Genomic DNA, 57390 nt, shown 5'->3' on the forward strand with positions numbered 1-57390 from the left:
GCCAGTTGCGGTAGACGATCACCTTGTCGTCGGCGTCGACGGCGGCGACCGAGTCTTCGCAGTCCATGATGGTGGTCAGCGCCGACTCCATCAGGATGTCCTTCACGCCGGCGGCGTCGGTGCTGCCGACCGGGGTGCTGGCGTCGACCTGGATCTCGAAGTGCAGGCCGTTGTGCTTGAGCAGCACGGCGGTCGGGGCCTTGGCGTCGCCATGGAAGCCGATCAGCTGGGCGTCATCGCGCAGGCCGCTGTTGCTGCCGCCCTTGAGGGCGACGACCAGCTTGCCGGCTTCGATGCGATAGCCGGTGGAGTCGACGTGGGAGCCGGCGGCCAGTGGCGCGGCCTGGTCGAGGAAGGCGCGGGCGAAGGCGATGACCTTGTCGCCGCGCACCTTGTTGTAGCCCTGGCCTTTCTCGGCGCCACCCTCATCGCTGATGGCGTCGGTGCCGTACAGTGCATCGTACAGCGAGCCCCAGCGGGCGTTGGCGGCGTTCAGGGCGAAGCGTGCGTTCATCACCGGCACCACCAGCTGCGGGCCGGCCATGTGGGCGATTTCTTCGTCGACGTTTTGCGTGGTGGCCTGGAAGTCGTCGGCCGCTGGCAGCAGGTAGCCGATCTCCTGGAGGAAAGCCTTGTAGGCCACAGCGTCGTGGGCCTGGCCCTGGCGCGCCTGGTGCCAGGCGTCGATCCGGGCCTGCAGCTCGTCGCGCTTGGCGAGCAGGGCTTTGTTCTTGGGGGCGAGGTCGTTGATGATCTTCTCTGCCCCGGCCCAGAACGCATCGGCCTTGATGCCGGTTCCAGGGATCGCTTCGTCGTTGACGAAGTCGTACAGGGCCTTGGCGACCTGAAGGCCACCGACTTGAACGTATCCAGTCATTGCTTGCCTCACCTCTGCTCAGCTATTTCGCTTTCGCTCTTCTGTATTAAGCCTGTAGCGCTTCTCTAAACACGGCACCAGTGCTTGCCCTCGTCGTCCGAGCGCGGCTGGGTGCGGCTCGCCAGGCAGGCCGGCGGGCGGTTGGCGTATTTTCACAGGCGCCTTGGCAGACATCGAAACGACGTTTTGTAGTCCGCGTCGACGCATACTACATGAAGCAGCAGGCAGGTAAACATCGGACTCAAAGCGCCGTTCTGCGACCAGCTGGTCGCATAGGGTCACGCTGGGAGACGGTATGTTCGCAAAAAACAGGTGGATTGTTCCAGATAAATCTTGAAACAGTACACGATTGGTTGGTCCGACTGTCCTGCGGCAGGTTGCCGCGCCTTGCCTATACTGATTCGACTGCCGATTCACGGTCGTTGGCGACGGCCATCAGCGAACAGAAGGAGTGGCCCGTGGACCATCTGGTACTCACCGTGATCGCCCCCGACAAAGCCGGGCAGGTCGAACGTATCGCCCAGTGCATCGCCGAACACAACGGCAACTGGCTGGAGAGCCGCATGTCGCGCATGGCCGGGCAGTTCGCCGGCATCCTGCGGGTGGCGGTGCCTGCGGAAAACTACGCCGAGCTGGTGGAGTCGCTGCAGCAATTGGCCAGCCACGGTATCCGCGTACTGATCGCCGAGAGTGGCATCGAGCCGTCCTGCACCTGGAAACCGATTGCCATGGAACTGGTGGGGAACGACCGGCCGGGCATCGTCCGTGATATCACCCGGTTGCTGGCCGAGCAAGGGGTGAACCTCGAGCGTTTCACCACCGACGTGCGCCCGGCGCCGATGAGCAGCGAGCCGTTGTTCCATGCCGATGCCTTGCTGGCCTTGCCGTTGACCTTGTCGCTGGATGATTTGCAGGCGCGTCTGGAAAGCCTGGCCGATGACCTGATGGTGGAGTTGTGGCTGCGCCCGGAGGAGTGATCCGAAATTGTCCAGGTCTGTTCGCCGCGGCAGCCTTGCTGGCGAAGTGCGCGGCTCTGCACGGGTTATCCAAATTTAGCGGGGACGGCCCTGTGGATAACCTGGGGGCGTTGCGCTACAGCCCAGTGTAGACGGGGCTTTGCGCCGCTTGAGCAAAAAATGTCCAGTTATCAGTAGCTTGTGCACAAACGCCGGGGAAGAGGGTGTGGATAACCTCTGGAGAGGTTGCTGAAGGCCACGAATGACGTGGCCTCCAGTCAGCTGATCATTTTATGATCAGGCGCGCTTGCGCAGTGACAGCCAGGCATCGACGCTATACACCGCCAACCCCGCCCAGATGAAGGCAAAAGCCACCAGGGTGCTGGACGACAAGTGCTCGTTGAACAGCAGTACCGCCTGCAGCAGTACCAGGGTCGGCGCCAGGTACTGCAGGAAGCCCAGGGTGGTATAGGGCAGGTGGCGTGCGGCGGCGTTGAAGCACACTAGCGGCACCAGGGTCACCGGGCCGGCCGCCATCAGCCACAACGCTTCGTTGCTGCTGAAGAAGTCCAGGCTGGCGCTGCTGGCGGTTGGGTGCAACAGCAGCCAACCGATGGCCAGTGGCACCAGCATCCAGGTCTCGACCACCAGCCCAGGCAGCGCCGCTACCGGCGCCTGCTTGCGGATCAGCCCATAGAAGCCGAACGACAGCGCCAGGGCCAGCGACACCCACGGCAGGCTGCCGACTTGCCATACCTGTTGCGCCACCCCCAGTGCTGCCAGCATCACCGCCAGCCATTGCAGGCGCCGCAGGCGCTCGCCGAGCAGCAGCATGCCCAGCAGCACGTTGATCAGCGGGTTGATGTAGTAGCCCAGGCTGGCTTCGAGCATGCGGCCGTTGTTCACCGCCCACACGTAGGTCAGCCAGTTGCCGGCGATCAGTGCGCCGCTGAGCGCCAGGATCGCCAGGCGTCGCGGGTTCTCGTGCAGCTCGCGCCACCAGCCGGGATGCTTCCACACCAGCAGCAGGAGCGAGCCGAACAGTGCCGACCAGAGCACCCGGTGGACGATGATCTCCACGGCCGGGACGCTCTGGATGGCTTTGAAGTAAATGGGGAACAGGCCCCAGATGATGTAGGCGCCGAGGCCCAGGATGTACCCGCGGCGCGGGTTGGCGGCGTGCATGCAGAATCCTTGCTTAGGTAGCTAAATGAAGCGACGCCTATTGTAGACAGAGCGTGGCGCGCTTCTAGAACAATTTCAGCGGTTCTTCATCCAGTGCGGCGATCTGCTCGCGCAGGGCAAGGATCTGGTCGCCCCAATAGCGTGGCTGGCCGAACCAGGGGAAGCTCGGCGGGAATGCCGGGTCGTCCCAGCGTCGTGCCAGCCAGGCGCTGTAGTGCAATTGACGCAGGGCGCGCAGTGGCTCGACCAGGGCCAGTTCGCGTGGATCGAAGTCGTGGAATTCGTTATAGCCATCGATCAGTTCGGCCAGTTGTCCCAGGCGCTCCTCGCGGCTGCCGGCGAGCATCATCCACAAGTCCTGCACCGCCGGACCCATGCGGCAGTCGTCGAGGTCGACGACATGGTAGGCCTCGTCGCGGTGCATGAGGTTGCCGGGGTGCAGGTCGCCGTGCAGGCGAATCGGCTGGTACGGCGTGCGGGCGTAGAGGTCCTCGACGCGCTTGAGCAGGTCGCGGGCCACTGATTCGAAGGCCGGCAGCAGTTCGCGGGGGACAAAACCGCCATCCAGCAGGGTTTGCAGCGAGGCATGGCCAAAGTTGTCCACAGCCAGGTGTTCGCGATGGGTGAATGGCCGGGCGGCACCGACGGCATGCAGGCGGCCGAGCAGTTGGCCCAGGCGGTACAGCTGGTCGAGGTTGCCCGGTTCCGGCGCGTGGCCGCCGCGGCGCGGGAACAGGGTGAAGCGAAAGCCCGCGTGCTCGAACAGCGAGCGGCCATCATGCAGCAGTGGCGCCACTACGGGGACTTCGCACTCGGCCAGTTCGGCGCTGAAGGCATGTTCCTCTAAGATCGCCGCATCGCTCCAGCGCCCGGGCCGATAGAACTTGGCGATCAGCGGCTGTTCGCCTTCGATGCCCACCTGGTAGACCCGGTTCTCGTAGCTGTTGAGCGCCAGCACCCGGGCATCGCTGAGAAAGCCCAGGCTTTCCACGGCGTCGAGCACGAGATCGGGGGTGAGGGTATCGAAGGGGTGGGACATGAAGGGCTCCAGGCGCGGGACAGCGTGGGCGCATGGTAGCGCATCCTGCGGGCCCGGCCTGTCACTTTGAGGTGCAGGAGCCTGAGAAGGGCGACCAGGGCCTATGGCCTTTGCGTCTTGCTTGAGCGGGGGCATCGTGGGGCAAGCCCGCTCCCACGACATTATCTGAGTCAGGTGCCCCCAGGATCAGACCGGAACGCCGAGCAGCACGAATGACGGATGGAACTGCACGCGTACTGTGCTGCCCGCTGCGACCTGACGCTGGTCCAGCCACGCCTGCTCGGCGAGTGCGCACAAGGTCTGCCCGTTGCTCAGCGCCAGGCGCACCTCGCTGGACGCATCTTCCCCGCCGAGCACCTCCTCGACCTCGGCCGTCAGGCAATTGCTGCCTGGCTCGGGTTGATCGTCGTCCCCCAGCAATTGCACCCAGCCCGCCTTGAGCAATGCCACCACCGTGCCACCGAGCGTCAGTTCCAGGCGCTCGGTGCTGCCACGGGTGATCAGCGCGTCGATCTCCAGGCCGCCGCCGAGGGCCAGGCTGATGCGGTCGTGCCGGCCCTCACGGCGCAGGCCGCTGATTCGCCCCTGCAACTGGTTGCGGGCGCTGGTGCGCAACATCAGGCGACCGAGCAGGTCGAGGTCGCTGCTGTCCTCGTCGGATTGCAAGATCTCGGTCTGCAGTGCCTGCAGGCGCTGGTACAGGTGCAGCACCCGCTCGCCTTCGGCGGACAGGCGTGCGCCACCGCCGCCGCGGCCGCCGGTGCTGCGCTCCACCAGCGGTTGGGCCGCGAGGTTGTTGAGCTCGTCGATGGCGTCCCAGGCCGCCTTGTAGCTGATGCCGGCCGCTTTGGCCGCGCGGGTGATCGAGCCTTGTTCGGCGACATGCTGCAGCAAGGCGATGCGCTGCGGGCGGCGGGCGATGTGCTGGGTGAGCAGGGCGGGCAGGGACATGGGCAGGTTTCGGCAAGGCGGAAGATTGCGCGACGTTGCCGCCCGCACCCGGCCAAGTCAAGCCTGATCCGGCCTGGGCGTACGGGCCAGGCAGTAGATATCCACACGTCGGGCGCCACCCTGGCGCAGCAGGCGGGCGATGGTCTGGGCCGTGGCGCCGGTGGTCAGCACATCGTCGACCACGGCCAGGTGCAGGTCTTCCATATGCGCCTTGTCGATGATCCTGAACGCCTGGCGCAGGTTGCGTTGCCGGGCCCTGGCGTCGAGCACCTGCTGGGCAGCGGTGTCGCGAACACGCTCGAGCAGCTGTTCATCGCAGGGCAATCGCAGTTGCCTGGCCAGCCAGCGGGCGAGCATCGCGGCCTGGTTGAAGCCGCGCTGGCGTAGTCGACGCCGGGCCAGGGGCACGGGCAACAGCCGGTCAGGTCGTGGTAGCCCTTCGCTGTAGCGATGCTCCAGGGCTTGTCCCAGCAAGTGCGCCATCAATCGGCCCAGGGGCCACTGGCTGTTGTGCTTGAAACGGCTGATCAAGGTATCCACGGGGAACCCGTACTGCCAGGTCGCGACGACTCGTTGAAATGCCGGCGGGCGGCGGGTGCAGCCGGGGCAGAGCAAGTTGTCCACAGGCATCGGCAAGGCGCAGCGCCGGCATTGTGCATGCAGCCAAGGCAGTTCGTGTTCGCAGTTCATGCACAAGGGGATGGGTTGTTGCGCTGGCGAATCGCAGAGCAAACAGGACTGGTTGATATTTAAGCAGTTGTAAACTATGCGTTTAAGGTTTGGTTGACAGTTCATGGGCCTTCCGTGAGTATGCGAGCTATCCGTGATGCGCTGGCGGGCTTTCCTGTCCCGGCGTCAGTCAGACCATAGATAAGGAAACGCCGATGAGCGCCAGCACAATTGCAACCACACGTCACGACTGGTCCCTGAGCGAGGTCAAGGCACTGTTCCAGCAGCCGTTCAACGACCTGCTGTTCCAGGCGCAGACCGTGCACCGCGCGCACTTCGATCCCAATCGCGTGCAAGTCTCGACGCTGCTGTCGATCAAGACCGGCGCCTGTCCTGAAGATTGCAAATATTGTCCGCAGTCCGGTCACTACAACACCGGCCTGGAAAAGCAGAAGCTGATGGAAGTGCAGAAGGTGCTGGAGGAAGCCGCCCGGGCCAAGGCCATCGGCTCGACCCGCTTCTGCATGGGCGCGGCGTGGAAGCATCCGTCGGCCAAGGACATGCCCTACGTGCTGGAGATGGTCAAAGGGGTCAAGGCCATGGGCCTGGAAACCTGCATGACCCTCGGCAAGCTCGACCAGGAGCAGACCCTGGCCCTGGCCCAGGCGGGCCTGGACTACTACAACCACAACCTCGACACCTCGCCGGAGTTCTACACCAGCATCATCACCACCCGCACTTACAGCGAGCGTCTGCAGACCCTCGCCTACGTGCGTGATGCCGGGATGAAGATCTGCTCCGGCGGCATCCTTGGCATGGGCGAGTCGCTGGACGACCGCGCGGGTCTGCTGATCCAGCTGGCCAACCTGCCCGAGCATCCGGAGTCGGTGCCGATCAACATGCTGGTGAAAGTCGCCGGCACGCCGCTGGCCGACGAGGCAGACGTCGATCCGTTCGACTTCATCCGCATGCTGGCCGTGGCCCGGATCCTCATGCCCAAGTCCCATGTACGGCTGTCCGCAGGTCGCGAGCAGATGAACGAGCAGATGCAGGCGCTGGCGTTCATGGCCGGGGCCAACTCGATCTTCTACGGCGAGAAGCTGTTGACCACTGCCAACCCCCAGGCCGACAAGGACATGCAACTGTTCGCCCGCCTCGGCATCCAGCCTGAAGCCCGCGAGGAGCATGCCGACGAGGTGCACCAGGCGGCGATCGAACAGGCGCTGGTCGAGCAACGCAGCAACGAGCTGTTCTACGACGCAGCCTCGGCCTGAACATGGCCTTCGACCTCGCCGCGCGGCTGGCCGAACGGCGCGCCGCGGAGCTCTATCGGCAGCGACCGCAACTGGACAGCCCGCAGGGACCGCAGGTGGTGGTCGACGGCCAGCCGCTGCTGGCCTTCTGCAGCAACGACTATCTTGGACTGGCCAATCATCCCGAGGTGATCAAGGCCTGGCGCGACGGTGCCGAACGTTGGGGCGTCGGTGGCGGCGCCTCGCACCTGGTGATCGGCCACAGCACGCCGCACCACCAGGTGGAAGAAGCGTTGGCCGAGCTGACCGGGCGCCCGCGGGCCTTGCTGTTCTCCACCGGCTACATGGCCAACCTCGGCGCCATCACCGCGCTGGTGGGGCAGGGCGACACGGTGCTGCAGGACCGCCTCAACCATGCCTCCCTGCTCGATGGCGGCCTGCTCAGCGGTGCGCGTTTCAGCCGCTACCTGCACAACGATCCGGCCAGCCTGGCCAGTCGCCTGGACAAGGCCGTCGGCAATACCCTGGTAGTCACCGATGGCGTGTTCAGCATGGACGGCGACTGCGCCGACTTGCCGGCCCTGGCCTCGGTGGCACGGGCCCGTGGCGCCTGGCTGATGGTTGACGATGCCCACGGCCTGGGCACCCTGGGCCGCCATGGTGGTGGCCTGGTCGAGCAGTATGGCCTGGGCGTTGACGACGTGCCGGTACTGATCGGTACCCTGGGCAAGGCTTGTGGCACATCCGGCGCCTTCGTCGCTGGCAGCGAGGAGTTGATCGAGGCGCTGGTGCAATTCGCCCGTCCCTATATCTACACCACCAGCCAACCGCCGGCCCTGGCCTGCGCCACGCTCAAGGCGCTGCAGTTGCTGCGTGAGGAAACCTGGCGGCGCGAACACCTGGCGGCGCTGATCCGCCAGTTCCGCGACGGTGCTCGACAGATCGGCCTGACCCTGATGGACAGCCAGACCGCAATCCAGCCGATCCTGATCGGCGATGCCGGGCGGGCCATGGCGTTGTCGCGCAAGCTGCGCGAGCGTGGGTTGCTGGTGACGGCGATCCGTCCGCCGACCGTACCCGCAGGCAGTGCGCGCTTGCGCGTTACCTTGAGCGCAGCCCACAGCGAAGCCCAGGTCCAGCTATTGTTGAATGCATTGGCCGAGTGTTATCCACAGCTGGAGTCCGCCGATGCGTAACCGACTGATCCTCCTGCCCGGCTGGGGGCTGGGCACCGCTTCACTGGAACCGCTGGCCGCCAGCCTGCGCGCCCAGGACCCACGCCTGCAGGTCGAGTTGAGGCCGTTGCCGGAGCTGGCCGACAGCGATGTCCAGGCCTGGGTCGAGCACCTCGATCGCAAGCTTCCCAACGACGTCTGGCTGGGGGGGTGGTCGCTCGGCGGCATGCTTGCCAGCGCCCTGGCGCACAAGCGTGGCGATCACTGTTGCGGTCTGCTGACCCTGGCCAGCAACCCCAGCTTCGTTGCCCGTCCCGACTGGCCCCACGGCATGCCGGCAGATACCTTCGGTACCTTCCTCGACGGGTGTCGCAGCCATACACAGGTTACCCTCAAGCGCTTCCGCACCCTGTGCAGCGAAGGCGCACAGCAGCCACGCACGTTGTTGCGCCAGCTTGGAGTCGGCGTGCCCGCCACCGATCCGCTGTACCTCGCCACCGGGCTGGAGGTGCTGGCCCGGTTGGACACTCGCGCGGCCCTGGAGCAATACGGTGGACCGCAGTTGCATCTGTTCGCCGGCAGTGACGCGTTGGTCCCGACGGATGCGGCCAAGGCCTTGAGCGACCTGTTGCCGGACGTGGAAGTCGGGCTGGTCGAAGACAGTTCCCACGCCTTCCTGCTGGAATATCCACAGGAACTGGCGGCGGGCATCAAGAGTTTCCTGCATGAGAGTGGTGATGACTGACCTTTCCCAGCCCATCCTGCCCGGCGCCCTGCCGGACAAGCGCCAGGTCGCGGCGTCGTTCTCCCGCGCGGCAGCCAGCTACGACAGTGTCGCGGCCCTGCAACGCGCGGTCGGCGTGACACTGCTGGAGCAGTTGCCGGCCGCGCTGGCGCCTGCACGCTGGCTCGACATGGGCAGCGGCACCGGCCATTTCAGCCGGGTGCTGGCCGAGCGTTTCAGCGATGCCGACGGCGTGGCGGTGGATATCGCCGAAGGCATGCTCCAGCACGCCCGTGAGCAGGGTGGCGCGCAGCATCACGTGGCGGGTGACGCCGAACGCCTGCCGCTGCGCGACGCCAGTGTCGACCTGGTGTTCAGCAGCCTGGCGGTGCAGTGGTGCGACCAGTTCGCCAGCGTGCTGGGCGAGGCGCTGCGGGTGTTGCGCCCGGGCGGGGTGCTGGCGTTCAGCAGCCTCTGCGTGGGCACACTGGAAGAGCTGCGGGCAAGCTGGCAGGCGGTGGACGGTATGGTCCACGTCAATCGCTTCCGCCGCTTCGAGGACTACCAGCGCCTGTGTGCCGGCAGCGGCTTGCAACTGCTCACGCTCGAGCGTCGGCCGCATGTTCTGCACTACCCGGATGTCCGCAGCCTGACCCACGAGCTCAAGGCCCTGGGCGCGCACAATCTCAACCCTGGGCGCCCCTCTGGCCTGACCGGGCGGGCACGCATGCAGGGGCTGCTCGGCGCCTACGAGCAATTCCGCCAGCCCCTGGGGCTGCCGGCGACCTACCAGGTGGTCTATGGTGTGTTGCGCAAACCCGCGACACAGGGGCAGTGAGATGAGTCCAGCCTATTTCATCGCCGGCACCGATACCGATGTCGGCAAGACCACCATCGCTGCCGGCCTGTTGCATGCTGCGCGGCAATCGGGCCTGAGCACACTGGCTGCCAAGCCGGTCGCTTCGGGGTGCACGGTCACCGCGCAGGGTCTGCGCAACAGCGATGCCTTGGCATTGATCGGCGAGAGCTCGATCAAGTTGCCTTATGCAACGGTCAACCCGTTCGCCTTCGAGCCCGCTATCGCGCCGCATGTGGCGGCACATGAGGCTGGTGTGACGCTGAGCGTGCCGACCCTGCGCGATGCCATGCTGCAGGTGCTGGCGCACAAGGCGGACTTCACCTTGATCGAAGGTGCCGGTGGCTGGCGCGTGCCGCTGTCCGATCATGCCAACCTGTCGGATCTGGCGATTGCCTTGCAACTACCGGTGATCCTGGTGGTGGGGGTGCGGCTGGGTTGTATCAACCATGCTCTGCTCAGTGCCGAGGCCATTGCCCGGGACGGGCTGCAACTGGCCGGCTGGGTGGCGAACATCGTCGATCCGCAGACCTCCCGCCTTGAAGAGAATCTGTCCAGCCTGGCCGAGCGCCTGCCGGCACCGTGCCTGGGGCGGGTGCCATGGCTGAAGCAAGCGAAGACTGAGGCCGTGGCCGAGCATCTGCAGCTGGATCTGCTGGACTAGCACCAGGGCCACTGCCATGAGGTGAATCGGCGCGGTCTATTGGCTGGCACCAGGCTATTAGGGATTTAAACGGGTGTTTTTGCCGATGCGCTGCTTTAATAAGCCCTGTTCACTATCCAGCGTCGTGGAGTCCTGACATGGAAATCAATGCGAGCTCCGCCCTCTACGCGGGCCTTGGTGCCATCCAGAACGGCCAGAACCGCGTCGACCAGGCCGCCCAGCAGATCGCCAGCAACGCAGTCGAGCGCGACGCCAACGGGCAATCCACCGACTTCCAGGCCGAGCGCCTGCGTGGCGTCGATCGCAGCCAGCAGATGGACCTGGCCACCAGCACCGTGCAACTGGCCCTGGGCAAGCACGAAGTCGAGCTGGGGGCAAAAGTCGCCAAGGCCTCGGACGAAATGCTCGGTCGTTTCATCGACACCTACGCCTGACCACCGACCTTTCCGGTACAGATCGCGGGGCAAGCCCGCTTCCATTCGTGGGAGCGGGCTTGCCCCGCAATGCATTTGAAGAGTGTTGGCGTAAATGTCATGTTCGGCGGCATAAATGCCACCCTTCGTCCACCTTGACAGCGAGGCTACCTAAACGTAAGTTTCAAACAACTGTTTGACCCAAAGCCGCCAAGAGCTGGTCGGTATCAGCGGTCTCCCTACCGAACTCATCACAGAGGTTCATCGCAATGCCTGATTACAAAGCCCCCTTGCGTGATATCCGCTTCGTCCGCGACGAACTGCTCGGCTATGAGGCGCACTATCAGAGCCTGCCGGGCTGCCAGGACGCCACGCCTGACATGGTCGACGCGATCCTGGAAGAAGGCGCGAAGTTCTGTGAGCAGGTACTGGCCCCGCTGAACCGCGTTGGCGACCTGGAAGGCTGCACCTGGAGCGAATCGGGCGTGAAGACCCCGACCGGCTTCAAGGAAGCCTACGAGCAATTCGTCGAGGGTGGCTGGCCGAGCCTGGCCCACGATGTCGCCCACGGCGGCCAGGGCCTGCCGGAATCGCTGGGCCTGGCCCTGAGCGAGATGGTCGGCGAGTCGAACTGGTCGTGGGGCATGTACCCAGGCCTGTCCCATGGCGCGATGAACACCATCTCCGCCCACGGTACCCCCGAACAGCAGGAAACCTACCTGACCAAGCTGGTTTCCGGCGAGTGGACCGGCACCATGTGCCTGACCGAGCCGCACTGCGGCACCGACCTGGGGATGCTGCGCACCAAGGCCGAGCCGCAGGCTGACGGCAGCTACAAGGTGACCGGTACCAAGATCTTCATCTCCGCTGGCGAGCACGACATGGCCGGCAACATCGTCCATATCGTCCTGGCTCGCCTGCCCGATGCACCGGCTGGCACCAAAGGCATCTCGCTGTTCATCGTGCCGAAGTTCCTGCCAAACGCCGAAGGCGGCGTGGGTGAGCGCAACGGCGTGAGCTGTGGCTCCCTGGAACACAAGATGGGCATCCACGGCAACGCCACCTGCGTGATGAACTTCGACGGCGCCACTGGCTATCTGATCGGCCCGGCCAACAAAGGCCTGAACTGCATGTTCACCTTCATGAACACCGCTCGCCTGGGTACCGCGCTGCAAGGCCTGGCCCACGCCGAGGTGGCGTTCCAGGGCGGCCTGAAGTATGCCCGCGACCGTCTGCAGATGCGCTCCCTGACCGGTCCAAAGGCACCGGACAAGGCCGCCGACCCGATCATCGTCCACCCAGACGTGCGTCGCATGCTGCTGACCATGAAGGCCTTCGCCGAAGGCAACCGCGCGATGGTGTACTTCACCGCCAAGCAGGTGGACATCGTCAAGTACAGCCAGGATGAAGAAGAACGCAAGAAGGCCGACGCCCTGCTGGCCTTCCTGACCCCGATCGCCAAGGCCTTCATGACCGAAGTCGGTTTCGAGGCGGCCAACCACGGCGTGCAGATCTACGGCGGCCACGGTTTCATCGCCGAGTGGGGCATGGAGCAGAACGTGCGCGACAGCCGCATCTCCATGCTGTACGAAGGCACCACCGGCATCCAGGCCCTCGACCTGCTCGGTCGTAAGGTGCTGATGACCCAGGGCGAGGCACTCAAGGGCTTCACCAAGATCGTCCACAAGTTCTGCCAGGGCCAGGAAGGCAACGAAGCCACCAAGGAATTCGTCGAGCCACTGGCCGCGATCAACAAGGAGTGGGGCGAGCTGACCATGAAGATCGGCATGGCCGCCATGAAGGACCGCGAGGAAGTCGGTGCCGCCTCGGTGGACTACCTGATGTACTCCGGCTATGCCTGCCTGGCGTACTTCTGGGCCGACATCGCCCGCCTGGCCGCCGAGAAACTGGCTGCCGGCACCAGCGAGGCGGCGTTCTACACCGCCAAGCTGCAGACCGCGCGCTTCTACTTCCAGCGCATTCTGCCGCGTACCCGCAGCCACGTGGCCGCGATCCTGTCCGGCGCCGACAACCTGATGGCGATCAAGGAAGAAGACTTCGGTCTTTCCTACTGATAGCTGCGGCTGCATGAAAAACGCCTGCCCTTATCGGCAGGCGTTTTTTTATCTGCTGTTTTCTGCCAGTGCGGTCCTCGTACACTGTGCGATGCCTTGAACGGCACCACGGCGCTGGCAGCCTCCGAGACGACAAGACCCTTCCCTTTTTCTCCATCCATGTCGCATCAAGTTACGAGTACGTCTCAAGCATCGCCCTCCGCCTGCCGTTAACCCGACGACTGTATTCATCTATTCATGTGCACTGCCGATGAAGTAAGGGCACAATGCCATTATTGATCTGCCGGGTCGGAGATTACCCTTGTTTCGTCTATCCGCTGTACGCGCGAGCCACTTCCTGCCTTCGCTGTGTCTTTTGCTGTCAGGGCTTGCGGCAGCTTATGTAAGAGACCTCAGCGTTTTCTTCACGTCGCTGTTCAACGTCCTGCCCACGTTGGTCCTGTTGCTGGGTGGGGCCTATTGCGCGGTCTATCGCCGCCAGCGCGAACTGTTTCTGATGGTCACGGTGTACATCGCCTACTTCCTGCTCGACACCCAGACCGATTTCTATCGTGATAATGGCCGGGTCCGCGAAGACGCGGCGGTGATCTTCCACCTGGTCTGCCTGCTGTTGCCCGCCCTGTTCGGTCTTTACGGCGCCTGGCAGGAACGCACCCACCTGGCCCAGGATCTGCTCGCCCGCTTCGCCGTGCTGTTCGCCGTCGGCAGTGTGGCGCTGGCGCTCGAGCAAAGTTTCCCCGAGGCCTTGCTCGGCTGGCTGGCGGAGATTCGCTGGCCTTCGCTGCACGGCCAGTGGATGAGCCTGATCCAGATGGCCTACCCACTGTTCCTGGCCGTGTTCATCCTGCTGGTGGTGCAGTACCTGCGTGAGCCCAGGCCTTTGCATGCAGCGCAGATCATCGGTCTGATCGGTATCTTCTGGATGCTGCCCAAGACCTTCATCCTGCCGTTCACCCTGAACATCATGTGCAGCCAGGTGATGCTGATGATTGCCGCGGCGGTGTCCCACGAGGCCTACCAGATGGCCTTCCGTGACGAGCTGACCGGCTTGCCGGGCCGGCGTGCGCTGAACGAGCGCATGCAGCGCCTGGGGCGCAACTACGTGATCGCCATGACCGATGTCGATCACTTCAAGAAATTCAACGACACCCATGGCCATGACGTTGGCGACCAAGTACTGCGCCTGGTCGCCAGCCGTCTTTCCAGGGTCACTGGTGGCGGCCGCGCCTACCGCTATGGTGGCGAGGAGTTCGCTCTGGTGTTCGCCGGCAAGACCGCCGAAGAATGCCTGCCGCACCTGGAAGCCGTGCGCGAGATGATTGCCAACTACGCGATCCAGCTGCGCGACCAGAACAGCCGTCCACAGGATGACTCGACGGGTCGGCAGCGCCGGGGCGGCAGCGCCAGCAGTACGGTCTCGGTGACCATCAGCATCGGAGTCGCCGAGCGCCAGGCCGATCACCGCAACCCCGACGAAGTGCTCAAGTCCGCCGACCAGGCGCTATACAGCGCCAAGGGCGCGGGGCGTAACTGCGTGATGACCTTCGGCCAGCAGTCACGGCGAGGCGCGGTACGCATGGCGTGACTATATGTGACCATTTGGTCTCATGATGACCCTATGTCTCGAAAAAGTTTGTCGGTTACACTGCTTCGATCCCAGTGCCGCGGTCCCTTCGGACCGCCCCGACCCTTATAGCGAGAGGTTGTCATGGCTGAATACAAAGCGCCCCTGCGCGATATGCGCTTCGTCCTCAATGAAGTCTTCGACGTGGCCACACTCTGGTCGCAACTGCCTGGGCTGGCCGAGGTGGTCGATGCCGAAACTGCCATGGCGGTACTGGAAGAGGCCGGCAAGGTCACCGGCAAGAGCATCGCCCCGCTGAGCCGCGCCGCCGACGAGGAGGGCTGCCATTGGGACAACGGCGCGGTGCGTACCCCGGCCGGTTTCATCGAGGCCTACCAGACCTACGCCGAGGGCGGTTGGGTCGGTGTTGGGGGCGACCCGCAGTTCGGCGGCATGGGCATGCCCAAGGTGATCTCGGCCCAGGTCGAGGAAATGGTCAACGCCTCGAGCCTGTCCTTCGGCCTCTACCCGATGCTCACCGCCGGCGCCTGCCTGTCGATCAATGCCCACGCCAGCGAAGCGCTGAAAGCGCAGTACCTGCCGAACATGTACGCCGGCGTCTGGGCTGGCTCCATGTGCCTGACCGAACCCCACGCCGGCACCGACCTGGGCATCATCCGCACCAAGGCCGAGCCCCAGGCCGATGGCAGCTACAAGATCAGCGGCACCAAGATCTTCATCACCGGCGGCGAGCACGACCTCACCGAGAACATCATCCACCTGGTGCTGGCCAAGCTGCCGGATGCCCCGGCCGGCCCGAAAGGCATCTCGCTGTTCCTGGTGCCCAAGGTGCTGGTCAACCAGGACGGTAGCCTTGGCGCACGCAACACCGCCACGTGCGGTTCGATCGAGCACAAGATGGGCATCCAGGCCTCGGCCACGTGCGTGATGAACTTCGACGAAGCCGTCGGTTACATCGTCGGCGAGCCGAACAAGGGTTTGGCAGCGATGTTCACCATGATGAACTACGAGCGCCTGGGTGTTGGCATCCAGGGCCTGGCCTCGGCCGAGCGCTCCTACCAGAACGCCGTGGAATACGCCCGTGACCGTCTGCAGAGCCGTGCACCGACCGGCCCGCAGGCCAAGGACAAGGTGGCCGACCCGATCATCGTCCACCCGGACGTGCGTCGTATGCTGTTGACCATGAAGGCGCTGATCGAAGGTGGGCGTGCCTTCTCCACCTACGTGGCGATGCAGCTCGATAGCGCCAAGTACAGCGAGGATGCCGCCACTCGCAAGCGCAGCGAAGAGCTGGTGGCGCTGTTGACGCCGGTGGCCAAGGCCTTCCTCACCGACCTCGGCCTTGAATGCACGGTACATGGCCAGCAGGTATTCGGTGGCCATGGCTACATCCGCGAGTGGGGCCAGGAGCAACTGGTGCGCGACGTGCGCATCACCCAGATCTACGAAGGCACCAACGGCATCCAGGCGCTGGACCTGGTCGGTCGCAAGGTGGTGGCCAGCGGCGGTGCCTACTACAAACTGTTCGCCGATGAGATCCGCCAATTCATCGCCGGCGCAGAGAGTGGGCTGAGTGAGTTCACCCAGCCGTTGGCGGCCTCTCTCGAGCAGCTCGACGCGCTGACTGCCTGGGTGCTCGACCAGGCCAAGGGCAATCCCAACGAGATCGGTGCCGCGTCGGTCGAGTACCTGCATGCGTTCGGTTATGTCGCCTACGCCTACATGTGGGCGCTGATGGCCCGTGCGGCCAAGGCGGGCGAGGGGGATGCCGAGTTCTACGGCGCCAAGCTGGGCACCGCGCAGTTCTACTTCGCCCGTCTGTTGCCACGGGTGCACTCGCTGGTGGCGTCGGTGCGAGCGGGGAGCGAGTCGCTCTATCTGCTGGACGCCGCGCAGTTCTGACCCGCCAGGGCTGGATGGCAGCCCCTGCTCGCGGTGCCAGGCCGCTTGCGCAGAAGGATCCCGATCCTGCTGCGTAAGCGGCCTTTTTGTTAGTCAGAAAAACAACGTTTGCGAATCGGTCTTTTTTGTAAGCTTTTGCTTACACGACGTGGTGACTTTTCGCCCCTTCCGCAAGATTGGATCCACGGTTACTCTTTGTCACATGGACGTAGCGCAGGACGCGCAATGGACAGAACAGGGACACGAAAGGATTTCCTGCCAGGGAGGCGGGGCGATAAGGATGTCAAAGGGAAACAGTCTGGAAAACCCCGCTTCGGCGGGGTTTTCTTTGTGCGCGTGATTTGTCAGCCGAGCACGTCCAGGGGGGATACGCCCAACTGGCGGGCATCGGTTTCTTCCTCCAGCAAGGTACGCAGCAACTCTACCGAGGCCTGCTGGCGCTGGGCGTCGCGAAACACCAGGCCGACCTTCAGTGGCACCCGTGGTTCGCTCAACGGTTTCCACAGCAGCTCCTGATCGTCCTGCGCAGCATCCTTGGCCCGCCCTGGCAGGATCGTTGCCAGGGCCGTGTGCGCCAGGCTGTCGAGAATCCCGGCCATGTTGTTCATTTCTGCCTGCACTTGCGGACGACGGCCCAGACTGGCCAGTTGCGCCTTCCAGATCTGCCGGATCTGGAATTCTTCGCCGAGCATCAGCATCGGCAACTCCGCCGCCTGGCGGATCGATACTTTCTTGAAGTCCTTGAGCGGATGCGTGTCGGGGATGACCAACTGCAGTTCATCCTCGTACAACAGCAGGCCATGCAACCCGGGCTGGCGCGGCGGCAGGTAGCTGATGCCGATGTCCAGGCCGCCATTGAGCAGGCGCCGCTCGATTTCCGAGCCAGACAGCTCATAGATCTGCACCACCAGGTGAGGCTGTGCCTTGCGCACCCGTTCGAGCAACTGTGGCACCAGGCTTGGTCGCACGGTCTGCAGCACCCCGATGGCCAGGGTGCGCAGCGATTGCCCCTTGAAGTTGCGCATGGCCTCGTGGGCTCGTTGCAGGCCGTCCAGCAGAGGCAGGGCATGGTTGTACAAGGTGTGGGCCGCCAGGGTCGGCAGCAGGCGCTTGTTGCTGCGCTCGAACAGGTTCAGGTCGAGGCTGTGCTCCAGCTGGCGGATCTGTTGCGACAGGGCCGGCTGGGACAGCGACAGGCGTTCGGCGGCCCGCCCTACATGACCTTCTTCGTAGACCGCGACGAAATAGCGCAGTTGGCGAAAATCCATAAGAAACACTTATCGAAAAAGCTGGAAAAACGGAATGGCCCAAAGGCCGCATGGCGCCTAGTCTATCGCCGTATTCCAAAGGGTTACAGCGATCAGCGAAGCGATTGTTACCCCGGGTGAGAAACACTTTTGATAGGCAAGACAAAATATCAGCATCCGGCATGCGACCGGAGTCTTGACCGCCTGCGACCGTGATTGGCTGGAGCCCCGATGAACCTGTTCAACCTGCGCCGCTCGGCACCTGCCGTTGCCGAGCCCAAGCGTGTCCCGGCGAGCGAGCCGGCCACCGCGCAGCTTTCCCGCGAACACCTGATGCCTGGTGTCGAGCGTGCGCCGCAGGTATTCGTGCGTGGTCAGGGCTCCTGGCTGTGGGACAGCGAGGGGCATGCCTATCTGGACTTCACCCAGGGCTGTGCGGTCAACAGCCTCGGCCATAGCCCCAGCGTGCTGGTCAAGGCGTTGGGCAACCAGGCCCAGGCGCTGATCAACCCGGGAGCCGGCTTCCACAGCCGTGGCCTGCTGAGCCTGGTCGAGCGCTTGTGCCAGAGCACCGGCAGCGACCAGGCCTACCTGCTCAACAGCGGTGCCGAAGCCTGTGAAGGGGCGATCAAGCTGGCCCGCAAGTGGGGGCAACTGCACCGCAATGGCGCCTATCACATCATCACCGCCAGCCAGGGCTGCCATGGCCGTAGCCTGGGGGCGCTGTCGGCTTCCGACCCGTTGCCGTGCAACCGTTGCGAACCGGGTCTGCCGGGCTTCAGCAAGGTGCCGTTCAACGACCTGGCGGCGCTGCATGCGGCGGTGGATTCGCGCACCGTGGCAATCATGCTCGAGCCGATCCAGGGTGAGGCCGGGGTGATTCCCGCGACGGCCGACTACCTCAAGGGTGTCGAACAGTTGTGTCGCGAACTGGGTATCCTGCTGATCCTCGACGAGGTACAGACCGGGGTGGGGCGTTGCGGGGCACTGCTGGCGGAGCAGCTCTACGGCGTGCGCGCCGACATCATCACCCTGGGCAAGGGATTGGGCGGTGGTGTGCCGTTGGCCGCGCTGCTGGCCCGTGGCAGTGCCTGTTGCGCCGAACCAGGCGAGCTGGAAGGCAGCCATCATGGCAACGCGCTGATGAGCGCCGCCGGGCTGGCGGTGCTGAACACCGTGTTGGAGCAGGGCTTCTTCGAGCAGGTGATGGACAGTGGCCGCCACTTGCGTGACGGCCTGAGCCGACTGGCGGGCCGCTATGGTCAGGGCGAGGTGCGTGGCCGAGGGCTGCTATGGGCGCTCCAGCTACATGAAGCGGTGGCGGCGGAACTGGTCGACGCTGCCTTGCACGAGGGTTTGCTGCTTAACGCGCCGCAAGCCGACGTGGTGCGTTTCTCGCCGGCGCTGACCGTGAGCAAGGGCAACATCGACGAGATGCTCCTGCGCCTGGCCCGCGCCTTCGCCAGGCTGCACGCCCGCCAGCACAATCGCCGCGAGGTACCGGCCTGAAGGCCGCCCCGGCGTACAGAATTTCAACGAACCGTCTCGCGTTCCTGCGCATCGCCCCTGGCCTGAAACATTTGGCTCGGGGCGTTTTTTTTGCCCGAATGCCGGGGGAACCTCTGCAAAGCGAGACGAGTCTCTGTTGAAACACCCCTGGAGGAGCGCTTCACATGGACTTCATTCGCATCATCATCGCCATCATCCTGCCGCCGCTGGGCGTGTTTCTCCAGGTCGGCTTCGGCGGAGCATTCTGGTTGAACATCCTGCTCACGCTGCTGGGGTATATCCCGGGGATCGTGCATGCGGTGTATATCATCGCCAAGCGCTGAAGGCTCGTAGACGCCAGCAAGGCTGGTGCCTACGAGCCTTCAGCTTTCAGCACCTGGCAATAGAACTTCCACTCTTGCTCGAGGGCATGGGCCAGGTTCGCCGCCTGGCGCAATCCATGCCGTTCGCCCGGGTAGAAATGCCCTTGCGCCGCTATGCCGTTGGCCTGCAGAGCGTCGAGCATCGAGCGGGTCTGCTCCGGCACTACCACTGCGTCGAGCTCGCCCTGGAAGAAGATCACCGGGACCTTGATCTGCCCGGCGTGCAACAGCGGTGTGCGCTGGCGATAGCGTTCGGCATCGTGCTTCGGGTCGCCGATCAACCAGTCGAGGTAGTCGCCCTCGAACTTGTGGGTGGCGCGAGCCAGCGCTTCTGGATCACTGACGCCATAGAGGCTGGCGCCGGCGCGGAACACATCGCGGAAGGCCAGTGCGCACAAGGTGGTGTAGCCGCCGGCGCTGCCGCCGCGAATGAACGCCTTGCGGGCATCGACCAGGCCCTCGGCGGCCAGGTGGGCGACGGCCGCGCACGCGTCGGCGACATCGCTTTCGCCCCAGCGCAGGTGCAGGGCCTGGCGAAAGGCACGGCCATAGCCGCTGCTGCCGCGGTAGTTGAGATCGGCAACGGCGAAGCCGCGCTGGGTCCAGTACTGGATGCGCGGGTCGAGCACCGGGTAGCAGGCCGAGGTCGGACCGCCATGGATGAACACCAGCAGTGGCGAGGGGACGTCGCCGCCCATGGCTGGATAGAAAAACCCATGGGCCATGCCGTCGCCGCTGGGGTAATGAATTGGCCGGGGCTGGCTGATCTGTGCGGCGGGCAGCACCTCGGCACCGCCCGCGAGAATCTGCACCTCGTGACTGTGCCGGTCGATGGCGATCACTGCCGGCGGACTGACCGGCGACGCCGCGATGGCGTAGATTCGCTCGGCATCCAGCGCCAGGCTGCGAAAGCGCGTGTAGGCGCTGGCATAGCGTTGCATCTCGCCGTCCGGGGTACGCAGGCCCAGTTGCCCGAAGCCGTCCTCGAACCAGCTGGCCAGGTAGCTTTGCGGTCCGAGCACGAGCCAGGTGCTGGCGCCCATCTGCCAGGGTGCGCCGGCATGGTCGGCACGGGCGGCGGGCAGCGGCTGCCAATGGCCGTCGAGTTCCCCCCAGGGCTGCCAGTGGCCGTTACGGTCGGACAGGCAATACAGGCGTCCGGCTTCGTCGAAGCGGGGCTGCTGCAGCGACTCGTCTTCGCCGGCAACGCAGCGTGGCGCGCCCCAGCCGCCTGCGGCATCACGCTCGCGGCACATCAGCCGGGTAACGGTCCAGGGCTGTTGCGGCCGGTCCCATTCGATCCAGGCCAGTCGCCGGCCATCGGCGCTCAGGGTCGGGGATGAATAGAAGTCCGCACCTTCGGCCAGCACGTGGCGTGAGCCGTTGTCGAAGGCGACCAGGCGGTGCTCGACCTGCTCGGCATGCCGCTCCTCGACTGCCAGCAGCAGGCCATCCTGGCATTGCACATCGCCGTATCGACAGCTGTCATCGTCGGTCAGCGGTCGCGGTGGCGTGCCGTCCAGGGCCTGGGTATGGACCTGCTGGTCCGTTTCGTTGACGAACACCAGGCCATCGCCACCGAGGCAGAAGCTGCCGCCGCCGTACTCGTACACCCGGCTGCGCACGCTGAACCCGTCCGGTGTCAGGCAACGGGCCTGGTGCTGGTGCCAGTGCCAGATGCGGCAGGCGCCGTCGGCGGGGCGGAATTCGTTCCAGAACAGCCCCTGGGGGCTGACCTTGAGTTCGGCGAAGTCGGTGCCGGCGGCTACCGCCTGGGCGGCGCAGAACTCAGCCGCGGGCGATGACATGGGAATTGCGCTCGTTACGGAAGGTCAATTGCTCGATCTCCAGGTTGGCGTGCTCGGCGTCCTCGCGCGCCTTGAGGATGATGCCGTGGTCCGGCGACTTGCCGCACACTGGGTCGGCCTTGCTGGCATCGCCGGTGAGCATGAAGGCCTGGCAGCGACAGCCACCGAAGTCCTTTTCCTTTTCGTCGCACGAACGGCACGGCTCGGGCATCCAGTCATAGCCGCGGAAGCGGTTGAAGCCGAACGAGTCGTACCAGATGTGGCGCAGGTCATGGTCGCGCACATTGGGGAACTGCACCGGCAACTGGCGTGCGCCGTGACAGGGCAGGGCGGTACCGTCGGGGGTGATGGTCAGGAACAGGCTGCCCCAGCCGTTCATGCAGGCCTTGGGACGTTCCTCGTAGTAGTCCGGGGTGACGAAGATCAGTTTGCACGGGCTGCCTTCGGCCTTGAGCTTGTCGCGGTACGCGTTGGTGATGCGTTCGGCCCGTTCGAGCTGCGCGCGGGTCGGCAGCAGGCCCAGGCGATTGAGATGCGCCCAGCCGTAGAACTGGCAGGTGGCGAGCTCGACGAAGTCGGCCTCGAGCGCGATGCACAGCTCGATGATGCGGTCGATCCGGTCGATGTTGTGCCGGTGGGTGACGAAGTTGAGCACCATCGGATAGCCGTGGGCCTTCACTGCCCGGGCCATTTCCAGCTTCTGCGCGAAGGCTTTCTTCGAACCGGCCAGCAGGTTGTTCACCTGCTCGTCGCTGGCCTGGAAACTGATCTGGATATGGTCGAGACCGGCCTGCTTGAACGCTGCGATCTTCTGTTCGGTGAGGCCGATACCGGAGGTGATCAGGTTGGTGTAGTAGCCCAGGCGGCGGGCCTCGCCGATCAGTTCGGCGAGGTCCTGGCGCACCAGCGGTTCGCCGCCGGAGAAACCAATCTGCGCGGCGCCCATTTCGCGGGCTTCGGCCATCACCTTGAACCACTGCTCGGTGCTCAGCTCCTTGCCCTGTTCGGCGAAATCCAGCGGATTCGAACAGTACGGGCACTGCAGCGGGCAGCGGTAGGTCAGTTCGGCCAGCAGCCACAGTGGCAGGCCGACCGGCACCTCAGGCGAGGCTGATCCAGTGTTCGGCACGGGCCACCTCCATGAATTGCTCGATGTCGTCGGCGACCTCGGGCACACCGGGGAATTGCTGTTCCAGCTCGGCGATGATCGCCGCGACACTGCGCTGGCCGTCGATCAGGCCGCCGATCAGGCCAGCGCTGTCGTTGAGCTTGATCATGCCCTCGGGATACAGCAGGACATGGCCCTGCTGTGCCGGTTCGTACTGGAAACGATAGCCGGGGCGCCAGGCGGGCACCTGTTCACGGTTGAGACTCATAGCGCGATTCCCTTGTGCCAGACCCGTTCCGTTGTGACGCTGTGGTACGGCGGGCGGTTCAGTTCATAAGCCATGCTCATGGCATCGAGCATGCTCCACAGGATATCCAGCTTGAACTGCAGGATCTCCAGCATGCGCTCCTGCCCTTCGCGGGTCGTGTAGTGCTGCAAGGTGATCGCCAGTCCGTGCTCGACATCACGCCGGGCCTGGCCCAGGCGGGTACGGAAGTATTCGTAGCCGGCCGGGTCGATCCACGGGTAGTGCTGCGGCCAGCTGTCCAGGCGCGACTGGTGGATCTGCGGGGCGAACAGCTCGGTCAGCGAGCTGCTGGCAGCCTCCTGCCAGCTGGCACGGCGGGCGAAGTTGACGTAGGCGTCGACGGCGAAACGCACGCCCGGCAGCACCAGTTCCTGGCTGCGCAGTTGGTCGGGGTCCAGGCCCACGGCCTGACCCAGGCGCAGCCAGGCTTCGATGCCACCGTCCTCGCCTGGGGCGCCATCATGGTCGAGCAGACGCTGGATCCACTCGCGGCGTACTTCGCGGTCCGGGCAGTTGGCCAGGATCGCCGCATCCTTCATCGGGATGTTGACCTGGTAGTAGAAGCGGTTGGCCACCCAGCCCTGGATCTGCTCGCGGGTGGCGCGGCCTTGGTACATCGCCACATGGTAGGGGTGGTGGATGTGGTAGTAGGCGCCCTTGGCGCGCAAGGCCTGCTCGAACTCGGCAGGGGACATCGGCGTGGCGTCGCTCATTCAGTGGACTCCTGCAGTGGATCGCCTGCTCACAACTCGATGCTCATGCCGTCGTAGGCCACTTCCACGCCCCGGCGCTGCACTTCGGCACGCTCCGGCGAGTCTTCATCGAGGATCGGGTTGGTGTTGTTGATGTGGATGAGCACCTTGCGCTGGCGCGGGAAGCCATCCAGCACCTCGAGCATGCCGCCCGGGCCGTTCTGCGCCAGGTGGCCCATCTCGCGGCCGGTGCGGGTGCCGACACCGCGCCGTTGCATTTCATCATCCTCCCACAGCGTGCCGTCGACCAGCAGGCAGTCGGCGCCGTGCATCATTTCCAGCAGCTTGGCGTCGACCTGGCCCAGGCCCGGGGCGTAGAACAGCTTGCCGCCACTGCGAGTGTCCTCGACCAGCAGCCCCAGGTTATCGCCCGGGTGTGGGTCGAAGCGGTGCGGCGAGTAGGGCGGCGCGGCGCTGCGTAGCGGGAAGGGGGTGAAGCGCAGGTTGGGGCAGGCGTCGATGACGAAGCTGCCTTCGAGCTCGATGCGCTTCCATTGCAGGCCGCCGTTCCAGTGGCTGAGCATGTTGAACAACGGGAAACCGGTGGTCAGGTCCTGGTGGACCATGTCGGTGCACCACACCTGGTGCGGGCAGCCTTCGCGCAGGCTGAGCAGGCCGGTGGTGTGGTCGATCTGGCTGTCGAGCAGGACGATGGCGTCGATGCCGCTGTCGCGCAGGGCACGGGCCGGCTGCATCGGTGCGAACGCCTGGAGCTGGGCACGGATGTCCGGCGAGGCATTGCACAGGATCCAGTGCTCGCCATCGTCCGACAGGGCGATGGACGACTGGGTGCGTGCCGTGGCGCGCAGGTTGCCGTCGCGAAAACCCTTGCAGTTGACGCAGTTGCAGTTCCACTGGGGAAATCCGCCACCGGCGGCGGAACCGAGAATCTGGATGTGCATGATTGCTCTCTAGCCGAATACCTTGTCCGAAAAACGACAACGCCCCGGCGAACCGAGGCGTCGAAGCACGTTGCTGCTTAGCGGTTGGCGAAGTACATGGTGACTTCGAAGCCGATACGCAGGTCGGTGTAAGCAGGCTTGGTCCACATGGGATGTCTCCTTCCGGTTGGGTTTGGGTGCCGAGATTGCGCTATCTTACAAGAAAAATGCGTGCTGAAAGGTTAAATCTTCGAAAAGCGCCATTGCATTTCTGGTAACAATCAGACCCGTTCCTGCCACTGGGAACCCGGTGGCGCAGCGTTGGCCAGACACAGCCAGCCATGCTCGGCGTTGATCAGTGACTGTAGCAGGGCATCCAGATCTGCTTGCCTGGTTGAGAGAATAGACCGACTCATATCGGATAGGTCTGAATTTTGTGTCGCCATGCGTGCTTGCCAGGCCCATTCGGCGACCTCGGCGTTGGCCATGGCGGGCTCCGCGAACTGGCTGGCCAGGCGCAGGCGGGCCTGCTCGTCGAGTTTCACGCCGTCCTGCAGCAGCCTCAGCAGATGCCCAAGGATCTGGGCATGGCTGGCATGGGGTGACTGTACGCCGAACAATAGGCCACCCACGCCCTCCAACTGACGGAAGGCGCTGAACACCGCGTAACCCAGCTGAAGTTCGACCCGTAGCCGCTGATACACCAGCCCCTGCAGCAGCTGTGCGAGCAGACGGGCGCAGGGCTGCAATCGCGCAGGCAGCGGGCAGAACAGCAAGATGGCGGGTTCGCTGCCCTGGCAGGCCACCTGGCGCCACTGCCGGCCCTGGATCGACAGCGTCGCCCGGGGTGAGCCAGCCTGCCCCTCGATCGATTGCAGCGCGGTGGCGAGAGCGCCCTGTCGTTCCGGGGCGAAGCCCGTCGCCAGTCCGTGCCAGCGTGCCTGTCGCCAGAGCGCGTCGAGCAGCGGCTGGTCGAGGATGCAGGCGGGCTGCGGCTGTTCGTCGGCAGGGTGCAGGGCATCCGGCAGCGCCTTGAGCAGGGCGCGGATCGGGATCAATGCCGGCTGGGCGGGCGCGGCTGCATTCCAATGTTCGGCCGCAGGCGCGCGCAGGATCGCGAGGGCCTCTGCAACGGCATTGACCACTGCCAGCGGCTGGCCGGCAGCACGCAATTGCCAGTCGCTGCCGCTGGCACTGAAGTCCAGCTCCAGGGCTATTTGTTCGGCGCGTTCCTGCAGGGGGCGCAGCGCGCGGTCGATGATGGCCTGGAAGCGTTGGCGCAACGACGAGGGGACATGCCAGCGCAGGTACAGGGCTGCGTACTGGCGGGTGGGTGGCAGGTTGCTGTCGAGCACCAGGCCGGCAGGCAACGGCATGTCGATGATGGGCAATGGGCCGCTCAGCAGGGCGTCGGCAGCAGGCAGTCGCCACTGGCCGTGGCGCTGGCCTGGCAGTTGTTCGAGCAGCCTGGTGAAAGCTTCCAGGCCTTGTTCGTCGAGCCCCTGCAATGGCCGGTCGCTGCTATCGCGACGGGCCAGTTCGAGGGCACTGGCAGCCTGCTCGTGGCACTGTTGCCGTTGGGTGTAGGCAAGGTTCAGTTGCTGCGGGGGCTGTCGTCGAATGAAATCCAGCCAGCCTTGTAGCAAGCGTTTGGTTGTTGTCGCCGAAGCGTTGGTCGACAACTGCAACTGGATATGCCAGAGCATCTGCCCGGCATGGGCGTGCAACACTTGCGGCTTGCACGCCCGCATCCAGCCGCGCTGGCGCAATTCGGCCAGCCAGCCACCGGGGCGGCTGTCGCCGAGCAGGGCCAGCAGCAGGTCCAGCGCCTGCTCGGCTTGCGCCGGCAGGCCTTCATGGGCGAATAGCCAATCGAGGTGCAAACCGTCGGGCTGTGGTAGGCGCAGCGGCCCGTCGAGCAGCGCTGGAGGCGCCTGCCGTTCGATCCGCTGGCCGCTGGCGAACCAGCCGCCGAACTGTCGGCCCAGTTGCTCCAGTGTCTTCAGCGGTTGCGGTCCGGCAAGGCTCAGGGTGATCTGCCCGCCTTGATAGAAGCGCTGGTGGAAGTGCTGGAGCGCGTGCTGGAAACGACCATCCTCCAACGCCAGGCTGAACCGGTTGCCTGCATGGAAGCCGCTGAGCGGGTGACGAGGCGAGACGGCCTGCAGCAAGGCGAACTGGTGTTGCGCCTCCTGGCTGCGTGACCAGGCGATGAACTCGGCGTGGATCACTTCGCGTTCCTGGCGTTGGCGCGTCAGGCCGAGGTCGGGCTCGGCGAGCATCTGGCACAGGCGTTCGAGGCCGCCGGCAAGGGCATCGGCGGGCACTTCGAAGAAGAAATCGGTGGTGCGTTCGCGGGTGCTGGCGTTGACCTGCCCGCCTTGGCCTTGCACATAGCGCATCAGCCCGTCTGCCAACGGGAAGCGCTCGGTGCCGAGGAAGAACAGGTGTTCGAGGAAATGCGCCAGCCCCGGCCATCGACCGGGTGCGTCGTGGCTGCCGGCGTGTACCCGCAAGGCAGCCGCGGCGCGCTTCAGGCGCGGGGCATGGCGCAGGGTCAGGTGCAGGCCGTTGGGCAGGTTGAGATGGCGGATGGTGTCGGGCATGCCGCCATGCTAGCGCGCAGGCGAGGTGTTGTCTGTTCTGGCGAGTCGCCGGCTCTTAACCGGCAATCGTGCAATTGCGGGAGCCGGCATGGTCGTCGAGGGGCGCGGGCGATTCCCGTCAGTGCAGGTCCTTGCGCAGATCTTCCAGGTAAGGGAACGCCTCGCGCCCTTGCAGCACCCGCTGCCGCTCAAGGTCGGCCAGCAACTGGCATTCCTCGTGCCCAGCCATCGCCAGCAGGCTGCCGTCCGGCCCTACGATGCTGCTCTGCCCGCAGTACTGGATCTCGCCTTCGGCCCCACAGTAGTTGGCATACACCAGGTAGCACTGGTTCTCCTGCGCCCGTGAGCGCACGGTCACCTGGCAGACGAAATCGTAAGGCGCCATGTTCGCCGTCGGCACCAGGATCAGCTCGGCACCGCCGAGTGCCAGGCGCCGGGCGTTTTCCGGGAACTCGATGTCGTAGCAGATCAGCAGGCCGACTTTCCATCCATCCAGCTCGACCACCGGGAAGTGATCGGCGCCCGGGCTGAACATCGAGCGGTCCAGGTTGCCGAACAGGTGGGTCTTGCGGTAGTTGCACAGGCTGCGGCCGCGTGCGTCGATCAGTTGCACGCTGTTGTAGATCGCACCGTCGTTGCCGCGCTCCGGGTAGCCGTAGGCGATGGCCAGGCGATGTGCCTGGGCGATCTGCGCCACCCCCTTCGCCGAGGCGCCATCGGCGGCCTCGGCCAGGCGTTCGGCATGTTCGAGGCCGATGTTGTAGCCACTGAGGAACATCTCCGGGCACACCAGCAGCTGCGCGCCACGCTCGGCGGCCAGGTGCGCCTGCTGTTGCAGGCGCTCAAGGTTGCCGGGTACGTCCAGGGGGGCGGGCGTACCCTGGAACAGGGCGATGCGCATGGGGCTACTCCTTCGCTCAGTCGGCCAGGGCGATCGGTCCGATCTCGTCGAACACATCACCTGGGCCTGGGTTGTCCGGGTGGGTCTGGCCACCGAAGTGGTTCATGATACCCCACACCGCGTTCAGCGAAGTCTGCACCGCCCCCTCCACCCAGGCCGGGGTCCACGACACATCGTCGCCGGCGATGAAGATGCCGCGTTGCTCGGCCGGCATGTCGGCCTGCATGAAGTGCGCGTACATGCGCTGGTTATAGCGGTAGTGGCCCGGCAGCGCACCCTTGAAGGCACCGAGGAAGTGCGGGTCGGCCTCCCACGAGATGGTGATCGGGTCGCCGATGATGTGCCCGGCGATATCGGTCTTCGGGTAGATCTTCTTCAGCGCATCGAGGGCCAGTTGCACCCGCTTCTCGGTGGGATGCGGCAGCATTTTCAGGGCATCGCTCATCCAGGCGTAGGACAGGCAGATCACCCCCGGTTTGTCGTCGCCGTTATCGAACAGGTAGGTGCCACGGGTCAGGCGGTCGGTCAGGGTCATGCTCATCAGGTCACGGCCGGTCTGCGGGTCCTTGTCCTTCCAGAACGGCCGGTCGACCATGACGAAGGTCTTCGACGACTGCATGTAGCGGGTGCGGTCCAGGGCCATCCACATCTTTTGCGAGAACAGCGATTCCTCGCAGTCGATCTGGGTGGTCAGCAGCCAGCTCTGGCAGGTGGTGAGCACGGCTGCATAGTGGCGCACGTCGCCGTAGTTGTCGGTGACTGCCAGGCGTCCATCGGCGGCCCGGGCGATGCGCTTGACGCCGGCGCGCGGGGCGCCGCCGTGCAGGGTCTTCAGGCTGGTGCCGGTGGGCCAGTGGGCGCAGCGCTCCGGTGCATGGCGCCAGATGCCCTGGGGCACCTGCTCGACGCCGCCGACTACCAGGTGCTGATGATCGTCGCAGTTGGTCATCACCACGCGGAAGATTTCCAGCATCGAGTTAGGGAAGTCCGAGTCCCAGCCGCCGGTGCCGAAGCCGACCTGGCCGAACACTTCGCGGTGCTGGAAGCTCAGCTTGGCGAACGAACGCGAAGTGGCGACGAAGTCGTAGAAGGTGCGGTCGTCCCACAGCGGCACCAGCTTGTTCCACAGGTCTTTCAGACGTGCGACGTCACGGTCGCGGATGGCTTGCTGGATGTCGCGGAACTGGGCGCCGCTTTCCAGGGCGTCGGCCCAGGCCTCGGCCACTTCGTGGAACAGCGACGGCAGGTCGGCGGCCTTCTCGGCGTAGTAGGTCTGGCCTTCGAGGTCGATCACCGTGCTGCCCGAGGCGGGCGTGAGCGGGTTGGGGAAGGGCTTGGTCTCCAGGCCCAGCTTGTCGACGTAGTGGTAGAACGCCGTGGACGAAACCGGGAAGCGCATGCCGCCGAGTTCGGCGACGATGCCGTCGGTGCCGTTGAAGGCCTGCGAGCGCAGGCGCCCACCGAGCTTCGAGGCCTCGTAGACCACTGGCTTGAGCCCCAGCTTCATCAACTCGTAGGCCGCCACCAGCCCGGCGATGCCGCCACCGACGATCGCCACCTCTTCACCGTGCCGTGCGGCGGGGATACTGCCCAGGCCTGCCGGATGTTCCAACCAGTCGTCGAAGGCGAAGGGGAAGTCCGGGCCGAAGATGGTGATGGGTTTCTTGCCGTCGGCGGGGTGGCGATTGTTCTTGTTCATGGGGGGACCTTGCCAAGTGAGGCTGCGCAAAGGGCGGAGCCTGAGTATAGAAATGACTGGTGGCCATTTTATGAAGCGGGCAGGTCGTAATTAAGATGCAGAGTGGCGTCGTTATGTAGTTTTATTCGTCTAAATGACTACGTTTCGCTGAATAGTGGCGATTCAACAGACCGCACGTGACATGCTGAGCTCGTCAGGCAGCCAGGTGCGGTGAGGCGGTTTTGTCGGGACAGATTGCTCGAGGCGCTGCAGGCCTGATGACCAGACGCGAGCAGTCAGCCCGGCTGTCCGCGATCCACCTTGCTGCTGAGAATGATCGACGTGGTGGTCTTTTCAACCCCGTCGAGGCTGCCGATCTGGTCGAGCAGCTGGTCCAGTTGCTCGGGCGAGTCACTGCTCAGCCAGGCGACATAGTCGAACTCGCCACTCACCGCGCACAGCTGCTGTACCTGGCCCATGGCTCCGAGACGGCGCACGATGTCCTTGCCCGAGCGCGGCTGCGCCTTGATCCCCACATACGCCTGCAAGCCGCCGCCCAGCAGGCGCTGGCCCAGGCGCACGCCGTAGCCGGTGATCACCTTGCTTTTCTCCAGGCGCGCCAGGCGCGAGTTCACGGTGGTACGGGCGATGCCGAGCTGGCGGGCGAGGGTGGCGACGCTTTCCCGGGCATTGATCTGCAGCAGGGCGATCAACTGACGGTCGATCTCGTCGAGGGCGATGGGGCGGGTGTCGGACATGGTAACTCTCTACAGTGGAGCGGCTAGCCTAGCGAGCCTCGGCCGCGCAGGGCAAGGAGCGCGGTTCATGCATGCTCTGCCGCGAGCATCGCCTGGAATTGCTCGCGGAGCCCGGCGTCCAGCCCAGCCGCCTCGAACACCGCGCAAGTGAAGCTGACGGGGGCAGGGCCAGGGGCCGTGATGACACGGTCGGCCACGACCGCCTTTGCTGAGCCTCGATAGTGATCGGTGCCTTTATAGCCGGGCGCGTTGTCGCGCAGGAAGTCAGGGCTGTTGGAGGTGTGCGCACGGTCGTCCAGCAGCCCGGCCCGTGCCAGTGCCAGGGTGCCACCGCAGATGCCGGCGACCGTCGCCCCTTGCGCATGGCTTGTCTGCAGGAAGCTGCCCAGATCTGGCGCCTGAGCGCTTTCCCAGAGTGTGCCGCCAACGACGACAACCACTGCTGGCTGCCAGGCCAGGCACTGCTCCAGGCCCGCGTTCACGCTGGTATGCAGTCCGCCTTGCGAGTAGAAGTGTCCTGGTTGGGGGGTGAAGAAGCGGGTTTCGATGCCGTAGAAGGGGGCAGCGGTTCCGGCGATGAAGGCGTATTCCCAGTCCGCAAACCCGGGTGTCAGTATCAAGCCTACGCGTGGCATCGGTCGTTCTCCTCCATGGAATGGCAGGAACATACCTGAGGCGATGGCTAGTGGTCCATGGAGAGGAACGCAGATCGGAAACAGAAAAGCCGCGCAATCGCGCGGCTTCTTGATATCTGGTGGGCCCACACGGACTCGAACCGTGGACCAAAGGATTATGAGTCCTCTGCTCTAACCAACTGAGCTATAGGCCCTCAGCAGGTGCGCCGGATTATAACGAGGGTTTCGATACCGTGCCATCCGAAAGATCCGATAGTGCTATGCGAAGGAAGGTGGCGGCGAACTCCTGCGGCGGCAACGGCAGGCTGACGATGTAGCCCTGGATCTGCTCGCAACCTTCGGCGGCGAGGAAGTGCTGCTGGGCCTGGTTCTCCACGCCCTCGGCGATGATCGTCAGTTGCATGCTGCGGCCCAGGGCGATGATCGCGCGGGCGATGGCTGCGTCGTGGGGGTCGTCCGGCAGGCCGCGAATGAACGACTGGTCGATCTTGAGGATGTCCAGCGGCAGGCGCTTGAGGTAGCTGAGCGAAGAGTAGCCAGTGCCGAAGTCGTCGATGGCCAGTTGCACGCCGAGCTGCTTGAGCTGGTAGAGGATCGCCAGTGCTTCCTCGGTCTGGCTCATGATGAAGTTCTCGGTGATCTCCAGTTGCAGGTCACCGGCCTTGAGCTGATAGGTCTTGAGCAGTTGCTCGATGCGCCGGGCCAGGTTGGGTTGGCGCAACTGGGCGCCGGCCAGGTTGACCGACAGCGGGCCGAAGGCCTGGTAGGTCTTCTTCCAGGTGTGCATCTGCCGGCAGGCCTGCTCCAGCACCCAGTCGCCGAGCTGGAGGATGCTGCCGTTCTCCTCGGCCAGGTGGATGAACTGCTCGGGCGGCACCTCGCCGAAGGTCGGGTGGGTCCAGCGGATCAGCGCCTCGGCACCGACCAGGTTCTGGGTCTTGAGGCTGAACTTAGGCTGGTAGCACAGACTCAGCTCGTTGCGCTCGATGGCGCGGCGCAGTTCGTGCTCGAGGGCGATACGTTCGGTCGCCTGGGCGGTGAGGTCGCGGGTATAGGTCTCCACGCGGTTGCGGCCTTTGGCCTTGGAACGGTACATCGCCGCATCGGCGTTGCGGATCAGGGTGGCGACGTCGCTGCCGTCCTGTGGATAAAGACTGATGCCGATGCTGGCACTGGTGAAGAACTCGTGCTCGCCAGCCTGGAACGGGGCATGGAAGCAGGCCAGCAGCTTGTTGGCAATGGCGCTGGCATCGCTGGGCTTGTGCAGGCCGGGCAGAAGGATGATGAACTCGTCGCCGCCCAGGCGGGCCACGGTGTCGACGTCGCGCACCTGTTCCTTGAGGCGTTGGGCGATGCCCTTGAGCAGCAGGTCGCCGACGGGATGGCCGAGGCTGTCGTTGATGTGCTTGAAGCGGTCGAGGTCAAGGAACAGCACGGCGCCCTGGCGGTTGGATACCTGTGAGCAGGTGAGGGCGCCTTGCAGGCGGCTTTCGAACAGGACGCGGTTGGGCAGGCCGGTCAGCGGGTCGTGGTGGGCCTGGTAGTCGAGCTTGGCCTGGGCGTGCTTGAGGCTGGAAATGTCGGCGAACACCGCGACGAAGTGGGTGATGTCGTGCTCGCTGTTGCGCACGGCGCTGATGGTCAGCCAGCCGGGGTAGAGCTCGCCATTCTTGCGCTTGTTGTAGATCTCGCCCTGCCAGTGGCCTTCGGCGGTGAGCTGGTGCCACATCGCGGCGTAGAAGGCGCTGTCATGCTGGCCGGAGGCGAGCAGGCGCGGGGTCTGGCCGAGGGCTTCGATTTCGTTGTAGCCGGTGATTTCACTGAAGGCACGGTTGACCGCGCTGATGCGCTGTTCGGTGTCGGTGATCAGCACGCCTTCGGCGGTGTTCTCGAACACCGTGGCGGCCAGTTGCAGTTTTTCCTGCATCAACTGGCGCTCGGTGATGTCGCGGGCGATGGTCAGCATGCAGTCGACACCGCCGATCGGCAGGGGCCGGGCGGACAGTTCGCAGAGGCGGATCTGTCCGTCGCTGCGGCGAATATGGCCACTGAAATCGCGGACGAAACCGTCACGCTGGAGCAGCTCCACCAGACGCTGGCGCTCCTTGAGATCGACCCAGATACCCAGGTCAAGGGAGCTTTGCTCGCTGCCCGGGGGAATGTCGTAGCCGGTCAGGCGGCAGAAGCCTTCGTTGACTTCCAGCAGCAGGCCGTCGTCCAGGCGCGACAGCAGCAGGCCATCGGGCGAGGCGTGGAACGCCTTGGCGAACTTCTCCTCGGAGGTCTGCAACTGCTGCTGGGTCTCCTTGAGCTGGTTGATGTCGCGCACGGCGACCACGAAGGCCTTGGTGCCGTCGAGGTCGAAGGTTTCGGCCGAAGTCAGGCCGGTGAACAGTTGGCCGTTGCTGCGCCGGAAGGTCATCTCCATGTTGCGGATACCGCCCTGGTGCAGGCGTTCGAGCAGAATCGGGCCGGCCCCGGTGGCGCCCCACAGCTCGAGCTCGGTGGCGGTGCGGCCGATCACCTGGGCGGGGCTCAGGCCGATCTGCTCCTCGAAGGCTTCGTTGACCTCCAGCAGGCAGCCATCGCTGTGGCGGGCGATGACCAGGATGTCCGGGCACTGCTGGAACACCGAGGCGAACTTCTGCTCCGACAGGCGCAGGGCATCTTCGGTGTGCTTGGTCTCGCTGATATCGATCATCAGGCCGCGCATCAGCGGCTTGTGGCCATGCTCGATCATGCTGACGATGTTGCGCACCCACAGGGCATGGCCGTCGGCGCGGATCACCCGGTAATCGAGGCTGTGGTCGCGCCCGGCGGCGGTTTCGCTGTCGCAGTAGGCCTGGGCCCAGAGCGCGTCGTCCGGGTGCAGGATGCTGCGCCAGAACCCAGGCTTGAGCCATTCGCCCAGCGGGTAGCCGAGCAGGTCCTCGGCATGGGGCGAAACGTAGCTGTAGGTGAAGTCGTTGGCATCGGCTTCCCAGGCGATCGCCGACAGGCTCTCGACCAGGCCGCGGTAGTGGTATTCGCTGCTGCGCAGTTCCTGTTCCAGGGCGATGCGTCGGGAAATTTCCGAGCTCAGCCGGCGGTTGATGCGGATCACCACGGCGAGGATGGCCACCAGCAGCAGGACCGCCGGCAGGCCGTAGAGCAGGGTGTCGTGCCAGAAGGTGCGCTGGTCGATGACGTTGCCGACCCAACGCTGCTGGATATGGCTGACTTCACTGCTGCTCATGTCGGCCATGACCTTGTCGAGAATGCCGACCAGGATCTTCTGGTCGCGTGGCACGGCCATGGCCAGTTGGTAGCGGTAGGGCGTCTCGCCGCTGACGTACAGGCCGTCGAGCTTGAGCTGGCGCAGGCTCCAGATGCTCGAGGCGAGGTCGCCGACCACGGCGTCCACTTCGTCGGTGGCCAGGGCCTGCAGGGTCGAGCTGACGTTGGGCATGGCCACCAGATTGAGGTCGGGGTGGTGGCTGCGCAGCAGTTCATGGGGCGCGTAGTTCTCCACCACGGCGATCTTCAGGCCGTAGAGGTCGTTGAGATTGCGCGGCTGCGCGCCGCCCGAGTGGGCGAGGATGACGATGGGGAAGTCCAGGTAGGGGCGGGTGAAGGCCAGGTAGCCCTGGCGCTCGGGGGTGGACATGATACCGGGCAGCAGGTCGATGTGACCGGCGCGGGCCTGCTCCAGCACTTCGGTCCAGCTGCTTGGCTCGACCGGCTTGAGGGTGATGCCCAGGCGCTCCTGGATGAAGGCGATGTAGTCGGCGGCCAATCCCTGGTAGCGGCCTTCCTCGTCGCGGAACTCGAAGGGCGGCCATGAAGCGTCGACGCCCAGGCGCAGCTGCGGGTGGGCAGTGAGCCAGGCTTGTTCCTCGTCGGTCAGGGTCAGCGCGCCGGCGGTTGTGTTCCAGACCAGCAGGAACAGCAACAGAAGGGCCGGCATCAAGGGCATGGCGGGCTCTCGATCAGGGGGTCTGAATCGAGTGTAGACGGGCATCCCGTCTGCGGCGCGGCGCAGGCCATGACCTTCTGTCACATAAGAAAAACCCCGGCCTGGGCCGGGGTTGGTCTTTTACTCGTCGAGGAACGAACGCAGGTGCTCGCTTCGCGTCGGGTGGCGCAGCTTGCGCAGCGCCTTGGCTTCGATCTGACGGATCCGCTCACGGGTCACGTCGAACTGCTTGCCGACCTCCTCGAGGGTGTGATCGGTGTTCATGTCGATGCCGAAACGCATGCGCAGCACCTTGGCTTCACGTGCGGTCAGGCCCGAGAGCACGTCACGGGTCGCTTCCTTGAGGCTTTCGACCGTGGCCACGTCGATCGGGGACTGCATGGTGGAGTCCTCGATGAAGTCGCCCAGGTGGGAGTCCTCATCGTCACCGATCGGGGTTTCCATGGAGATCGGTTCCTTGGCGATCTTCAGGACCTTGCGGATCTTGTCCTCAGGCATCTCCATGCGCTCGCCGAGCTCTTCCGGGGTCGGTTCGCGGCCCATTTCCTGCAGCATCTGCCGGGAAATACGGTTGAGCTTGTTGATCGTCTCGATCATGTGCACCGGAATACGGATGGTGCGTGCCTGGTCGGCGATCGAGCGGGTGATCGCCTGGCGGATCCACCAGGTGGCGTAGGTCGAGAACTTGTAGCCACGACGGTATTCGAACTTGTCCACCGCCTTCATCAGACCGATGTTGCCTTCCTGGATCAGGTCGAGGAACTGCAGGCCACGGTTGGTGTACTTCTTGGCGATGGAAATCACCAGACGCAGGTTCGCCTCGACCATTTCCTTCTTGGCGCGGCGGGCCTTGGCCTCGCCGATGGACATGCGACGGTTGATATCCTTGATTTCGACGACAGTCAGGCCGGTCTCGGTCTCGAGGTCGATCAGTTTCTGCTGGCAGGCGACGATCGCGGCGTCTTTCTCACCCAGGGCGGCAGCCCATTTGGTGTTGCGCTTGGCCAGGTCGCCGGACCAGGTCTGGTCGGTCTCGTTGCTCGGGAACAGACGCAGGAAGTCGGCACGCGGCATGCGCGCATCACGTACGCACAGTTGCATGATGGCGCGTTCCTGCTGGCGCAGGCGATCCAGGGCACCGCGTACACGCTCGACCAGGGCGTCGAACTGCTTCGGCACCAGCTTGATCGGCATGAACAGGTCGGCCAGGGCTTGCATGGCGCCGATGCTGTCTTTGTGGCTGCGACCGTGCTTCTTCAGCACCTTGAGGGTGTCGACCAGCTGATCCTTGACTGCACCGAAACGCTGCGCGGCAACGACCGGGTCCGGACCGCTCTCGGTCTCTTCCTCGTCATCGCCGTCGGCGTTTTCTTCTTCGTCGTCGTCGCTCTCTTCCTTCGCGGCAGCGGCCTTGGTACCAGGGATCGGTACTTCTTCGGTCGGTGCAGCGATGTTGTCGTCAGGGTCGATGTAACCGCTGAGGACGTCGGACAGGCGACCACCTTCGCTGGTGACGCGATCGTATTCGCCGAGGATATAGTCGACGGTGCCCGGGAAGTGGGCGATGGCGCCCATGACTTCACGGATGCCTTCCTCGATGCGCTTGGCGATTTCGATCTCGCCTTCGCGGGTCAGCAGCTCGACGGTACCCATTTCGCGCATGTACATGCGCACCGGGTCGGTCGTGCGGCCGATATCGGTCTCTACTGCTGCCAACGCTGCGGCGGCTTCTTCGGCTGCGGCTTCGTCGGTGTCGGCTTCCGCCAACAGCAGGGCATCCGCATCCGGAGCACTCTCGAATACGTTGATCCCCATGTCGTTGATCATGCGGATGATGTCTTCCACCTGTTCCGGATCTGAAATATCCTCAGGCAGGTGGTCGTTGACCTCCGCGTAAGTCAGGTAGCCCTGCTCACGACCGCGGGTGATCAACTCTTTGATACGAGATTGCTGTTGCGCTTTTCCGGACATAACACCCTATCCACTGAAGGTCTTGGCGGGCAAAAAACAAGCCGAGGATTATACCCGAGCATGGACCTCACGCGCCAGATGAGGTCGGGTTTTGTGCGGGAACATTCCGGCTCAGCAGGGTGAGCAGCTGGGATTTTTCCTCTGTGCTCAATTCGCTTTGACGGGCTTTCCTGAGCAGATGTTCCAGGCTGCGCTCGCGTTGGCGAGCGGACAGACTAGTTATAGTGTCGAAAAACTGTTGTTCAAGGTTGTCGGCATCGATCAGCCATTCCTTCTCCGCCAGGGCCCGCAGCAGGCGACCCTGCTCGGTGCCGTGCCAGCGTGCGATCAGCTGCATTGAGCTTAGCCCAGGATTCTTCTGCGCGGCTTCGATCAGGGCGACCAGCAACTGGTTGTACAGGTGCTCTTCGTCGGCAAAGTGGCTGGCGTCCTCGACCTTGCCCGCCAGCAGCGGGTGGTGCAGCAGGGTGCGCAGGGCCGACAGCGTCGGTGGCTCCACCGGCGCCGGCACCCGGGGTGGCGCCTCGCCGCGCTGGCCGTCGCGCTGCCAGGGCTTGCCGCCTTTCTTGTCCCAGGGCTTGCCGTCCCACTGTTTCTTGCCGCCACCCTTGTTCGGTGTCCAGGGGCGTTGCTCCTGCTGCGCGGGGGCGTAGTCGGGCATGTAGTGACTGTCGCCAGGGTCCGGCGTGTAGCTGGCCATGGCGTCGTAGTCGTAGCCGGGATCGTAGTCCGGCACGCTGCTCGGAGCTGGTGCGCTCTGGGCAAGCTGCTCCATCTGCTGCGGGTCGAGCCCGGTGATTTCCTTCAGGCGATTGCGCATCAGCTGGCGCAGGTTGGCGCCCGGCACCTGCTCGATTAGTGGCGCGGCCAGGGTGACCATGTGCGCCTTGCCTTCCAGCGAGCGCGGATCGGCTTCGTTGCTCAACTGCTCGAAGAAATAGTCGGCCAGCGGTTGGGCGTGCTGGTTGATACGGGCCTGGAAGGCATCGGTGCCTTCGGCGCGGACCAGGCTGTCCGGGTCCTCGCCCTCGGGCAGGAACAGGAAGCGCGCGCGGCGACCGTCCTGCAGGCTCGACAGGGTCGACTCCAGGGCGCGCCAGGCCGCCTTGCGACCGGCCTGGTCGCCGTCGAAGCAGAACAGCACGCTGGGCACCACGCGGAACAGGCGCTTGAGGTGCTCTTCGCTGGTGGCCGTGCCGAGGGTCGCCACGGCGTTGCGCAGGCCTTGCTGGGCCAGGGCGATCACGTCCATGTAGCCCTCGACCACGATCACTTCATCGAGGTTGCGGTTGTGCTTGCGCGCCTCGTACAGGCCGTACAGCTCCTGGCCCTTGTGGAACACCGGGGTTTCCGGGGAGTTCAGGTACTTGGGCTTGTCGTCGCCCAGTACCCGGCCGCCAAAGGCGATGACCCGGCCGCGACTGTCGCGGATGGGGAACATCACTCGGTCGCGGAAGCGGTCGTAGCGCTTGCCGCTCTCGGCGTTCTCGATCAGCAGGCCGGCATCGATCATCACCTTCTGTTGCAGCGTGTCGGCGCCCAGGTGTTTGAGCAGGTTGTCCCAGCCCGGCGGGGCGAAGCCCAGGCCGAAGTCGCGGGCGATCTCGCCAGACAGGCCGCGGCCCTTGAGGTATTCCACCGCCGCCTTGCGGGTAGGGTGGTTGCGCAGGGCCTGGCGGTAGAACTCCGCCGCCGCCTCGAGCAGCGGATACAGCGGTGAGTCGGTCGGCTGGCGTGGCTTCTGGCCGCGGCGCCCCTCTTCCCGTGGCACTTCCATGCCGGCCGCGCGAGCCAGTTCCTCGACCGCCTGGGGGAAGTCCAGATTGTCGTGGTCCATGATGAAGCCGAGCGCGTTGCCGCCGGCACCGCAACCGAAGCAGTAGTAGAACTGCTTGTCCGGGCTGACGGTAAAGGAGGGGGACTTCTCCTTGTGGAACGGACAGCAGGCGGAAAGATTCTTGCCAGTCTTCTTCAGCTGGACGCGCGAACTCACCACATCGACGATGTCGGTGCGGTTGAGAAGGTCATCAATGAAGCTCTGGGGAATCAGCCCGGCCATGGCAGCCTCGTCATCTGGCAACTGGCAAGTCTAAACGCTTGTGCGCGGGATATGGGGTGTCGCAGGAGAGGTGTGTGCTCGTCACCAGCCCGTGAGGGCTCGTCAGAAAGGACGTGCACGCCTGGTCAATGACCAGTTCTGACGCGTTGAGGCAGGTTGCCCGTGGCTTTTGCCGGGGCACCCATGGCGCATGGCCAAGGGTTTGAAGCGACCGCTGCCATCAACCCGGCACGAGGCCGGGCGGGGCAGAAGCTTTGCGTAGAACGTCTGAATTAGTACAGACGAACGGCGCGGCGCTGTTCGCGCTGAACCTTCTTGGCGTGACGCTTTACAGCGGCAGCGGCTTTGCGCTTGCGCTCGGCAGTCGGCTTCTCGTAAAACTCGCGGCTACGAACTTCAGCCAGTACACCGGCTTTTTCGCAGGAGCGCTTGAAACGACGCAGAGCTACGTCGAAGGGTTCGTTCTCTTTAACTTTGACGGCTGGCATCCAGGGCTACCTTAATTCATTACCGGGGTAGACGTGCTCCTGGCAAAACATAAGGTGTGCTGGAGAACGTCGGTTTTCAAGGGTTGCGGATGTTAACCCTTAGCTGGCCGGAATGCAAAGCCTCTGATCGAAAACCGCTGGTCGGCACAGGACACGGGGACTATCATGCGCGCCTTCGAATTCAGCCTCGACAAGGCACGGACCCATGCTAGTACTGGGATTGGAAACATCCTGCGACGAAACTGGCGTCGCATTATACGACAGTGAACGCGGCCTGCTGGCCGACGCGCTGTTCAGCCAGATCGACCTGCACCGCGTCTATGGTGGCGTGGTGCCCGAGCTCGCCTCGCGCGACCACGTCAAGCGCATGCTGCCGCTGATCCGCCAGGTGTTGCAGGAGGCCGACTGCGTCGCCACCGAGATCGACGCCATCGCCTACACCGCGGGTCCTGGCCTGGTCGGCGCGTTGCTGGTGGGCGCCTCGTGCGCCCAGGCCCTGGCCTTTGCCTGGGATATTCCGGCGATCGGCGTGCACCATATGGAAGGCCATCTGCTGGCGCCGATGCTCGAGGAGCAACCACCGGAATTTCCGTTCGTCGCTTTGTTGGTGTCCGGCGGTCATACCCAGCTGGTCCGGGTCGACGGTATCGGCCAGTACGAGTTGCTGGGCGAGAGCCTCGACGATGCGGCCGGCGAAGCCTTCGACAAGACCGCCAAGCTGATCGGCCTCAACTACCCGGGTGGCCCTGAAATCGCCCGCCTGGCCGAGCAGGGCACCCCTGGGCGCTTCGTGTTCCCGCGGCCGATGTGCGACCGGCCGGGTCTGCAGTTCAGCTTCAGTGGCCTCAAGACGTTCGCCCTGAACACCTGGCAGCAGTGCCGCGATGCCGGGGACGACAACGAGCAAACCCGTTGCGACGTGTCCCTGGCCTTCCAGCAGGCGGTGGTGGAGACTCTGACCATCAAGTGCAAGCGTGCCCTCAAGCAGACCGGGCTCAAGCGCCTGGTCATCGCCGGCGGTGTGAGCGCCAACAAAGCGTTGCGCGCGTCGCTGGAGGACATGCTCGCCAGCATCAAGGGCAATGTCTATTACGCCCGCCCGCGCTTCTGCACCGACAACGGCGCGATGATCGCCTATGCCGGTTGCCAGCGCTTGCTCGCCGGCCAGCAGCAGGACTTGGCGATCAGCGTGCAGGCGCGCTGGCCGATGGAGCAGCTGCCGGCAGTATGAGGCCGGGGCGGCGGCTGCCTCAGAAGTGGCGCTCGCGCCCGGCGAACAAGTCACGCAGGTTGTTGCGATGGCGCCATACGATCAACACCGTCAATACCGTCATCGGCAGCAACGCTGCCGGTTCGCGCCAAGCCAGCAGCGGCAGGGTCAGGGGCGTGGCGATCAGAGCCGCCAGCGAGCTGGTGCGGGTGAGGTAGAAGGTCAGCAGCCAGGCGCCGATGGCCAGCAGGGCGGCCGGGAAGTACAGGGCCATGAGCATGCCGGCTGCGGTTGCAACACCCTTGCCGCCCTGGAAACGAAAGTACACCGGGAACAGGTGCCCGAGTACCGCGCAGACGCCGACCCAGGCCTGCTCCTGCAGGTCGAGCCCGGCAAGGCGGGCCAGCAGCACGGGCACGACGCCCTTGCACAAGTCGCCGAGCAGGGTGAGGATCGCCAGCTTGCGTCCTGCCAGGCGCAGCATGTTGGTCGCGCCGGCGTTGCCCGAGCCGCTGGAGCGCGGATCGGGGCTGCCACTGAGGCGGCTCAGGACGATGGCGAAGGACAGGGAGCCGAGCAGGTAGGCAAGCAGCACCAGTGACCAAAACATGCTAACTATTCCGGGCGAGGACGCCCTGATTCTAACGGCGCCCGTCGCCCTTGTCGTGCTGTGGAGAGAAGTGCTTGGACAGAGTGTTCATCGAAGGCCTGGAAGTCGATACCGTGATCGGCGCCTATGACTGGGAGCGGGATATTCGCCAGTGCCTGCGCCTGGACCTGAGTTTCGCCTGGGACAACCGTCCGGCCGCGGCCGATGACGACCTGGCCCTGGCGCTGGACTACGCCAGTGTCTCGGCACGGGTCCAGGCCTTTGCCGAGCAGGCCCGCTTCGAGCTGGTGGAGACCTTCGCCGAGCGCTTGGTGGCAGTGCTGATGGCGGAGTTCGGCATTCCCTGGGTACGCCTGAAACTCACCAAGCCCGGCGCTGTGCCGGCGGCCCGTGGTGGTGTTGGCGTGGAGATCGAGCGCGGATGTCTCTGAGCACGGTTTACCTGGGTCTGGGCAGCAATATCGAGCGTGAGCGGCACCTGTGCGCCGGGCTCGATGCGCTCGCTGGCATCCTGGGCGACATGCACTGCTCGGCGGTGTTCGAAAGCCAGGCGGTGGGCATCAAGAGCGGGCCGTTTTTCAACCTGGTGGTGCGTGGCACGACCGACCTGCCGTTGCTGGAGCTCGATCGCCGGCTCAAGTTCATCGAGGCCGACAATGGCCGTTACGCGCCCGATCGCAAGGGGCTGCCGCTGGATATCGACGTGCTGATGTTCGATGACCTGTGCGGCACGTTCAATGGCCTGGTGCTGCCGCGTGCGGAGATCCTGAAGAATGCCTTCGTGCTCTGGCCGTTGTCGCTGCTGGCGCCGGCACTGGTGCACCCGGGCGTTGGCAGGTCGATGGCGCAGTTGTGGCAGGAGGCGAGCATCGACCAGGTGCTGGCACCTGTGCCGTTCGAGTGGCGAGGGACGCAGCTGACTCAGGTGTGATCCTGGGGCTTCGCCAGCAAGGTTGGTGCGCGCCCCTTGCTGGCGAGAGGTCAGGCATCAGCCAGCCTTGTAGGCTTTCAGTGCCCTGAGTCTTTCCCCTTTCAGCGCTTCTCCCAGCGCTTGCCCTGTCAGTCCCTTCTCGACCAGTGGTTTCACATCCACCGCCCTGGCCGCCGCTGCCGCGCCGCGCAGGTACTGTGCCTGTGGATAATCCCGGTTTTCCAGGCCCAGCCGGCCTCGCGCGTCCATTTCGCAGGCGGCGATGAAGTCCTCGAAGCGTTGCGGGCGTCGATAGACGTCGAACTTCTGCAGCAGCTCCAGCAGCGTCAAAGGTCGCAGTTCCAGGGCGCGGTGGCAGTGGGTGTGGTATTCGCCGACCAGCAACGCCAGCTCCTGGCATTCGCGTGGGGCCTTGAAGCGCTGGTTCACCGCCTTGATCAGTTTCAGGCCGCGGACCTCATGGGCGATATGCCGTGGCCATTCCTCCTCGGGCGTGGTGCCCTTGCCCAGGTCGTGCAGCAGGCAGGCCCAGCGTACCGCCAGCGGTTGCTGGTGCAGGGCGGACTGCGCCAGCACCGACAGGGTATGGATACCGCTGTCGATCTCGGGATGATGCGCGGCGGGCTGGGGTACGCCGAACAAGGCGTCCAGTTCGGGCATCAGGACCTTGAGAGCGCCGCAGGCGCGCAGCACTTCGATGAAGACCTGAGGTTGCGCCTCCATCAGTGCACGCTCGATTTCTTTCCAGCTGCGTTCGGCGGTCAGTGCCTGCAGCTCACCCGAGTCGGTGATCTGGCGCATCAGGGCCAGCGTTTCGTCGGCCACGCGGAATCCCAGGGGGGCATAGCGGGCTGCGAAGCGGGCGACACGCAGTACGCGCAAGGGATCTTCGGCGAATGCCGGGGAAACATGGCGCAAGATGCGTTGTTCAAGGTCGGATTTGCCGTGATACGGATCGTACAGGTTGCCGTGTTCATCCTCGGCCATGGCATTGATGGTCAGGTCGCGGCGTATCAGGTCTTCCTCGAGCGTGACATCGGGGCTTGCATGGAATGTGAAACCGCCATAACCGCGTCCGCTCTTGCGCTCGGTGCGCGCCAGGGCGTACTCCTCGCTGGTTCTGGGGTGAAGGAAAACCGGAAAATCGGCGCCCACGGGGCGAAAACCCTGGGCCTGCATCTGTTCGACGGTGGCGCCGACCACCAGCCAGTCGACATCGCTGACCGGGCGGCCGAGCAGGCGGTCGCGCACGGCGCCGCCAACTTTGTAGATCTGCATGTGGAATCTCCATTACTGGCGACAGGATACCCTGTCGCCAGTAATGGAGGTGGCCTTGCTAGAGGTGATGGATCACGGCCAGGTCCATGCGCCCGTACTCGCCGGCGTCCCCGTGTTCGCTGCGTGGCGGCATGTGATGGGTTTTCATGACTTGCTCGCCCTGCACGGTTTCCAGGTGGATGTCGAAGCCCCACAGGCGATGCAGGTGCTTGAGTACCTCTTCGGTGGAGTCGCCCAGCGGCTTGCGGTTGTGTTGCTGGTGACGCAGGGTCAGGGAACGGTCGCCGCGACGATCGATGCTCCAGATCTGCACGTTGGGCTCGCGATTGCCCAGGTTGTACTGCGCGGCCAGTTGCTCGCGGATGGTGCGGTAGCCGTCCTCGTCGTGGATCGCTGGCACCAGCAGGTCGTCGCGCTGGTCGTCGTCGAGGATGCTGAACAGCTTGAGGTCACGCATCACCTTGGGTGACAGGTACTGCAGGATGAAGCTCTCGTCCTTGAAGCTGCTCATGGCGAACTTGATGGTAGAAAGCCAGTCACTGCCAGCAATGTCGGGGAACCAGCGGCGATCTTCTTCGGTTGGATGCTCGCAGATACGCCGGATGTCGGTGTACATGGCAAAGCCCAGGGCATAGGGATTGATGCCGCTGTAGTAGGGGCTGTCGAAGCCCGGCTGGAACACCACGCTGGTATGGGACTGGAGGAACTCCAGCATGAAGCCCTCGGTGATCAGGCCTTCGTCGTACAGGTCGTTCATCAGGGTGTAGTGCCAGAATGTCGCCCAGCCTTCGTTCATCACCTGGGTCTGGCGTTGTGGGTAGAAGTACTGGGCGATCTTGCGCACGATGCGCACCACCTCGCGCTGCCAGGGTTCGAGCAGCGGGGCGTGCTTTTCGATGAAGTAGAGGATGTTCTCCTGCGGTTCGGCGGGGAAGCGCGCGTCATCCTTCTCATTGCCCTTTTCCGTGCCTTTGGGGATGGTGCGCCAGAGGTCGTTGATCTGCCGTTGCAGGTGTTCCTCGCGTTCCTTCTGGCGGCGTCGCTCTTCTTCGGCGGAGATCGGGTAGGGGCGTTTGTAGCGGTCCACGCCATAGTTCATCAGGGCATGGCAGGAGTCGATCAGGTCCTCGACGGCGTCGATGCCGTGGCGCTCCTCGCACTGGGCGATGTACTGCTTGGCGAACACCAGGTAGTCGATGATCGAACTGGCGTCGGTCCAGGTGCGGAACAGGTAGTTGCCCTTGAAGAAACTGTTGTGGCCATAGCAGGCATGGGCGATCACCAGTGCCTGCATGCACATGGTGTTCTCTTCCATCAGGTAGGCGATGCAGGGATCGGAGTTGATCACGATCTCGTAGGCGAGGCCCATCTGGCCGCGACTGTAGGATTTCTCGGTGCTGAGGAACTGCTTGCCATAGGACCAGTGGTGATAGCCCAGTGGCATGCCCACCGAGGCATAGGCGTCCATCATCTGCTCGGCGGTGATCACTTCGATCTGGTTGGGATAGGTATCCAGGGCGTAACGCGCGGCCAGGCGGCTGATCTCGCGGTCGTAGGTCTGGATCAGCTCGAAGGTCCATTCCGAGCCGGTGGAGATGGGCTGGCGTCGCTGTTCTCTGGCGCTCATGTGGCTAACCTGCGCTGGAAGAGTTCACGGAAGACCGGGTAGATATCACCGGCCGAAACCAACTGCTGCTGGGCGAAGGTGTCGGGGTAGGCTTCGCCGATGCGTTCGTACTCGTACCACAGGGCCTGGTGTTCGCGCGGGGTGATCTCGACATAAGTGTAGTACTGCACGTGCGGCATGATCTGGTTGGCCAGGATGTCGCGGCAGATCGGCGAGTCATCGTTCCAGTTGTCGCCGTCCGAGGCCTGGGCAGCGTAGATGTTCCAGTCACTGGCCGGATAGCGTTCGGCCATGACTTCCTGCATCAGCTTTAGCGCGCTGGAGACGATGGTGCCGCCGGTCTCGCGCGAGTAGAAGAACTCTTCCTCGTCGACTTCGCGGGCGCTGGTGTGGTGGCGGATGAACACCACCTCGATGCGGTCGTAGTTCCGCTTGAGGAACAGGTACAGGAGGATGAAGAAGCGCTTGGCGATGTCCTTGGTGGCCTGGGTCATCGAGCCGGAAACGTCCATCAGGCAGAACATCACCGCCTTGGAGCTGGGGTTGGGCTGCTTGATCAGCAGGTTGTACTTGAGGTCGAAGGTGTCGAGGAAGGGCAGGCGGTTGATGCGCGCCTTGAGCCGCTCGATCTCGGCTTCGGTTTCCTGGATATCGGTGAAGTTGTCCGGCTCCTCGACCTTGAGCCGGTCGAGTTCCTTCTGCGCTTCGCGCAACAGGGCGCGGCTGCTGCCGGTCAGGGCAATGCGCCGGGCATGGGCCGAGCGCAGGGTGCGCACGATATTGATGCGCGACGGGTTGCCCTCGTTGGCGATGCCGGCACGCACGGTCTTGAAGGTGTCGGCGCCGGTCAGGTGGCGTTTGACCAGGTTGGGCAGTTCGAGGTCCTCGAACATGAACTCGAGGAATTCCTCCTGGGTGATCTGGAAGACGAAATCATCCATGCCTTCGCCGGAGTTGCCGGCCTTTCCGCGACCGCTGCCGCCCCCTCCTCCCTGCGGGCGAGCGATATGCTCGCCGGCAGTGAACTCCTTGTTGCCGGGATGCACGGTGGTCTGCTTGCCGCCGCGGCCATGGTGCAGCACCGGCTCGTCGATGTCGCGGCCGGGTATGCTGATCTGCTCGCCATGCTCCATGTCCATGATGGAGCGGCGGCTGACGGCCTCTTCGACCGCCTTCTTGATGTGCTCACGGTACCGGCGCAGGAAGCGCTGACGGTTGACCGTGCTCTTGTTCTTGCCGTTCAGGCGTCGGTCGATGACGTAGCTCATGGGCCCTCCGGTAGCTGGATACAGCTGCAAAGCGTCAAGCTACGAGCTGCAAGCAAAAGCTGTTGCCGCCGCCACGGCTGGACTGGCGCACCAGAGTGCGCCGCCCGTGCCCGTGACTTGCCGCTTTTACTGCGATTTCCTGACCCGCAGGTACCATTCCGACAGCAGGCGCACCTGTTTGTCGGTGTAGCCTCGCTCCACCATCCGGGTGACGAAGTCGTTGTGCTTCTGTTGATCCTCCTTGCTGGCCTTGGCGTTGAAGCTGATGACCGGCAGCAGGTCCTCGGTGTTGGAGAACATCTTCTTCTCGATGACCACCCGCAGCTTCTCGTAGCTGAGCCAGCTGGGGTTCTTGCCATTGTTGTTGGCGCGGGCGCGCAGCACGAAGTTGACGATCTCGTTGCGGAAATCCTTCGGATTGCTGATGCCGGCCGGCTTCTCGATCTTCTCCAGCTCTTCGTTGAGGGCGATGCGGTTGAGGATCTCGCCGGTTTCCGGGTCGCGGTATTCCTGGTCCTGGATCCAGAAGTCGGCGTACAGCACGTAGCGGTCGAAGATGTTCTGGCCGTACTCGCTGTAGGACTCCAGGTAAGCAGTCTGGATCTCCTTGCCGATGAACTCGATGTAGCGTGGCGCCAGGTATTCCTTCAGGTAGCGCAGGTAACGCTCGCGCACCTCGGCAGGGAACTGCTCCTGCTCGATCTGCTGCTCCAGCACGTACAGCAGGTGCACGGGGTTGGCCGCGACCTCGTGGGGATCGAAGTTGAACACCTTGGAGAGGATCTTGAAGGCGAAGCGGGTCGACAGGCCGTTCATGCCCTCGTCGACGCCAGCGGCATCGCGGTATTCCTGGATCGACTTGGCCTTCGGATCGGTGTCCTTGAGGTTTTCGCCGTCGTAGACGCGCATCTTCGAATAGATGTTCGAGTTCTCCGGCTCTTTCAGGCGCGAGAGCACGGTGAACTGGGCCAGCATCTTCAGGGTGTCGGGTGCGCAGTGGGCGTTGGCCAGCGAACTGTTGATCAGCAGCTTGTCGTAGATCTTGATCTCGTCGCTGACGCGCAGGCAGTAGGGCACCTTGACGATGTAGATCCGGTCGATGAACGCCTCGTTGTTCTTGTTGTTACGGAAGGTGTGCCATTCCGATTCGTTGGAGTGGGCCAGCAAGATCCCGGAGTAGGGGATCGCGCCGAGGCCTTCGGTACTGTTGTAGTTGCCTTCCTGGGTGGCGGTGAGCAACGGGTGCAGGACCTTGATCGGCGCCTTGAACATCTCGACGAATTCCATCAGGCCCTGGTTGGCCCGGCACAGTGCGCCCGAATAGCTGTAGGCGTCGGCGTCGTTCTGCGGGAATTCCTCGAGCTTGCGGATATCCACCTTGCCGACCAGGGCCGAGATGTCCTGGTTGTTCTCGTCGCCTGGTTCGGTCTTGGCGATGGCGATCTGGTTGAGGATCGAGGGGTAGAGCTTGACCACCTTGAACTTGCTGATGTCGCCGCCGAACTCCTGCAGGCGCTTGGTGGCCCAGGGCGACATGATGGTGTTCAGGTAGCGGCGGGAGATGCCGTATTCCTCTTCGAGGATTGCGCCGTCTTCGGCGGCATTGAACAGCCCCAGCGGCGACTCGAAGACTGGCGAGCCCTTGATGGCGTAGAACGGCACCTTTTCCATCAGTTGCTTGAGCTTTTCGGCCAGCGACGACTTGCCGCCACCTACCGGGCCCAGCAGGTAGAGGATCTGTTTCTTCTCCTCCAGGCCCTGAGCGGCATGCCGGAAGTACGAAACGATCTGGTCGATGCACTCTTCCATCCCATGGAAGTCGGCAAAGGCCGGGTAGCGGCGAATCACCTTGTTGGAGAAGATCCGCGACATCCTGGAGTTGGTGGAGGTATCGACCAGTTCCGGCTCCCCAATGGCCATCAGCAAACGTTCGGCCGCAGATGCATAGGCGCTGCGATCCTGTTTGCACAGCTCGAGGTATTCCTGCAGCGAAAGTTCTTCCTGGCGGGTGGACTCGAAACGTTGTTGGAAGTGGCTAAAAATGCTCATGACGTCACCTCGCTCGATACGTGGAGACGACGCCGGATCAGTCAGCTGATGCTGGCATGCAACCGGGTTCGCCGATTGCTGTATACCCCCCAGAACACCCTGTAACGCTACCGATGACCCGCACGCCGGTGTACCGGCTCTCCCCTTTTTCTGGATGGCCTGGGCTTAAGAATAGTTGGTTCTGGGCAAGGTCAAGGGCGGGGAGCGGGGAACGCGCTTGCGACCGTTCGTCAGGTCGGGCGCAAGCCCGCACGGAGTGCGGGCTGCAGGAAAAATGAAAAAATTATTCAGCGCTGCCCTGGGCGGTTTCCGCCGGGTAAGTGTTGCGCCACAGCTCGAAGCCACCATCAATGCTGTAGACGTTGGAGAAGCCCTGGCCGACCAGGTAGGCGGCAGCGCTCTGGCTGGAATTGCCGTGGTAGCAGACCACCAGTGTAGGCGCGTCGAGGTCGGCGTTGCGGATGAAGTCGGCCACCGAGTGGTTGTCCAGATGAGTGGCGCCGGCGATGTGACCGGCCGCGAAGGCTTGCGGGTCGCGAATATCGACGACGACCGCACCTTCGGCACGCAGGGCCTGGGCCTGCTCGGGGGAGATGCGCTTGAATTCGCTCATGGGGTGGTTCCTTCAGGGTTGAACGTTGGAGCGGCGGCTGCGGGTGGGCGAGGGGAGCCCTCGCGGGTGCAGTCGCAGCGGTGGTATTCGCCACTGTCGACGTTGTACAGGGTCATGGCGCCGCCCCAGACGCAGCCAGTGTCCAGGGCGATCACGCCGGGCACATCGACACGGCCTTCGAGCGCGGCCCAGTGGCCGAAGATGATCTTCACGTGGCGCGAGCGGCGCTCGGCATGGTCGAACCAGGGCTTGTAGCCTTTCGGCGCGGTGTCCAGGCCTTCCTTGCTCTTGAGGTCGAGCTTGCCGGCGGCGGTACAGAAGCGCATGCGGGTGAAGTAGTTGGTGATCACGCGCAGGCGCTCGGTGCCTGCGAGGTTCTTGCTCCACTTGTTCGGTTCGTTGCCGTACATGCCGTCCAGGTAGAGTTGCAGGCGGTTGTCGTCACGCAGTACTTCCTCGACCTCGGCCGCCAGCTCCAGGGCGCGGCCCAGGGTCCACTGCGGCGGGATGCCGGCATGTACCATGGCGATGCCGCGGGGCTCGTCGTAATGCAGCAGTTTCTGCCGGCGCAGCCAGTCGAGCAGTTGGTCGGCATCCGGTGCCTCGATGATTTCGCGCAGGGTGTCGCTCTTTTTCAGGCGTTCGACGTTGTGCCAGGCCGCCAGCAGGTGGAGGTCGTGGTTGCCGAGTACGCAAACCAGCGAATCGCGGATCGAATAAAGGTAGCGCAGGGTTTCCAGCGACTCGGGGCCGCGGTTGACCAGGTCGCCGACCAGCCACAGGCGGTCGACGGCGGGGTCGAAGCGCACGCGTTCGAGCAGGCACTTGAGCGGTTGCAGGCAGCCTTGCAGGTCGCCGACGGCGTAGGTGGCCATATCAGTGCAGGGCTCCGGGTACGGCCAGGCGGAACGGGGCAATCTCGGCGTCGAAGCGTTTGCCGTCCTCGGCGAACATCTGATAACTGCCCTGCATGGTGCCGACGCGGGTGCTGATCACCGCGCCACTGCTGTAGGTGTGGCTCTGGCCGGGTTCGATCAGCGGCTGCTGGCCGATCACCCCGGCACCGCGCACCTCCTCGACTTCGCCATCGCCATTGGTGATCAGCCAGTGGCGGGACATCAGCTTGGCTTTGACCGTGCCGTTGTTCTGCACGGTGATGGTATAGGCGAAGGCGAAACGACTGCTTTCGGGGTCGGACTGTTCTTTGAGGTAGCGGGTCACGACGCTGACGTCGATCTGGTAGCGGGGGTCGGACATGCAAGGGCCTTGGGCGAGCTGACGCAATAACGCAGTCTAGGCCATTGGTGGGGGGGAGGGCCAGCGGTGTGGGGCAGGGGGTGGTGCTGGGCTGTTCGCGGGCCAAGCCCGCTCCCACAGAGACGCCACTTTCCAGTGTGTCTGGGGCCGTGGGAGCGGGTTTGCCTCGATCAGCCCTGCTGTTCGGCCAGCTTGTCGGCCAGGCGCACGAAGGCGGCCAGGTCCAGCTGTTCGGGGCGCAGGCTGCCGTCGACGCCGGCGGCTTCGATGGCCTGGCTGTCGAGCAAGCCCTTGAGGGTGTTGCGCAGGGTCTTGCGGCGCTGGTTGAAGGCTTCGCGTACCACGCGCTCGAGCAGCTGTGGATCCTTGGCTGGGTGCGGCAGGACTTCGTGGGGTACCAGGCGTACGATCGCCGAGTCCACCTTCGGTGGCGGGTTGAAGGCGCCCGGGCCTACGTTGAACAGGTGTTCCACGCGGCAGTGGTACTGCACCATGATCGACAGGCGGCCCCAGTCGCCGCCACCCGGGCCTGCGGCCATGCGCTCGACCACTTCCTTCTGCAGCATGAAGTGCATGTCGCGAATCAGGCCGGCGTGATCCAGCAGGTGGAAGATCAGCGGGGTGGAAATGTTGTAGGGCAGGTTGCCGACCACCTTGAGGCTGCGTGGCGGCACGCCCAGCTGGTTGAAGTCGAACTTCAGCGCATCGCCCTGGTGCAGGCGGAAATTGCCGCGCCCGGCGAACTTGTGTTGCAGGATCGGCACCAGGTCCTTGTCCAGCTCCACCACGTCCAGTTGCGCGCCGCTGCCCAGCAGGCCCTCGGTGAGGGCGCCCTGGCCAGGGCCGATTTCCAGCAGGTGTTCGCCGGCCTTGGCGTTGATCGCACGCAGGATGCGGTCGATGATTCCGGCGTCGTGCAGGAAGTTCTGGCCGAAGCGCTTGCGCGCCCGGTGTTGGTATTGCTCGGTCATGGTCGGTTCTCGGCCATCTGGTAGGCGGTTTCCAGGGCGACGCGCAGGCTGCCGGTATCGATCTTGCCGGTGCCGGCCAGGTCCAGGGCAGTGCCATGGTCGACCGACGTGCGGATGATCGGCAGGCCCAGCGTCACGTTGACCGCGGCGCCGAAGCCCTTGTACTTGAGTACGGGCAGGCCTTGGTCGTGGTACATCGCCAGCACCGCGTCGCAGTGCTCCAGATATTTGGGGGTAAACAGGGTATCGGCTGGCAGCGGACCGCGAAGGTCCATGCCTTCGGCGCGCAGGCGCTCCAGGGCGGGCTCGATGATGTCGATTTCTTCGCGGCCCAGATGGCCGCCTTCACCGGCGTGCGGATTGAGGCCGCATACCAGGATTCGTGGGTTGTCGATGCCGAACTTGGCGCGCATGTCCGCATGCAGGATGCGGGTGACGCGCTCCAGGCGCTCGCCTGTGATGGCATCGGCGATTTCGCGCAGGGGCAGGTGAGTGGTCACCAGGGCCACGCGCAGGCCTCGGGTCGCCAGCATCATGACCACTTGCGCGGTCTGTGTCAGGTCGGCGAGGAATTCGGTGTGCCCGGAAAAGGCGATGCCGCTTTCGTTGATCACGCCCTTGTGCACCGGTGCGGTGATCATGCCGGCGAAGTCACCGGCAAGGCAGCCCTGTCCGGCGCGAGTAAGGGTTTCCAGGACGAACGCGGCGTTGGCCTTGTCCAGTTGGCCGGCCACCACCCGTTGGGCCAGAGGCGTATCCCAGACGTACAAGCTGCCAGCGGCAGCGGGTTGCTCGGGGAAGTTGCCGGGGGTGACGGGCAGCAGATTGACGGCCAGCCCCAGCTGCGTGGCCCGCTCGGCGAGCAGGTCACGGCTGGTGATGGCGATCAGGGGATGGGGCTGGGCCTCGGCGGCGAGCAGCAGGCACAGGTCGGGGCCTATGCCTGCCGGTTCGCCAGGCGTGACGGCGAAGCGCAGTGGCTTCACTTGGCCGCCTGGTCGGCGCCAGGCAGTTTGATCTCGACGTAGGCTTCGTCGCGGATCTGGCGCAGCCAGGTCTGCAGCTCTTCGTCGTACTTGCGGTTGCGCAGCACGTTCATGGCCTGCTGCTCGCGGGCCTTGTCAGTGCTGTCGGTAGCACGGCGGCCCAGCACTTCGAGCACGTGCCAGCCGTATTGGGTACGGAATGGACGGGTCACTTCGCCTTGCTGGGCGGTGGCCATCTGCTCGCGGAATTCCGGTACCAGGCTGTTCGGGTCGACCCAGTCGAGATCGCCGCCGTGCAGTGCCGAGCCTGGGTCTTCCGAGAAGCTCTTCGCCAGTTCGCCGAAGTCCTCGCCGCTCTTGATGCGGTCGTACAGGCGATCAGCCAGTTGCTCGGTCGCGGCTTCGCTGCGGATTTCGCTCGGTTTGATCAGGATATGGCGCACGTGGACTTCGTCACGCAGCACGCTTTCGCCGCCACCACGCTTCTCCTCGAGCTTGAGGATCAGGAAGCCGTTGGGGATGCGGATCGGCTGGGTGATGTCGCCGATGGCCATGCTGCTGAGCATCTTGGCGAAGTCCGGTGGCAGCTGGCCTGCCTTGCGCCAGCCCATTTCGCCGCCTTCCAGGGCGTTTTCGCTGGCGGAGCGGGCGATGGCCATCTGGCCGAAGTCCGCACCCTGGCGAAGCTGCTGGTACACCTGGCCGGCCTGTTGGGCGGCGGCCTGGATGGTGGTGGAGTTGGCGCTTTCCGGCGTCGGAATGAGGATGTTGGCCAGGCGGAACTCTTCGGAGAGCTGCATCTTGCCCAGGTCCGAGTTGAGGAAGTTCTTCACTTCCTGCTCCGACACCTGGATACGCTCGGCGACGCGACGCTGGCGCACGCGGCTGATGATCATCTCGCGCTTGATCTGGTCGCGGGCATCGTTGTACGACAGGCCGTCATGGGCCAGTGCCGCGCGGAACTGCTCCAGCGACATGCCGTTGCGCTGGGCGATGGTGCCCACGGCCTGGTTCAGTTCCTCGTCGGTGATGCGAATGCCGGAACGTTCGCCGATCTGCAGTTGCAGGTTCTCGACGATCAGGCGCTCCAGCACCTGCTGTTCCAGGGCGCCGACCGGTGGCACGCCACCACCGCGCTTGGCGATGGTCTGCTGGACCTCGCGCACACGCTGGTCGAGCTGGCTCTGCATGACCACGTCGTTGTCGACGATGGCCACTACACGGTCGATGGGCTGGACAGCGGCATGCACCGCGCCACTCAGCAATACGGCGCCCAGCATCAGCGGGCGCAGACGATCAATAAGCTTGCTCTTCACGTGTACGGTAACCTTGAATGCCTTTGTCCAGGAACGACTCGACCTTGTTGCCGACAACGCCGCCGAGGCCTTTGAGCACGACCTGCAGGAAGATGCCGTGGTCGCCTTTCTCGTTTTGCGGGGTTGCCTGGCTGAAGTCGTCGTAGTCCATCCAGTAACGGTTGATCAGACGCAGCTTCCAGCAGCAGTTGTCATACTCGAAACCACCCATTGCCTCGAGGGTACGGTTGCGGTTGTAGTCATGCTGCCAGCGGGCGATGACGTTCCATTGCGGCACGAGCGGCCAGATGACCGAGAAGTCGTGCTGCTGGATCTTGTAGTAATCCTTGATGTAGTTCGGGTCGCCCGGCGTGCCGTAGTCACCACCGCCCACTTTCCAGGTACCGGTCAACTGGTCGTAGGTGATCAGGTCGTTGCGGTAGCGATAACCGAGGTTGACGATCTTGTTCGGGTTGTCTTCAGGCTGGTAGTGGAACATCGCGCTGCCCGAGCGGGTGCTGCGGCTGTCCGGATCCCAGTTGAAGTCCGAATTGAAGCGCCAGTCGCGGTTGAAGGCGTACTCGTATTCCAGGGCGTACGGCGAGACGTTTGCCTGAGTGTCCTTGCGGGTGCGGTAGTCGATACCTGGCAGCTGGACCTTGCGGTCCTTGAAGTAGTACGCCTGGCCGATGCTGAAGCGCTGGCGCTGGAAGCCGTTGTCTTCGATCCAGCGGTTGGTCACGCCGAGCGACAGTTTGTTCTCGTCACCGATACGATCGGAACCGCTGAAGCGATTGTCGCGGAACAGCGACGCATAGTCGAAGGTGCTCTCGGCAGTGTCGAACAGCGGAATGTCCCTCTGGTCCTTGTAAGGCACATAGAGATAGAACAAACGCGGTTCGAGAGTCTGGCGGTAGTTGGTGCCGAACAACTGGGTATTACGGTCGAAATACAGGCCGCTGTCGACGCTGAAGATTGGTATGTCGCGGTTCAGATTGCTCTTGTAGTCGCCATAGAGGTCAACCCGTCCAGGATTGGCGGCGAGATCCTGCTTGCCCCTGCTGTCCAGATCAAGATCGTAGTGCGTGTAGACGTACTTCAGTTTCGGTGTGATGAAGCCATAGCTGGCTTCCATCGGCAGGCTGATCGCTGGGGCGACATTCAGGCGCGTACCGTTGGCCCGAGCGACGCCAAAGATGTTCTCGTCAAGGCGACGGCCTGGGGCTCCGGCGCTGATGTCCGGATTACCGTCCTTGTCCCTGACGAAGTCGTGTTTCAGGTCACGATCGAAACGGACAGCTTCGGTATCGTAGGTCAGGTCGACCCCGCCTGGATGGAACGGCAGCTTACCGTTGAAGGTGATCTGCGGCAGCCGGTCGTACGGGGTGATCTGCGAAATGGTTGTCAGTTCATAAGCCTGCAGGTTCAGGCGCGCGGTGTAGTTGTCACCGCGATAGGTCAATGCACCCTGCTGGTTGAGGAAGTCTTGGCGCTCGACACCGATCTGCCCAGTTTCCAGGTCCTGGAAGTAGAACGGATCACTGATCTTGGTGTAATCGACGTCAGTCGACAGGCGCTCGTCCAGGCCGCCCTTGTGCTGCCAGTTGACCATCCAGCGTTCTTTCTTGTAGTCCGTCTGCAGCTTGCGGTCGTTGTCCTCGTCGCTGAGGTACGCGCCGCCGAACTGGCCTTCGCTGGACTTGGTGAGGTAGCGGAACTCGCCTTCCATCATCATGCCGCGCTTGGCCATGTAGCGCGGATACAAGGTGGCGTCGTAGTTCGGCGCCAGGTTGAAGTAGTACGGCGTCAGCAGCATGAAGCCGGTATCGCTGCTGGTGCTGAACGACGGCGGCAGGAAGCCAGACTGGCGGCGGTCGTCGATCGGGAAGTAGATGTACGGGGTGTAGAACACCGGCAGGTCCTTGACCCGCAGGGTGACGTTGGTCGCGGTGCCGAAGCCGGTGGCCGGGTTCAGGGTGATGTTGTTGCCCTTGAGCTGCCACGCGTTGCTGCCCGGCTCACAGGTGGTATAGGTACCGTCCTTGAGGCGGATGATGGCGTTTTCCGCACGCTTGGCGTACAGCGCGTTGCCGCGGATGTGCGACTTGTGCATCACGTATTCGGCGTTGTCGACCCGGGCTTCGCCAGTGTCGAGCTGGATCTGCGCTTCGTCGCCGACCACCAGGGTGCCGTTGTCGCGGATCTTGACGTTGCCCTTGAGCTCGCCGCGGTTCTCGGTCTGGTACAGGTTGGCCTCGTCCGCCTCGGCCTGCATGCTGCCCTGGCGCATGACCACGTTACCGGCGAGCGTGGCGATCTGCTGCTCTTGCTGGTACTTGGAGACCTTGGCGTTGATGTAGGTGGGCGACTCGTCCTTGGGCGTGGAGTCGTTCATGCCCGGGCGAGGAGGCTCGATGTAGGCGCCACCGCAGTATGGACCGGTCTCGGCCAGCTGGGCAGGGGTGAGCTTGTCACGGGGAACCCAGTCCAGATGGCTGTAGTCCTCGCTACGCGACTTCAGGCCACGGCCCTTGGCCTCGGTGACCAGCATGGGCTTGTCGGCCTGGGCCTCGGCAACCTCGGACGAGGCTTCGCCGCCGCTGCTTGCCGCCGCGCCCGGGTGAACCGGGCGCGGCGGCAGGTTGGCAGCGGTCTTGGGCTTGCAGTCCCAACCGCCGGCAGCGGACACTTGGCAGTCGAACTGCTCGGCCGCTACCACGTAAGACGTGGCCAATGGTTGCAGGGCCAGCAGACCGCCAGTCACCAGCAATGGAAACTTTCTACGAAACGCGGGGGAATTCAATGCCATCTTATTAGTCCGGGCTTCCTGCGTGCCATCTGCCCGCGTGTGGGGGCCGCACGCCTCTCGATGGTCTGAAAAAGATGCTGGATAATAAAGCATGACCCGCTTGACGGCTAGGGCCGTCGGAGACCCTTGTAATGCCCGATCACGATGTACGCCTGCAACAACTGAGCGCCTGGCTCGAAGAACAGCTCGAGATTCTTTTCCGCGACAACGCCTGGGGCGAAGTGCCCGCAGGCAGCCTGACCGCCGCCAGCAGCGATGCCAGCTTCCGCCGCTACTTCCGCTGGGAGGGTGCTGGCCACAGCTTCGTGATCATGGATGCCCCCCCGCCCCAGGAAAACTGCCGACCGTTCGTCGACATCGACCACCTGCTGGCCAGCGCCCAGGTCAATGTGCCGTTGATCCATGCCCAGGACCTGGCGCGCGGCTTCCTGCTGCTGGGCGACCTGGGGCGCCAGACCTACCTGGATATCATCGATGCGGACAACGCCGATGCGCTGTTCGCCGATGCCATCGAGGCGTTGCTGGCCTTCCAGCGCCTGCCCATGGATGCTCCGCTGCCCAGCTACGATGTCGCGCTGCTGCGTCGTGAGGTCGAGCTGTTCCCCGAATGGTACGTCGGCCGCGAACTGGGTCGGCAGTTCAGCCCGGCCCAGCAGGCCGCCTGGCAACGGGTCAGCCAGGTGCTGATCGACAGCGCCCTGGACCAGCCCAAGGTGCTGGTGCACCGCGACTACATGCCGCGCAACCTGATGCGCAGCGAGCCCAATCCTGGAGTGCTGGACTTCCAGGACGCGGTCTATGGCCCGGTCACCTACGACATCACCTGTCTGTTCAAGGATGCCTTCCTCAGCTGGCCGCAGGCGCGGGTCGAAGGCTGGTTGCGCATTTACTGGGACAAGGCGAAAGCAGCCGGCATTCCGGTCCAGCCAGTATTCGACGACTTCCAGCGCGCCAGCGACCTGATGGGCGTGCAGCGCCACCTCAAGGTGATCGGTATCTTCGCGCGCATCTGCCATCGCGACGGCAAGCCGCGTTACCTGGCTGACGTACCGCGTTTCTTCGCCTATATAGATGAAGTGATCAGCCGTCGTCCCGAACTGGCCGAACTGGGACAGCTGATTGCCGAACTCAAGGCCG

General features: G+C 64.2%; 49 protein-coding genes, 1 tRNA gene and 1 pseudogene (2 of these 51 only partly in view). 16 read left to right on the forward strand and 35 right to left on the reverse strand.

The annotated features are described in order from the left end of the window. Positions 1 to 877: the 5' end (the start) of a malate synthase G gene (locus F3J43_RS10275; RefSeq protein ID WP_166885419.1), read on the reverse strand. The gene continues 1301 nt to the left of window position 1, outside the view; 877 of the gene's 2178 nt are visible here — the first part of the coding sequence; it begins with the start codon at positions 875 to 877; its stop codon lies beyond the left edge, outside the window. Positions 878 to 1335: 458 nt separating this feature from the next. Here F3J43_RS10275 and F3J43_RS10280 point away from each other — a divergent pair, with 458 nt between their 5' ends. Then, complete coding sequence (locus tag F3J43_RS10280; protein WP_166885421.1) at positions 1336 to 1854, forward strand: glycine cleavage system transcriptional repressor; 519 nt, start codon at positions 1336 to 1338, stop codon at positions 1852 to 1854. A 276-nt stretch (positions 1855 to 2130) separates the two neighbouring features. Here F3J43_RS10280 and rarD read toward each other — a convergent pair whose 3' ends face one another. The 5 genes and pseudogenes from rarD to F3J43_RS24420 form a co-directional block, all read right to left on the reverse strand. Then, positions 2131 to 3018 (reverse strand): EamA family transporter RarD, encoded by an 888-nt coding sequence (gene rarD / locus F3J43_RS10285; protein WP_166885423.1) that lies wholly within the window; start codon positions 3016 to 3018, stop codon positions 2131 to 2133. A gap of 64 nt (positions 3019 to 3082) precedes the next feature. Continuing rightward, a complete protein-coding gene (locus F3J43_RS10290; RefSeq protein WP_166885425.1) occupies positions 3083 to 4057 on the reverse strand; it encodes a serine/threonine protein kinase in 975 nt (324 codons plus the stop codon). A gap of 186 nt (positions 4058 to 4243) precedes the next feature. Further along, positions 4244 to 5008: a TOBE domain-containing protein gene (locus F3J43_RS10295; protein ID WP_166885427.1), complete on the reverse strand. Its 765-nt coding sequence runs from the start codon at positions 5006 to 5008 to the stop codon at positions 4244 to 4246. A 57-nt stretch (positions 5009 to 5065) separates the two neighbouring features. Next, on the reverse strand, positions 5066 to 5548 hold the full coding sequence (locus F3J43_RS10300; RefSeq protein WP_205297766.1) for a ComF family protein: 483 nt from the start codon (positions 5546 to 5548) through the stop codon (positions 5066 to 5068). A gap of 69 nt (positions 5549 to 5617) precedes the next feature. After that, positions 5618 to 5803 (reverse strand): annotated as a pseudogene (locus tag F3J43_RS24420) (double zinc ribbon domain-containing protein); the annotation flags it as partial. Positions 5804 to 5892: 89 nt separating this feature from the next. Between F3J43_RS24420 and bioB the strand changes: the two are divergent. The 9 genes from bioB to F3J43_RS10345 all read left to right on the forward strand — a co-directional run bounded on the left by bioB (position 5893) and on the right by F3J43_RS10345 (position 16324). Then, entirely contained in the window at positions 5893 to 6951 is a 1059-nt protein-coding gene (bioB, locus tag F3J43_RS10305; protein WP_166885431.1) for a biotin synthase BioB, read from the forward strand. Positions 6952 to 6953: 2 nt separating this feature from the next. After that, a complete protein-coding gene (gene bioF / locus F3J43_RS10310; protein WP_166885433.1) occupies positions 6954 to 8126 on the forward strand; it encodes an 8-amino-7-oxononanoate synthase in 1173 nt (390 codons plus the stop codon). After that, positions 8119 to 8850, forward strand: a complete 732-nt coding sequence (locus F3J43_RS10315; protein ID WP_166885436.1) for an alpha/beta fold hydrolase — start codon at positions 8119 to 8121, stop codon at positions 8848 to 8850. The genes bioF and F3J43_RS10315 overlap by 8 nt, the downstream gene beginning before the upstream one ends. Next, complete coding sequence (gene bioC, locus F3J43_RS10320; RefSeq protein WP_166885438.1) at positions 8843 to 9667, forward strand: malonyl-ACP O-methyltransferase BioC; 825 nt, start codon at positions 8843 to 8845, stop codon at positions 9665 to 9667. The genes F3J43_RS10315 and bioC overlap by 8 nt, the downstream gene beginning before the upstream one ends. 1 nt (position 9668) lies before the next feature. Continuing rightward, complete coding sequence (bioD, locus tag F3J43_RS10325; RefSeq protein ID WP_166885440.1) at positions 9669 to 10349, forward strand: dethiobiotin synthase; 681 nt, start codon at positions 9669 to 9671, stop codon at positions 10347 to 10349. Positions 10350 to 10486: 137 nt separating this feature from the next. Continuing rightward, positions 10487 to 10783 (forward strand): pyrroloquinoline quinone biosynthesis protein PqqE, encoded by a 297-nt coding sequence (locus tag F3J43_RS10330; protein ID WP_166885442.1) that lies wholly within the window; start codon positions 10487 to 10489, stop codon positions 10781 to 10783. Positions 10784 to 11031: 248 nt separating this feature from the next. After that, positions 11032 to 12837 (forward strand): phenylacyl-CoA dehydrogenase, encoded by a 1806-nt coding sequence (locus F3J43_RS10335; protein WP_166885444.1) that lies wholly within the window; start codon positions 11032 to 11034, stop codon positions 12835 to 12837. A 433-nt stretch (positions 12838 to 13270) separates the two neighbouring features. Then, positions 13271 to 14422 carry a GGDEF domain-containing protein gene (locus F3J43_RS10340; protein WP_205297767.1) on the forward strand — a complete coding sequence of 384 codons (1152 nt, stop codon included), beginning with the start codon at positions 13271 to 13273 and terminating at the stop codon, positions 14420 to 14422. A 123-nt stretch (positions 14423 to 14545) separates the two neighbouring features. Then, entirely contained in the window at positions 14546 to 16324 is a 1779-nt protein-coding gene (locus F3J43_RS10345; protein ID WP_166885448.1) for an acyl-CoA dehydrogenase C-terminal domain-containing protein, read from the forward strand. 344 nt (positions 16325 to 16668) lie between these two features. Here the strand turns inward: F3J43_RS10345 and F3J43_RS10350 are convergent, their stop codons facing one another. Beyond that, a complete protein-coding gene (locus F3J43_RS10350) occupies positions 16669 to 17592 on the reverse strand; it encodes a LysR family transcriptional regulator (protein ID WP_166885450.1) in 924 nt (307 codons plus the stop codon). Positions 17593 to 17802: 210 nt separating this feature from the next. On the opposite strand from F3J43_RS10350, the gene F3J43_RS10355 reads away from it, so the two are divergent. Both F3J43_RS10355 and F3J43_RS10360 read left to right on the forward strand, forming a co-directional pair. Next, on the forward strand, positions 17803 to 19080 hold the full coding sequence (locus tag F3J43_RS10355) for an aspartate aminotransferase family protein (protein WP_166885452.1): 1278 nt from the start codon (positions 17803 to 17805) through the stop codon (positions 19078 to 19080). 164 nt (positions 19081 to 19244) lie between these two features. After that, a complete protein-coding gene (locus F3J43_RS10360) occupies positions 19245 to 19403 on the forward strand; it encodes a YqaE/Pmp3 family membrane protein (RefSeq protein ID WP_009681539.1) in 159 nt (52 codons plus the stop codon). 29 nt (positions 19404 to 19432) lie between these two features. Here F3J43_RS10360 and F3J43_RS10365 read toward each other — a convergent pair whose 3' ends face one another. The 16 genes from F3J43_RS10365 to rpsU form a co-directional block, all read right to left on the reverse strand. Further along, on the reverse strand, positions 19433 to 21250 hold the full coding sequence (locus F3J43_RS10365; protein ID WP_166885454.1) for a S9 family peptidase: 1818 nt from the start codon (positions 21248 to 21250) through the stop codon (positions 19433 to 19435). Beyond that, entirely contained in the window at positions 21231 to 22379 is a 1149-nt protein-coding gene (gene pqqE, locus F3J43_RS10370) for a pyrroloquinoline quinone biosynthesis protein PqqE (RefSeq protein WP_166885456.1), read from the reverse strand. The genes F3J43_RS10365 and pqqE overlap by 20 nt, the downstream gene beginning before the upstream one ends. Beyond that, positions 22351 to 22626, reverse strand: coding sequence for a pyrroloquinoline quinone biosynthesis peptide chaperone PqqD (gene pqqD, locus F3J43_RS10375; protein ID WP_166885459.1), 276 nt, complete (start codon positions 22624 to 22626; stop codon positions 22351 to 22353). The genes pqqE and pqqD overlap by 29 nt, the downstream gene beginning before the upstream one ends. Then, the gene (pqqC, locus tag F3J43_RS10380; protein ID WP_166885461.1) at positions 22623 to 23378 is read right to left on the reverse strand and encodes a pyrroloquinoline-quinone synthase PqqC; all 756 of its coding nucleotides are present in this window, start codon (positions 23376 to 23378) and stop codon (positions 22623 to 22625) included. The genes pqqD and pqqC overlap by 4 nt, the downstream gene beginning before the upstream one ends. Before the next feature lie 29 nt (positions 23379 to 23407). Next, entirely contained in the window at positions 23408 to 24319 is a 912-nt protein-coding gene (gene pqqB / locus F3J43_RS10385) for a pyrroloquinoline quinone biosynthesis protein PqqB (protein ID WP_166885463.1), read from the reverse strand. 77 nt (positions 24320 to 24396) lie between these two features. Further along, complete coding sequence (gene pqqA / locus F3J43_RS10390) at positions 24397 to 24468, reverse strand: pyrroloquinoline quinone precursor peptide PqqA (protein ID WP_003243383.1); 72 nt, start codon at positions 24466 to 24468, stop codon at positions 24397 to 24399. 111 nt (positions 24469 to 24579) lie between these two features. After that, a complete protein-coding gene (gene pqqF / locus F3J43_RS10395; RefSeq protein ID WP_166885465.1) occupies positions 24580 to 26904 on the reverse strand; it encodes a pyrroloquinoline quinone biosynthesis protein PqqF in 2325 nt (774 codons plus the stop codon). Positions 26905 to 27022: 118 nt separating this feature from the next. Beyond that, complete coding sequence (locus F3J43_RS10400) at positions 27023 to 27805, reverse strand: carbon-nitrogen hydrolase family protein (RefSeq protein WP_166885467.1); 783 nt, start codon at positions 27803 to 27805, stop codon at positions 27023 to 27025. A gap of 16 nt (positions 27806 to 27821) precedes the next feature. Then, positions 27822 to 29504: a flavin monoamine oxidase family protein gene (locus F3J43_RS10405; RefSeq protein WP_166885469.1), complete on the reverse strand. Its 1683-nt coding sequence runs from the start codon at positions 29502 to 29504 to the stop codon at positions 27822 to 27824. Between the two features lie 275 nt (positions 29505 to 29779). Further along, entirely contained in the window at positions 29780 to 30241 is a 462-nt protein-coding gene (locus tag F3J43_RS10410; RefSeq protein ID WP_166885471.1) for an Lrp/AsnC family transcriptional regulator, read from the reverse strand. Between the two features lie 65 nt (positions 30242 to 30306). After that, positions 30307 to 30876 carry a DJ-1/PfpI family protein gene (locus tag F3J43_RS10415; RefSeq protein WP_166885473.1) on the reverse strand — a complete coding sequence of 190 codons (570 nt, stop codon included), beginning with the start codon at positions 30874 to 30876 and terminating at the stop codon, positions 30307 to 30309. Positions 30877 to 30993: 117 nt separating this feature from the next. Beyond that, positions 30994 to 31070: transfer RNA gene (locus tag F3J43_RS10420), tRNA-Ile, on the reverse strand. A gap of 17 nt (positions 31071 to 31087) precedes the next feature. Continuing rightward, a complete protein-coding gene (locus tag F3J43_RS10425) occupies positions 31088 to 34831 on the reverse strand; it encodes an EAL domain-containing protein (RefSeq protein ID WP_166885475.1) in 3744 nt (1247 codons plus the stop codon). Positions 34832 to 34951: 120 nt separating this feature from the next. Then, positions 34952 to 36802, reverse strand: coding sequence for an RNA polymerase sigma factor RpoD (gene rpoD / locus F3J43_RS10430; RefSeq protein ID WP_166885477.1), 1851 nt, complete (start codon positions 36800 to 36802; stop codon positions 34952 to 34954). A gap of 67 nt (positions 36803 to 36869) precedes the next feature. After that, a complete protein-coding gene (dnaG, locus tag F3J43_RS10435; protein WP_166885479.1) occupies positions 36870 to 38861 on the reverse strand; it encodes a DNA primase in 1992 nt (663 codons plus the stop codon). Positions 38862 to 39133: 272 nt separating this feature from the next. Beyond that, positions 39134 to 39349, reverse strand: a complete 216-nt coding sequence (gene rpsU / locus F3J43_RS10440) for a 30S ribosomal protein S21 (RefSeq protein ID WP_003255575.1) — start codon at positions 39347 to 39349, stop codon at positions 39134 to 39136. Between the two features lie 205 nt (positions 39350 to 39554). Here rpsU and tsaD point away from each other — a divergent pair, with 205 nt between their 5' ends. Beyond that, a complete protein-coding gene (gene tsaD, locus F3J43_RS10445; RefSeq protein ID WP_166885481.1) occupies positions 39555 to 40580 on the forward strand; it encodes a tRNA (adenosine(37)-N6)-threonylcarbamoyltransferase complex transferase subunit TsaD in 1026 nt (341 codons plus the stop codon). Positions 40581 to 40599: 19 nt separating this feature from the next. Here tsaD and plsY read toward each other — a convergent pair whose 3' ends face one another. After that, positions 40600 to 41169, reverse strand: a complete 570-nt coding sequence (gene plsY / locus F3J43_RS10450; protein ID WP_166885482.1) for a glycerol-3-phosphate 1-O-acyltransferase PlsY — start codon at positions 41167 to 41169, stop codon at positions 40600 to 40602. A gap of 83 nt (positions 41170 to 41252) precedes the next feature. Here plsY and folB point away from each other — a divergent pair, with 83 nt between their 5' ends. After that, positions 41253 to 41600, forward strand: a complete 348-nt coding sequence (gene folB / locus F3J43_RS10455) for a dihydroneopterin aldolase (RefSeq protein ID WP_502706608.1) — start codon at positions 41253 to 41255, stop codon at positions 41598 to 41600. Next, complete coding sequence (gene folK, locus F3J43_RS10460; RefSeq protein ID WP_166885487.1) at positions 41591 to 42100, forward strand: 2-amino-4-hydroxy-6-hydroxymethyldihydropteridine diphosphokinase; 510 nt, start codon at positions 41591 to 41593, stop codon at positions 42098 to 42100. Before folB ends, folK begins: the two co-directional genes overlap by 10 nt. Before the next feature lie 57 nt (positions 42101 to 42157). On the opposite strand, the gene F3J43_RS10465 is transcribed toward folK, so the two are convergent. From F3J43_RS10465 to F3J43_RS10515, 11 genes are all read right to left on the reverse strand, one after another. After that, positions 42158 to 43378: a multifunctional CCA addition/repair protein gene (locus F3J43_RS10465; protein ID WP_166885489.1), complete on the reverse strand. Its 1221-nt coding sequence runs from the start codon at positions 43376 to 43378 to the stop codon at positions 42158 to 42160. A 58-nt stretch (positions 43379 to 43436) separates the two neighbouring features. Then, positions 43437 to 45005, reverse strand: coding sequence for a SpoVR family protein (locus F3J43_RS10470; RefSeq protein WP_166885491.1), 1569 nt, complete (start codon positions 45003 to 45005; stop codon positions 43437 to 43439). Further along, positions 45002 to 46273, reverse strand: a complete 1272-nt coding sequence (locus F3J43_RS10475) for a YeaH/YhbH family protein (protein ID WP_166885493.1) — start codon at positions 46271 to 46273, stop codon at positions 45002 to 45004. The genes F3J43_RS10470 and F3J43_RS10475 overlap by 4 nt, the downstream gene beginning before the upstream one ends. Before the next feature lie 126 nt (positions 46274 to 46399). Continuing rightward, on the reverse strand, positions 46400 to 48322 hold the full coding sequence (locus F3J43_RS10480; RefSeq protein ID WP_166885495.1) for a PrkA family serine protein kinase: 1923 nt from the start codon (positions 48320 to 48322) through the stop codon (positions 46400 to 46402). A gap of 283 nt (positions 48323 to 48605) precedes the next feature. Next, positions 48606 to 48935: a thiosulfate sulfurtransferase GlpE gene (glpE, locus tag F3J43_RS10485; RefSeq protein WP_166885497.1), complete on the reverse strand. Its 330-nt coding sequence runs from the start codon at positions 48933 to 48935 to the stop codon at positions 48606 to 48608. Further along, complete coding sequence (locus F3J43_RS10490; protein WP_166885499.1) at positions 48932 to 49810, reverse strand: symmetrical bis(5'-nucleosyl)-tetraphosphatase; 879 nt, start codon at positions 49808 to 49810, stop codon at positions 48932 to 48934. The genes glpE and F3J43_RS10490 overlap by 4 nt, the downstream gene beginning before the upstream one ends. Before the next feature lies 1 nt (position 49811). Next, positions 49812 to 50192 carry a Co2+/Mg2+ efflux facilitator ApaG/CorD gene (gene apaG, locus F3J43_RS10495; RefSeq protein WP_166885501.1) on the reverse strand — a complete coding sequence of 127 codons (381 nt, stop codon included), beginning with the start codon at positions 50190 to 50192 and terminating at the stop codon, positions 49812 to 49814. Positions 50193 to 50362: 170 nt separating this feature from the next. After that, positions 50363 to 51163 (reverse strand): 16S rRNA (adenine(1518)-N(6)/adenine(1519)-N(6))-dimethyltransferase RsmA, encoded by an 801-nt coding sequence (rsmA, locus tag F3J43_RS10500; protein ID WP_166885503.1) that lies wholly within the window; start codon positions 51161 to 51163, stop codon positions 50363 to 50365. After that, the gene (gene pdxA, locus F3J43_RS10505) at positions 51160 to 52149 is read right to left on the reverse strand and encodes a 4-hydroxythreonine-4-phosphate dehydrogenase PdxA (protein ID WP_166885505.1); all 990 of its coding nucleotides are present in this window, start codon (positions 52147 to 52149) and stop codon (positions 51160 to 51162) included. The genes rsmA and pdxA overlap by 4 nt, the downstream gene beginning before the upstream one ends. Beyond that, complete coding sequence (gene surA, locus F3J43_RS10510; protein ID WP_166885507.1) at positions 52146 to 53465, reverse strand: peptidylprolyl isomerase SurA; 1320 nt, start codon at positions 53463 to 53465, stop codon at positions 52146 to 52148. The genes pdxA and surA overlap by 4 nt, the downstream gene beginning before the upstream one ends. Beyond that, the gene (locus F3J43_RS10515) at positions 53446 to 56253 is read right to left on the reverse strand and encodes an LPS-assembly protein LptD (protein ID WP_166885509.1); all 2808 of its coding nucleotides are present in this window, start codon (positions 56251 to 56253) and stop codon (positions 53446 to 53448) included. Before F3J43_RS10515 ends, surA begins: the two co-directional genes overlap by 20 nt. 131 nt (positions 56254 to 56384) lie before the next feature. Here F3J43_RS10515 and F3J43_RS10520 point away from each other — a divergent pair, with 131 nt between their 5' ends. Then, positions 56385 to 57390, forward strand: partial view of an aminoglycoside phosphotransferase family protein gene (locus tag F3J43_RS10520; protein WP_166885511.1) — the 5' portion only. Its footprint extends 14 nt past the window's final position; only the first 1006 of its 1020 coding nucleotides appear in the window; it begins with the start codon at positions 56385 to 56387; the stop codon falls past the right edge of the window.

Source organism: Pantoea sp. Cy-639, assembly GCF_011752525.1.
In the GTDB taxonomy this organism is placed as follows: Bacteria; Pseudomonadota; Gammaproteobacteria; order Pseudomonadales; family Pseudomonadaceae; genus Aquipseudomonas.

Coding starts and splice junctions, on each gene's coding strand:
- rarD (WP_166885423.1), bottom strand. CDS start 3,018: ATGCACGCCGCCAACCCGCGCCGCGGGTACATCCTGGGCCTCGGCGCC.
- F3J43_RS10290 (WP_166885425.1), bottom strand. CDS start 4,057: ATGTCCCACCCCTTCGATACCCTCACCCCCGATCTCGTGCTCGACGCC.
- F3J43_RS10295 (WP_166885427.1), bottom strand. CDS start 5,008: ATGTCCCTGCCCGCCCTGCTCACCCAGCACATCGCCCGCCGCCCGCAG.
- bioB (WP_166885431.1), top strand. CDS start 5,893: ATGAGCGCCAGCACAATTGCAACCACACGTCACGACTGGTCCCTGAGC.
- bioF (WP_166885433.1), top strand. CDS start 6,954: ATGGCCTTCGACCTCGCCGCGCGGCTGGCCGAACGGCGCGCCGCGGAG.
- F3J43_RS10315 (WP_166885436.1), top strand. CDS start 8,119: ATGCGTAACCGACTGATCCTCCTGCCCGGCTGGGGGCTGGGCACCGCT.
- bioC (WP_166885438.1), top strand. CDS start 8,843: ATGACTGACCTTTCCCAGCCCATCCTGCCCGGCGCCCTGCCGGACAAG.
- bioD (WP_166885440.1), top strand. CDS start 9,669: ATGAGTCCAGCCTATTTCATCGCCGGCACCGATACCGATGTCGGCAAG.
- F3J43_RS10330 (WP_166885442.1), top strand. CDS start 10,487: ATGGAAATCAATGCGAGCTCCGCCCTCTACGCGGGCCTTGGTGCCATC.
- F3J43_RS10335 (WP_166885444.1), top strand. CDS start 11,032: ATGCCTGATTACAAAGCCCCCTTGCGTGATATCCGCTTCGTCCGCGAC.
- F3J43_RS10345 (WP_166885448.1), top strand. CDS start 14,546: ATGGCTGAATACAAAGCGCCCCTGCGCGATATGCGCTTCGTCCTCAAT.
- F3J43_RS10350 (WP_166885450.1), bottom strand. CDS start 17,592: ATGGATTTTCGCCAACTGCGCTATTTCGTCGCGGTCTACGAAGAAGGT.
- F3J43_RS10355 (WP_166885452.1), top strand. CDS start 17,803: ATGAACCTGTTCAACCTGCGCCGCTCGGCACCTGCCGTTGCCGAGCCC.
- F3J43_RS10360 (WP_009681539.1), top strand. CDS start 19,245: ATGGACTTCATTCGCATCATCATCGCCATCATCCTGCCGCCGCTGGGC.
- F3J43_RS10365 (WP_166885454.1), bottom strand. CDS start 21,250: ATGTCATCGCCCGCGGCTGAGTTCTGCGCCGCCCAGGCGGTAGCCGCC.
- pqqD (WP_166885459.1), bottom strand. CDS start 22,626: ATGAGTCTCAACCGTGAACAGGTGCCCGCCTGGCGCCCCGGCTATCGT.
- pqqC (WP_166885461.1), bottom strand. CDS start 23,378: ATGAGCGACGCCACGCCGATGTCCCCTGCCGAGTTCGAGCAGGCCTTG.
- pqqB (WP_166885463.1), bottom strand. CDS start 24,319: ATGCACATCCAGATTCTCGGTTCCGCCGCCGGTGGCGGATTTCCCCAG.
- pqqF (WP_166885465.1), bottom strand. CDS start 26,904: ATGCCCGACACCATCCGCCATCTCAACCTGCCCAACGGCCTGCACCTG.
- F3J43_RS10400 (WP_166885467.1), bottom strand. CDS start 27,805: ATGCGCATCGCCCTGTTCCAGGGTACGCCCGCCCCCCTGGACGTACCC.
- F3J43_RS10405 (WP_166885469.1), bottom strand. CDS start 29,504: ATGAACAAGAACAATCGCCACCCCGCCGACGGCAAGAAACCCATCACC.
- F3J43_RS10410 (WP_166885471.1), bottom strand. CDS start 30,241: ATGTCCGACACCCGCCCCATCGCCCTCGACGAGATCGACCGTCAGTTG.
- F3J43_RS10415 (WP_166885473.1), bottom strand. CDS start 30,876: ATGCCACGCGTAGGCTTGATACTGACACCCGGGTTTGCGGACTGGGAA.
- F3J43_RS10425 (WP_166885475.1), bottom strand. CDS start 34,831: ATGCCCTTGATGCCGGCCCTTCTGTTGCTGTTCCTGCTGGTCTGGAAC.
- rpoD (WP_166885477.1), bottom strand. CDS start 36,802: ATGTCCGGAAAAGCGCAACAGCAATCTCGTATCAAAGAGTTGATCACC.
- dnaG (WP_166885479.1), bottom strand. CDS start 38,861: ATGGCCGGGCTGATTCCCCAGAGCTTCATTGATGACCTTCTCAACCGC.
- rpsU (WP_003255575.1), bottom strand. CDS start 39,349: ATGCCAGCCGTCAAAGTTAAAGAGAACGAACCCTTCGACGTAGCTCTG.
- tsaD (WP_166885481.1), top strand. CDS start 39,555: ATGCTAGTACTGGGATTGGAAACATCCTGCGACGAAACTGGCGTCGCA.
- plsY (WP_166885482.1), bottom strand. CDS start 41,169: ATGTTTTGGTCACTGGTGCTGCTTGCCTACCTGCTCGGCTCCCTGTCC.
- folK (WP_166885487.1), top strand. CDS start 41,591: ATGTCTCTGAGCACGGTTTACCTGGGTCTGGGCAGCAATATCGAGCGT.
- F3J43_RS10465 (WP_166885489.1), bottom strand. CDS start 43,378: ATGCAGATCTACAAAGTTGGCGGCGCCGTGCGCGACCGCCTGCTCGGC.
- F3J43_RS10470 (WP_166885491.1), bottom strand. CDS start 45,005: ATGAGCGCCAGAGAACAGCGACGCCAGCCCATCTCCACCGGCTCGGAA.
- F3J43_RS10475 (WP_166885493.1), bottom strand. CDS start 46,273: ATGAGCTACGTCATCGACCGACGCCTGAACGGCAAGAACAAGAGCACG.
- F3J43_RS10480 (WP_166885495.1), bottom strand. CDS start 48,322: ATGAGCATTTTTAGCCACTTCCAACAACGTTTCGAGTCCACCCGCCAG.
- glpE (WP_166885497.1), bottom strand. CDS start 48,935: ATGAGCGAATTCAAGCGCATCTCCCCCGAGCAGGCCCAGGCCCTGCGT.
- F3J43_RS10490 (WP_166885499.1), bottom strand. CDS start 49,810: ATGGCCACCTACGCCGTCGGCGACCTGCAAGGCTGCCTGCAACCGCTC.
- apaG (WP_166885501.1), bottom strand. CDS start 50,192: ATGTCCGACCCCCGCTACCAGATCGACGTCAGCGTCGTGACCCGCTAC.
- rsmA (WP_166885503.1), bottom strand. CDS start 51,163: ATGACCGAGCAATACCAACACCGGGCGCGCAAGCGCTTCGGCCAGAAC.
- F3J43_RS10515 (WP_166885509.1), bottom strand. CDS start 56,253: ATGGCATTGAATTCCCCCGCGTTTCGTAGAAAGTTTCCATTGCTGGTG.